The 57,671-nt window shown below is 35.7% G+C and carries 47 protein-coding genes and 6 tRNA genes (2 of these 53 only partly in view); 26 read left to right on the top strand and 27 right to left on the bottom strand.

Annotation, left to right across the window (positions count from 1 at the left end):
- The 4 genes from hmdB to CFE53_RS03540 all read left to right on the top strand — a co-directional run.
- A protein-coding gene (hmdB, locus tag CFE53_RS03555; RefSeq protein ID WP_148120510.1) for a 5,10-methenyltetrahydromethanopterin hydrogenase cofactor biosynthesis protein HmdB crosses the window boundary here: on the top strand, positions 1-507 show its 3' portion. It extends 567 nt beyond the left edge of the window; only the last 507 of its 1,074 coding nucleotides appear in the window; the start codon falls outside the window, past its left edge; it ends in the stop codon at positions 505-507.
- Entirely contained in the window at positions 473-1,021 is a 549-nt protein-coding gene (locus CFE53_RS03550; protein ID WP_371678260.1) for a hypothetical protein, read from the top strand. Before hmdB ends, CFE53_RS03550 begins: the two co-directional genes overlap by 35 nt.
- A gap of 299 nt (positions 1,022-1,320) precedes the next feature.
- Positions 1,321-2,457: a pyridoxal phosphate-dependent aminotransferase gene (locus CFE53_RS03545; protein WP_148120509.1), complete on the top strand. Its 1,137-nt coding sequence runs from the start codon at positions 1,321-1,323 to the stop codon at positions 2,455-2,457.
- Positions 2,458-2,904: an RNA-binding domain-containing protein gene (locus CFE53_RS03540; protein WP_148120508.1), complete on the top strand. Its 447-nt coding sequence runs from the start codon at positions 2,458-2,460 to the stop codon at positions 2,902-2,904.
- Between the two features lie 87 nt (positions 2,905-2,991).
- Here the strand turns inward: CFE53_RS03540 and CFE53_RS03535 are convergent, their stop codons facing one another.
- From CFE53_RS03535 to CFE53_RS03505, 7 genes are all read right to left on the bottom strand, one after another.
- Entirely contained in the window at positions 2,992-3,753 is a 762-nt protein-coding gene (locus CFE53_RS03535) for an HDIG domain-containing metalloprotein (protein WP_253254785.1), read from the bottom strand.
- 892 nt (positions 3,754-4,645) lie between these two features.
- Positions 4,646-5,239 (bottom strand): aminodeoxychorismate/anthranilate synthase component II, encoded by a 594-nt coding sequence (locus tag CFE53_RS03530; protein WP_148120506.1) that lies wholly within the window; start codon positions 5,237-5,239, stop codon positions 4,646-4,648.
- A 10-nt stretch (positions 5,240-5,249) separates the two neighbouring features.
- The gene (locus tag CFE53_RS03525; protein ID WP_148120505.1) at positions 5,250-6,599 is read right to left on the bottom strand and encodes an anthranilate synthase component I; all 1,350 of its coding nucleotides are present in this window, start codon (positions 6,597-6,599) and stop codon (positions 5,250-5,252) included.
- A gap of 1,113 nt (positions 6,600-7,712) precedes the next feature.
- Positions 7,713-8,480, bottom strand: a complete 768-nt coding sequence (gene trpA, locus CFE53_RS03520) for a tryptophan synthase subunit alpha (protein WP_148120504.1) — start codon at positions 8,478-8,480, stop codon at positions 7,713-7,715.
- Positions 8,481-8,492: 12 nt separating this feature from the next.
- On the bottom strand, positions 8,493-9,659 hold the full coding sequence (gene trpB / locus CFE53_RS03515; RefSeq protein WP_148120503.1) for a tryptophan synthase subunit beta: 1,167 nt from the start codon (positions 9,657-9,659) through the stop codon (positions 8,493-8,495).
- Positions 9,660-9,680: 21 nt separating this feature from the next.
- Positions 9,681-9,845, bottom strand: a complete 165-nt coding sequence (locus CFE53_RS03510) for a preprotein translocase subunit Sec61beta (protein ID WP_148120502.1) — start codon at positions 9,843-9,845, stop codon at positions 9,681-9,683.
- Between the two features lie 298 nt (positions 9,846-10,143).
- On the bottom strand, positions 10,144-12,753 hold the full coding sequence (locus CFE53_RS03505; protein ID WP_148120501.1) for an STT3 domain-containing protein: 2,610 nt from the start codon (positions 12,751-12,753) through the stop codon (positions 10,144-10,146).
- Between the two features lie 596 nt (positions 12,754-13,349).
- Between CFE53_RS03505 and acs the strand changes: the two genes are divergently transcribed.
- The 4 genes from acs to CFE53_RS03485 all read left to right on the top strand — a co-directional run bounded on the left by acs (position 13,350) and on the right by CFE53_RS03485 (position 19,781).
- A complete protein-coding gene (gene acs / locus CFE53_RS03500) occupies positions 13,350-15,470 on the top strand; it encodes an acetate--CoA ligase alpha subunit (protein WP_172456354.1) in 2,121 nt (706 codons plus the stop codon).
- Position 15,471: 1 nt separating this feature from the next.
- Positions 15,472-16,140, top strand: a complete 669-nt coding sequence (gene arfB / locus CFE53_RS03495; protein WP_172456353.1) for a 2-amino-5-formylamino-6-ribosylaminopyrimidin-4(3H)-one 5'-monophosphate deformylase — start codon at positions 15,472-15,474, stop codon at positions 16,138-16,140.
- Between the two features lie 809 nt (positions 16,141-16,949).
- Complete coding sequence (cysS, locus tag CFE53_RS03490) at positions 16,950-18,380, top strand: cysteine--tRNA ligase (RefSeq protein ID WP_148121147.1); 1,431 nt, start codon at positions 16,950-16,952, stop codon at positions 18,378-18,380.
- 321 nt (positions 18,381-18,701) lie between these two features.
- Complete coding sequence (locus CFE53_RS03485) at positions 18,702-19,781, top strand: tryptophan--tRNA ligase (protein ID WP_148120498.1); 1,080 nt, start codon at positions 18,702-18,704, stop codon at positions 19,779-19,781.
- On the opposite strand, the gene frhD is transcribed toward CFE53_RS03485, so the two are convergent.
- Complete coding sequence (gene frhD, locus CFE53_RS03480; protein WP_148120497.1) at positions 19,782-20,267, bottom strand: coenzyme F420-reducing hydrogenase, FrhD protein; 486 nt, start codon at positions 20,265-20,267, stop codon at positions 19,782-19,784.
- Between the two features lie 102 nt (positions 20,268-20,369).
- A complete protein-coding gene (gene rqcH / locus CFE53_RS03475) occupies positions 20,370-22,415 on the bottom strand; it encodes a ribosome rescue protein RqcH (protein WP_148120496.1) in 2,046 nt (681 codons plus the stop codon).
- A 295-nt stretch (positions 22,416-22,710) separates the two neighbouring features.
- Between rqcH and CFE53_RS03470 the strand changes: the two genes are divergently transcribed.
- From CFE53_RS03470 to aroD, 4 genes are all read left to right on the top strand, one after another.
- The gene (locus CFE53_RS03470; RefSeq protein WP_371678280.1) at positions 22,711-23,160 is read left to right on the top strand and encodes a DUF2666 domain-containing protein; all 450 of its coding nucleotides are present in this window, start codon (positions 22,711-22,713) and stop codon (positions 23,158-23,160) included.
- 2 nt (positions 23,161-23,162) lie between these two features.
- Entirely contained in the window at positions 23,163-24,674 is a 1,512-nt protein-coding gene (locus CFE53_RS03465) for an AMP phosphorylase (RefSeq protein WP_148120495.1), read from the top strand.
- A gap of 10 nt (positions 24,675-24,684) precedes the next feature.
- On the top strand, positions 24,685-25,896 hold the full coding sequence (locus CFE53_RS03460; RefSeq protein WP_148120494.1) for an aconitase X catalytic domain-containing protein: 1,212 nt from the start codon (positions 24,685-24,687) through the stop codon (positions 25,894-25,896).
- Between the two features lie 503 nt (positions 25,897-26,399).
- On the top strand, positions 26,400-27,149 hold the full coding sequence (aroD, locus tag CFE53_RS03455) for a type I 3-dehydroquinate dehydratase (protein ID WP_148120493.1): 750 nt from the start codon (positions 26,400-26,402) through the stop codon (positions 27,147-27,149).
- Here aroD and CFE53_RS03450 read toward each other — a convergent pair.
- Positions 27,130-28,302: a TraB/GumN family protein gene (locus CFE53_RS03450; protein ID WP_148120492.1), complete on the bottom strand. Its 1,173-nt coding sequence runs from the start codon at positions 28,300-28,302 to the stop codon at positions 27,130-27,132. The two genes, aroD and CFE53_RS03450, sit on opposite strands and share 20 nt — an antisense overlap.
- Positions 28,303-28,595: 293 nt before the next feature.
- Between CFE53_RS03450 and CFE53_RS03445 the strand changes: the two genes are divergently transcribed.
- The 3 genes from CFE53_RS03445 to mmp11 all read left to right on the top strand — a co-directional run bounded on the left by CFE53_RS03445 (position 28,596) and on the right by mmp11 (position 31,785).
- Positions 28,596-30,272: a DUF5591 domain-containing protein gene (locus CFE53_RS03445; RefSeq protein WP_148120491.1), complete on the top strand. Its 1,677-nt coding sequence runs from the start codon at positions 28,596-28,598 to the stop codon at positions 30,270-30,272.
- Positions 30,273-30,418: 146 nt separating this feature from the next.
- On the top strand, positions 30,419-30,874 hold the full coding sequence (locus CFE53_RS03435) for a hypothetical protein (protein ID WP_148120489.1): 456 nt from the start codon (positions 30,419-30,421) through the stop codon (positions 30,872-30,874).
- A gap of 5 nt (positions 30,875-30,879) precedes the next feature.
- The gene (gene mmp11 / locus CFE53_RS03430) at positions 30,880-31,785 is read left to right on the top strand and encodes a methanogenesis marker protein 11 (protein WP_148120488.1); all 906 of its coding nucleotides are present in this window, start codon (positions 30,880-30,882) and stop codon (positions 31,783-31,785) included.
- 776 nt (positions 31,786-32,561) lie between these two features.
- Here mmp11 and CFE53_RS03425 read toward each other — a convergent pair.
- Positions 32,562-32,975, bottom strand: coding sequence for a DUF371 domain-containing protein (locus CFE53_RS03425; RefSeq protein ID WP_148120487.1), 414 nt, complete (start codon positions 32,973-32,975; stop codon positions 32,562-32,564).
- A gap of 244 nt (positions 32,976-33,219) precedes the next feature.
- On the opposite strand from CFE53_RS03425, the gene thiL reads away from it, so the two are divergent.
- The 4 genes from thiL to CFE53_RS03405 all read left to right on the top strand — a co-directional run bounded on the left by thiL (position 33,220) and on the right by CFE53_RS03405 (position 36,859).
- Positions 33,220-34,176, top strand: coding sequence for a thiamine-phosphate kinase (gene thiL / locus CFE53_RS03420; RefSeq protein WP_148121145.1), 957 nt, complete (start codon positions 33,220-33,222; stop codon positions 34,174-34,176).
- An 89-nt stretch (positions 34,177-34,265) separates the two neighbouring features.
- The gene (locus CFE53_RS03415) at positions 34,266-35,102 is read left to right on the top strand and encodes an N-glycosylase/DNA lyase (protein ID WP_148120486.1); all 837 of its coding nucleotides are present in this window, start codon (positions 34,266-34,268) and stop codon (positions 35,100-35,102) included.
- 208 nt (positions 35,103-35,310) lie between these two features.
- Complete coding sequence (locus tag CFE53_RS03410) at positions 35,311-36,282, top strand: TIGR01212 family radical SAM protein (RefSeq protein WP_148120485.1); 972 nt, start codon at positions 35,311-35,313, stop codon at positions 36,280-36,282.
- Between the two features lies 1 nt (position 36,283).
- Positions 36,284-36,859 (top strand): DUF447 domain-containing protein, encoded by a 576-nt coding sequence (locus CFE53_RS03405; RefSeq protein ID WP_148120484.1) that lies wholly within the window; start codon positions 36,284-36,286, stop codon positions 36,857-36,859.
- 625 nt (positions 36,860-37,484) lie between these two features.
- Here the strand turns inward: CFE53_RS03405 and CFE53_RS03400 are convergent.
- From CFE53_RS03400 to CFE53_RS03380, 5 genes are all read right to left on the bottom strand, one after another.
- Positions 37,485-37,559 (bottom strand) — tRNA-His (locus tag CFE53_RS03400).
- Positions 37,560-37,580: 21 nt separating this feature from the next.
- A tRNA-Leu gene (locus CFE53_RS03395) sits at positions 37,581-37,668 on the bottom strand.
- A gap of 30 nt (positions 37,669-37,698) precedes the next feature.
- Positions 37,699-37,773: transfer RNA gene (locus tag CFE53_RS03390), tRNA-Glu, on the bottom strand.
- 4 nt (positions 37,774-37,777) lie between these two features.
- A tRNA-Ile gene (locus CFE53_RS03385) sits at positions 37,778-37,855 on the bottom strand.
- 30 nt (positions 37,856-37,885) lie between these two features.
- Positions 37,886-37,961: transfer RNA gene (locus CFE53_RS03380), tRNA-Asn, on the bottom strand.
- Between the two features lie 120 nt (positions 37,962-38,081).
- On the opposite strand from CFE53_RS03380, the gene CFE53_RS03375 reads away from it, so the two are divergent.
- The 5 genes from CFE53_RS03375 (at position 38,082) to cbiQ (ending at position 42,121) form a co-directional block, all read left to right on the top strand.
- Positions 38,082-38,158 (top strand) — tRNA-Phe (locus CFE53_RS03375).
- Between the two features lie 66 nt (positions 38,159-38,224).
- Positions 38,225-39,055 carry a nitrogenase iron protein gene (gene nifH, locus CFE53_RS03370; protein WP_148120483.1) on the top strand — a complete coding sequence of 277 codons (831 nt, stop codon included), beginning with the start codon at positions 38,225-38,227 and terminating at the stop codon, positions 39,053-39,055.
- A gap of 1,212 nt (positions 39,056-40,267) precedes the next feature.
- Complete coding sequence (gene cbiM, locus CFE53_RS03365; RefSeq protein WP_148120482.1) at positions 40,268-40,969, top strand: cobalt ECF transporter S component CbiM; 702 nt, start codon at positions 40,268-40,270, stop codon at positions 40,967-40,969.
- Complete coding sequence (locus CFE53_RS03360) at positions 40,969-41,262, top strand: energy-coupling factor ABC transporter substrate-binding protein (RefSeq protein ID WP_148120481.1); 294 nt, start codon at positions 40,969-40,971, stop codon at positions 41,260-41,262. Before cbiM ends, CFE53_RS03360 begins: the two co-directional genes overlap by 1 nt.
- 76 nt (positions 41,263-41,338) lie before the next feature.
- Positions 41,339-42,121 (top strand): cobalt ECF transporter T component CbiQ, encoded by a 783-nt coding sequence (gene cbiQ, locus CFE53_RS03355; RefSeq protein WP_253254774.1) that lies wholly within the window; start codon positions 41,339-41,341, stop codon positions 42,119-42,121.
- Positions 42,122-42,313: 192 nt separating this feature from the next.
- On the opposite strand, the gene CFE53_RS03350 is transcribed toward cbiQ, so the two are convergent.
- From CFE53_RS03350 to CFE53_RS03330, 5 genes are all read right to left on the bottom strand, one after another.
- Complete coding sequence (locus tag CFE53_RS03350; protein ID WP_148120480.1) at positions 42,314-42,895, bottom strand: hypothetical protein; 582 nt, start codon at positions 42,893-42,895, stop codon at positions 42,314-42,316.
- A 598-nt stretch (positions 42,896-43,493) separates the two neighbouring features.
- Entirely contained in the window at positions 43,494-44,417 is a 924-nt protein-coding gene (locus CFE53_RS03345; protein ID WP_148120479.1) for a manganese-dependent inorganic pyrophosphatase, read from the bottom strand.
- Positions 44,418-44,732: 315 nt separating this feature from the next.
- Positions 44,733-46,025: a nucleotide sugar dehydrogenase gene (locus tag CFE53_RS03340; protein ID WP_148120478.1), complete on the bottom strand. Its 1,293-nt coding sequence runs from the start codon at positions 46,023-46,025 to the stop codon at positions 44,733-44,735.
- Positions 46,026-46,097: 72 nt separating this feature from the next.
- Positions 46,098-47,351, bottom strand: coding sequence for a sodium:proton antiporter (locus CFE53_RS03335; RefSeq protein WP_148120477.1), 1,254 nt, complete (start codon positions 47,349-47,351; stop codon positions 46,098-46,100).
- 906 nt (positions 47,352-48,257) lie between these two features.
- Positions 48,258-49,319 carry a glycosyltransferase gene (locus tag CFE53_RS03330; RefSeq protein WP_148120476.1) on the bottom strand — a complete coding sequence of 354 codons (1,062 nt, stop codon included), beginning with the start codon at positions 49,317-49,319 and terminating at the stop codon, positions 48,258-48,260.
- Between the two features lie 353 nt (positions 49,320-49,672).
- Between CFE53_RS03330 and truA the strand changes: the two genes are divergently transcribed.
- Positions 49,673-50,485, top strand: coding sequence for a tRNA pseudouridine(38-40) synthase TruA (gene truA, locus CFE53_RS03325; protein WP_148121144.1), 813 nt, complete (start codon positions 49,673-49,675; stop codon positions 50,483-50,485).
- Here truA and CFE53_RS03320 read toward each other — a convergent pair.
- The 4 genes from CFE53_RS03320 to CFE53_RS03305 all read right to left on the bottom strand — a co-directional run bounded on the left by CFE53_RS03320 (position 50,453) and on the right by CFE53_RS03305 (position 54,556).
- Entirely contained in the window at positions 50,453-51,655 is a 1,203-nt protein-coding gene (locus CFE53_RS03320) for an argininosuccinate synthase (protein ID WP_148120475.1), read from the bottom strand. The genes truA and CFE53_RS03320 overlap by 33 nt on opposite strands.
- Positions 51,656-51,659: 4 nt before the next feature.
- Positions 51,660-52,451 carry an SAM-dependent methyltransferase HcgC family protein gene (locus CFE53_RS03315; protein WP_148120474.1) on the bottom strand — a complete coding sequence of 264 codons (792 nt, stop codon included), beginning with the start codon at positions 52,449-52,451 and terminating at the stop codon, positions 51,660-51,662.
- A gap of 10 nt (positions 52,452-52,461) precedes the next feature.
- Positions 52,462-52,944, bottom strand: coding sequence for a FeGP cofactor biosynthesis guanylyltransferase HcgB family protein (locus tag CFE53_RS03310; RefSeq protein ID WP_148120473.1), 483 nt, complete (start codon positions 52,942-52,944; stop codon positions 52,462-52,464).
- 448 nt (positions 52,945-53,392) lie between these two features.
- A complete protein-coding gene (locus CFE53_RS03305; RefSeq protein WP_148120472.1) occupies positions 53,393-54,556 on the bottom strand; it encodes a GMC oxidoreductase in 1,164 nt (387 codons plus the stop codon).
- A 118-nt stretch (positions 54,557-54,674) separates the two neighbouring features.
- Here CFE53_RS03305 and CFE53_RS03300 point away from each other — a divergent pair, with 118 nt between their 5' ends.
- On the top strand, positions 54,675-55,685 hold the full coding sequence (locus CFE53_RS03300) for a TrkA family potassium uptake protein (RefSeq protein WP_148120471.1): 1,011 nt from the start codon (positions 54,675-54,677) through the stop codon (positions 55,683-55,685).
- Positions 55,686-56,026: 341 nt separating this feature from the next.
- On the opposite strand, the gene secY is transcribed toward CFE53_RS03300, so the two are convergent.
- Complete coding sequence (secY, locus tag CFE53_RS03295) at positions 56,027-57,355, bottom strand: preprotein translocase subunit SecY (protein WP_148120470.1); 1,329 nt, start codon at positions 57,353-57,355, stop codon at positions 56,027-56,029.
- A 119-nt stretch (positions 57,356-57,474) separates the two neighbouring features.
- Positions 57,475-57,671 carry the 3' portion of an uL15 family ribosomal protein gene (locus CFE53_RS03290; protein ID WP_148120469.1) on the bottom strand. The gene runs 235 nt beyond the window's last position, so the window shows 197 of its 432 coding nt (coding positions 236-432); its start codon lies off the right edge, out of view; the stop codon is at positions 57,475-57,477.

Genomic DNA, 57,671 nt, shown 5'->3' with positions numbered 1-57,671 from the left:
AGTTTAGATAGAAGGATGGAGATCTGCAAACTTGTTAAAAGGTATAATATAGAGTTATCCTCTGGATTGTTGATAGGGATAGGTGAGAGTTATAGGGATAGGGTGGAGCATTTACTATTTTTAAAGGAGTTAGATGTAGATGAAATACCTATTATGGGTTTCAATCCCTATCCAGGTACTCCTATGGAGAATCATCCAAGGTGTTCTGCCTTGGAGCAGGGGAAGACTATTGCGATAACGAGGTTGATGTTTCCTCACATCAGGATAACCTCTCCAACTCCTACCATAGGACCTGAACTTGTGAAGTTTGCACTATTGGCAGGGGCAAGTAATATAGCAACTGTGATACCTGAAAACTATCCATTAGATGTAAAGGGTGTGGGCAATCCTAAGACTGGAAATCTCAGGGAAGTGGTTAGAATGATAAAGGAGTTAGGGTTGAAACCGAAGTTAAGAGATAATCGTGGTTCCTATGAGGTTGAAGGTGGGAGTCACAAAGATGTATAGGGATGTTGCTAAAAATATAGGGATAGAGGATTATTCAGTGGTAGATCCCTACAACACTAAATTGAAGGGTAGGTATTCATTGCTTATTATCTCTAAGGGATATAGGGATAGAGTTAAGAAGTTGAACCCTTTTCCTATCTTTGAGATCTCCTCTGCGACCTTTGACGATCTAATTGAAAGTGTAAAGGGATTGAGTAAGTTAAATATTGGTTCTCCTGAAAAGATAGAGAAGTATCTTTTAGATATAGAGGAGAGGAAGAAATATATTAAATCTCTCAAGTTTAACAGGGATGTGGAGGTAAATCCTGTATCTGATTTTGTAAAGAAGGTAGTGTTAGATCTAGGTATGCCTATATCTAAGAATGGTATTCCTGTGGTACCAGATTATATGGTAGATAAATATAAAGATAATAAAAATATACTCGTGTTGAAAACTCACAGGTACGATTTAACCACTCTTGAGAGAGTAGAGGATAGATATCTATCTCTTATAAGTTTGCTGAACTCTTTATAGTTGTAGTTTGATTTGAGGGGAGAGAGAATAAATATTATTAGAACATAATATCCATTTTAAAATTTTTAATAAAATAATCAAACAATAAAAAATAAAAAATATTTAAAATAAAAAACTCCTATTTCATCCTCAAATAATTTTTTTCTTTCCTAATTACTAAACATTAAAGGAAAAAGATAATATTACTCTTATCATTTCTTTATTAATAACCACTTAATGAGGACTAGGGTTATAAATACTATTTTTACTATTTATTAATTTTATTATCATTACTCTGCTGGTTAAAATAGGTGATAACCTTGATCTCTAAGAGATGTTTCGCTATAACTTCCTCTGATATAAGAAAGATATTTAGCACCTCTTCCAAAGATACTATAAACTTAGGCATTGGAGAACCAGATTTTACCACACCTAAACATATAGTAGAGGCTGCAAAAAGAGCCCTTGACGAAGGAAAAACCCACTACACCCCCAACAATGGAATATACGAACTTAGGAAAGAGATAAGCAACAGGTTAAAGATGGACTACAACTTAGATATATCCCCAGAAAATATAATAATCACCTGTGGAGCCTCAGAAGGTTTGATGTTATCCTTTATGTCTCTTGTGGATAGAGGAGACGAAGTAATAATCACAGATCCAGCCTTTCTATCCTACAGGAACCTCATCCAGTTATGTGAAGGTAGACCTGTGCCTGTAAAACTTGAGGAGGATTTCTCCCTCGATATCGAAAAGGTAAAGGAGAGCATAACTGATAAAACCAAATGTATCGTTGTAAATACTCCTGGAAATCCCACTGGAAAGGTAATGAGTAAGGAGGAAGTAAAGGGAATCTCCGATATTGCAGAGGACTACAACCTAATAATTATCTCAGATGAGGTATATGACAAGATCATCTACGATAGAAAACACTACTCTCCTATAAGATACACCGACAACTGTATAGTTGTCAACAGTTTCTCTAAAACCTACGCTATGACAGGGTGGAGGATAGGCTATCTCTATGTAAGTGAAAATTTAAACAGTGATTTTAGGATTATAGATCACATGACGAAGATACACCAGTACTCCTTTGCATGTGCAACATCCTTTGCCCAGTACGGAGCACTTGCTGCATTGAGGGGGGACCAGAGTTGTGTATATGAGATGGTTAAAGAATTCAGGGGGAGAAGGGATCTGATGGTTAAGGGGTTAAGGGATGTATTTAAGTTATATCCTCCCGAGGGAGCCTTCTATGTATTTCCCAACACCGAGGAGTACGGAACTGGAAAGGAGATTGTTAAAAGGTTGATGGAGAGAGGAGTATTAGCAGTCCCTGGAGTGGCCTTTGGAGAGGGTAGTAAATATTATATTAGACTCTCCTACGCCACTAAGTACGAGTATCTCGAGAGGGCTGTAGAGATAATAAGAGAGACACTCCTAGGAGGGATGTAAATGATTATAAAGATTAAAACCAGAATTAAACCAACAGAGGATAGGGAGAAGGTTATTAAGGCCGTTCGAAATATATTCAGGGATGCTGAGATCCTCATCGATGAAAATAACATACTAACTGCAGAGGCTAAGAGTTTAAAGAAACTTAAAGAACTTATTAGAAGACAGGCTATATTAGATGCTGCGAGAATGGTTTTAGAGAAAGGTATTTCAGGGAATTCTACAAGGTTCGTATTGAATAAACAGGCTGCCTACTGCGGAGTTGTAAATTTTGACAGGGATGTTCATGGAGGTATAGACGTAAAGATTATTGCAGAGGAAGGTGAAGATATAAGAGCCATAGTTAAGGATATTGCACCGAGAACGAAGGATGGAAAAATAGTTGAGGAGGAAGAGATCTTAGAAGATAATATTAATAGAAGTGATGACTCCTTTCTTGGTAGTTAGATCAAATAAATAAGAAAAATAATATTTATAAAAAGAGCAAAAATTTAAGGTTAAATTAAAAAATAAATAATAATGATTATTTAATAATTATTCGGAACTATTTTCCTCCTCTTTTTCACCCTCTACATTGAATATCTCATTTAATTTCTCTTTTAATCTATCTTTACCTTCTTTAACCCTCATCTCGTATATCTTTAAAGGTGTAAATAGGTTGTATATCTCACCCTCATCTACCCCTATATCCCTAGCCCTCGCCTGACATATCCTGATGGCGATATCATTTAAAGATGCATCTATAGTATCTGCATAGTGAAGTATCCACCCCTCAATGGAATCTGGTTTCATAGAGCCATACTCCCCATGGTGGGAGGCTACCACCTTTATAACCTCTATCGGAAAATCCCTCTTGTAGAGTTCTGCAACTGCTAATGTAAGATGCTCTAAATGAAACTTTGGGATATGATCGTACCCTTCACCTTCACTATCCTCTATATAGTTAAAGGGCTTCATAATGTCATGAAGTAGCCCCCCTGCTATCAGCACATCTTTGTTAATGTTTAAACCATAAACCTCCTCAAGAGCCTCTGCTATCTTCAACGCTATCTTCGTTGTAGCTATGGTATGTTCAACTAAACCCCCCTTATACTTATGATGCCATCTAATACTGGCAGGTGAATCCTCAATGGGAATGTTAGTATTTTCAATATCTTTATGTGTTGGAAGGGGGTTCTTTAGAAATTCTATAACCTTTTCCCTTAGATCTTTATCTTTTATCTCCTCCGCCAAGGCTATAAGATCCTCAAAGGAGTACCTCTTTCTCTTATACTCCGTCTTTTTTCCATCTTCCATTTTTTTATTATTTTCAGGAGATTCTATTTTATTATCTTCCATTTTTATTCACCTGTTAATTTATATAGGATATGATTTAACTCTTAAAAATAAGAATCATTTTTATCATTCTTTGATTTTTATATTATTTCTTAAAAAAAAATTATATTCTTATTATTAAAACCTTAGTCCCCATCACTTGTAATTAAAAGAAAATAAAAATAATAATTATTTATTAATAAAAACCCTACTTCCTATCAAAAGGGTAGTTTTAAGAATAATAAAAATAATTATAAAAATAATAAAGAAAAATATCTCAGATATAACATTTTAAAAAGAAGATTGGAGGGGAATGATCCTCTAAATACCTTTTAATATAGTGGATACCAGAATAAGATCTCCTATCTTACCTAAGTGTTCAGAAAGATCCTAAGGATATTTATATGGTTTTTATATTAATTATTTTCATTATGATTTTTAAATATAATAATTATCTTTTTATTATTCTTTTAATTATCACTTTGATGGGAACTAAGGTTATAAAAATAAAATAATAATATCTAAAAAATTAAAAAGAAATCTTACTTGTTTATCCAGTATCCCATATAGGAAGAAAGGGTTATTTTATTTTTTACATCTATCAGAATTTTATTAATTTTATTATTATTCCTCTTAAGATTTTTATTATTTTTTTTATGATAATCATTTTTATTATTTTTTAATCACAATCTTGATAGGAACTAGGGTTAATATAAAATAATCAGTGAAAATGAAACGATATTCCAGAGGATCATCCTTCCTTTAACATTCAGAAGTAGATATATCGAGGTATATCTGTTTATACTTTTAAAATTTTATATATCTGTTATAGAAGTTTTTGTTTTCAAAATCTTTTTTAATTACTTAATTTTATTTATCTCCTCTCCCTCCACTCCTTAGCAATATCCACAAAGTTCTTAATTATCTTCAAACCCTCCTTACTCTCCCACTCTGTAAGGACACTCTCAGGGTGAAACTGCACCCCTTCAATAGGTTTATATCTGTGCCTTATTCCCATCACTATTCTCTCCTCACCTACAGTAGTAGCACTGATCTCAAAGTCCTTGGGCACCTCGAGCACTGCCAGGGAATGGTACCTACCTCCCATAAAGGGATTTTTTACACCTTTGAATATACTTTTTCCATCATGTTTTATTAGAGACGCCTTTCCATGGACAGGATGTACTTTCCCCACCTTTCCCCCAAAGGTATAGGCGATGATCTGATGTCCTAAGCAGACACCTAATATAGGTACATCTACACTCCTTACAATATCTGGGCAGTTCTCAACGTCCCTCCTTTTCTCTGGACTTCCAGGACCTGGAGATATAATTATACCTGAGGGATCTATCTCCCTAACCTCCTCTACGGTTATAGTATTTGGCACCACCTCTACACTGTCGTAGATAGAGGCGTACTCCGCCAAATTCCATACAAAGGAATCTCTGTTATCTATGATAAGTATCATAGTTTCACCGTTATCTATTAACATTCAGGGCACTCATAATTGCTGCCATTTTCCTCTCAGTTTCGATGTATTCATTCTCTGGTATAGAGTCCGCCACTATTCCCGCTCCAGCCCTCACCCTTATGAGATTATCCCTCTCTACCTCAGCCATCCTTATTGCAATTGCAGTGTCCCCGTAGTTGTTTAGTGAGAAGTATCCTACAGCCCCCCCATACACCCTTCTCCTAGATCTCTCCAAGGTATCTATTATCTCCATAGCCCTGTACTTAGGAGCCCCAGTTAAAGTACCTGCTGGAAAAGATGCCTCCACCGCATCGAACATTGTAACATCTTCTCTTAACTCTCCAACAACTTCACTCTCTATATGTTGCACATGACTGTATCTAACCACCTCAAAGAACCTCTTCAATTTAACAGATCCAGGTTTTGAAACCTTCCTGACGTCGTTCCTTGCCAGATCTACCAGCATCATATGTTCAGCCCTCTCCTTCTCATCCTGAAGGAGTTTCTCCGCCAACCTTTTTGTCTCCTCCTCAGTTCTCCCAACGTTTATAGTTCCTGCAATAGGGTTTATCTTTAGTATATTTTTCTCCACAGATGCCATAGTCTCTGGAGATGCCCCTAAAACCTTCTTCTCAAACTCCAAGAAAAACATATAGGGACTTGGACTTATCTCCCTGAGATTCCTATATATCTTAAAGGGAGATAGATCACTCCTTAGGTTGTACTCCCTGGATATAACTATCTGAAAGGCATCTCCATCGTATATGTACTCCTTAGCCCTCTTCACCATCTCTATATATTCCTCCCTCCCTGCATCACAACTTACTATCTCTGAACTACCTGATTCATCTGGAATCTCCCTTTTTTTTGCCCTCTCAACTATTCTCTCAGCCTTTCTCATCTCCTCCTCTGAATTATTTAGGGTAAGGTAGTAGTATCTATTTAGTATATGATCATATACATAGAGACTCCTGTAGTATCCAAAAACTGACGCCTCCTCAATGTCTCCTCCTATGTAGTTATGTACAGCATCGTAGGCTATATACCCTAAGAAACCTCCTATAAACCTCTCATTCGCATCGATATTGGAGGGTGTTTCATCTCCTATTTCGTTGAAATATACTTCCTTTAGACCTTTGAAGGGATTACTCTCCTTGGATATCTTGGTATTGTCTATCTTTGTATCCCTCTTAATCTTTACAACGAACTCAGGATTCGCAGAGATGTAAGTATATCTCGCCTTCGACGGATGCTTATCTCTTGATTCTAATATAAATGAATACTCTCCTTTCTCCCTTAATACACTGTATAACTTTATAGGATCAACATAATCAAACTTTTTTCTGTAGAGTTTCATATCTATCTCCAATTAAGATTTTAGGATATATTATAAATAATTGGGGTATTAAATAATATAATAAAACTATTTATATTAATGTATGTCCATCGAACCTTAGCTTCTATTAAAAATTCTTTAAAAATAGCGATAAATAAAGTATGACAAACTATCCCTACACTAAAACAGCAACTATAAAAATCTGAATAAAATAAAAATAATAAAAATTATTAATAATACTCTCGTTCCCATCAAAAGAATAGTTTAAAAAATAATAAGAATAATTATAAAAATAATAAAAATAAAAAAAATAAGAAAAAGTTTTAAAATAAAAACTTCTGTTATCCCAGGTGCAAAAATTTTAAAAAGAAGTTTGAAGGAGAATGTCCTCTGTAAACTTTCTAGTATAGTGAATACCAGAATAGGATTTTCTATCTTATCTAAGGGTTCCGGAAAGATCTTAGGATATTTAATGATTTTAATATAGATTTTATACTGATTATTTTAATCATGATTTTTATTATAATGATTATCATTTTCATCGTTCTTTTAATCACTACTTGGTGGGAACTAAGGTTAATAATGTTAATGTAAAAAATAAAAATCTTTAAATTGCTAATAATTTTGACATAAAGTTAATACTAGTTAAAAAGGCAGATCTCACCTCTATCCGCTGGTTTGTGCTAACTATTATGAAGAAGAAAATTTTTTACCCTTTTTTATACTAAACAACAGTAATAAAAATAACAATTATAATAAAAATTAAAATAAAATAAAAATTCTAAAACTAATAATTAGTAACTAAACAAAAAAATATAAAAAGTAAAATATGACTCTTATCTCTAGTTTATACTGGGTATTTAAGAAACAAGAAGATATCTATTAATCATGTCTTCTTAAGAATCTTATCTTTTTTCTTTTTTTTGTTAGGTTTTAAATCATATTATATTATTTTTATCATTAAATAAAATAATCCCGAAACTAAAAATTTCCAGGATCCCTGAACGTCTACCTCTATCGGTTATAAAAGGAATCAACCTCTTTTTATTTCCGTACTCAAAATGTTAAGAGATAATTTTAATTATTACTTAATAAGAACTAAAGGTAAATGCTAACTTCTAATCTTACTTTATTTTATCCCTTACTTCCCTCTAAAACCCCCTCTTTCAACTCCTTACACTTCTCCTCAAGTTTTTTTACAGTTTCCTCGGAATCACCGTACTTCTCGATTATCTTCACATAGGCACTCCCTACAACAACCCCATCTGCTCCAGCCTCAATAAATCTCTTAGCATGCTCCTTCTTTGATACTCCAAATCCAACATAGATAGGATTTTTACATATCTTCTTAGCCCTCTTTAAAAAGTCTAGAGCCAAGGTGGAGATATCTTCCCTAACCCCTGTAGTACCGTAGAGTGAGACTAAGTAGAGGAACATAGTACATGCCCTATCTATCTCTCTCAACCTCTCCTCAGAGGTATTAGGAGCAGCAAGGAACACTGTACCAATATTGTACTTCTTACAAATGGAGAGATAATTCTCTGCCTCCTCTACAGGTAGATCCACCACTATTAATCCATCACCTCCAGCCTCCTTCAACCTCCTTATAAAGTTCTCCACTCCCATGTTAAATACAGGGTTATAGTATGTCATCACAACTACAGGAATACTAGAATACTTCCTAAACTCTTTTATAATGTCAAAAACCTTGGAAACCTTCATCCCACCCTTTAACGCCCTAACATTTGCCCTCTGAATAGTCTCCCCATCTGCCATGGGATCACTGAACGGTATACCCAACTCTATTATATCTGAGTACTTACTTAGAGCCTTCATAAACCTCAGTGTTGCCTCTACCTTTGGATCCCCTGCAACTATAAAACTAACTAACTTCTTCTCCATGTAATCACTCCCTTATTTAAATTCTAAATGACTCATTACAGTATGTAGATCCTTGTCTCCCCTACCTGAGAGATTTACTATAATGATCTCATCCTTATCCATATCCTTCGCTATCTTCATTGCATGGGCGAGGGCGTGAGAAGACTCAAGGGCTGGAATTATGCCCTCAGTTCTAGAGAGTTCCAAGAAAGCATTTAGAGCTTCCTCGTCTGTTATTCCTACGTACTCCACCCTACCTATATCCTTGAGATAGGCATGTTCAGGTCCCACCCCAGGATAGTCCAGCCCTGCAGAGATACTGTGAGTGGTTTTTATCTGTCCATCCTCATTCTGAAGGAAGTAGGAGCACATACCATGAAGTATACCTTTCTTACCCTTAAGTAAGGTGGCGGCATGTTTATCTGTATCTAGCCCCTCTCCAGCAGCCTCCACTCCAATGAGTCTAACCTCCTTATCGTCTATAAACTCATGAAAGATACCTATGGCATTACTCCCTCCTCCAACACAGGCGACGATACAGTCAGGTAGTCTTCCCTCTATCTCCAATATCTGCCTCTTAGCCTCCCTCCCTATGACAGATTGAAAGTCCCTAACCATTGTAGGGTATGGATGGGGCCCTACAACGGAACCTATTAGATAGTGGGTATATTCGAAGGTCTCCACCCAGTCCCTTAAAGCCTCGTTAATGGCGTCTTTTAATGTTTTTGAACCAGATTCTACTGGATACACCTCTGCCCCATGGAGTTTCATCTTATATACGTTTAACTTCTGCCTCTCTATATCTATACTTCCCATGTATATCCTAGTTTTCATCTTGAAGAGGGCCCCAGCCATGGCGGTAGATAATCCATGCTCCCCTGCACCAGTCTCTGCTATCAATCGTGTTTTCCCCATCTTCTTTGCCAGAAGAGCCTGCCCTATACTGTTGTTTATCTTATGGGCACCTCCAAGGAGTAGATCCTCCCTCTTTAGATATATCTTAGCCCCTCCTATCTTCTCTGTAAGGTTTTTGGCGAAGTAGAGAGGTGTCTCCCTACCGGCGTAGTTCTTTAAGTAGTAGTCTAGTTCTGCCTTGAATTCAGGGTCGTCTTTGTACTTCTTGTAAGCCTTTTCCAGTTCTTTTAGAGGGGGTTTAAGTACCTCTGGAACGTACTGTCCCCCGTACTCTCCAAATCTCATTATTTTATCACCGTCTATTTTTTAAATAAAAATACCGTAGTTTAGAATAACCTCTAAGATAATTATAGAGACTGTAATTCCCAATACCTTTTCAGGAGATATCTTTATCTTTGAAATGTCTGTATCCATGTACCTAATCAATCCTGCACTTGTGGCCAACCCCCTATCTTCATCTCTTCTTGCCATGGTATCACTCGTTGATAATTTTATAAAATTTTCAAGACTTTACTATATTAAAATTGCTTATTATAAAAACATTAGGATAAAAATATTAAAAAATAATACAGTAGTTAACAATTATATGAAGATAGATCACTGTCCAAATAGAACCAATAACAACTGGGATCTACCTTTATTTATAGGACATTCTAATAAATGACTAACTACCATATTCATTTCTCTATAAAACATTCTTCATCTTTTTTATTTTTAATAATTTATTTTTATTAATTTAATTAAAATTATAATAAAAAAGAAGAAAAAATTAATTTAAATACTCTTCTCCATAATCTACTCTGTATATCTTAAATCCTGGCTGTATCCCTGGATGCGTAGGATCCCATGTAGCCTTAACCAGTCTAATATGTTTCAACCCAGCACCGTCTAAGAAGTGAAGTTTTGTATATATACTATCCTCTAAGTTCCTCGTTGATATCCATGCGTATGCCAGGTATGTTTGGTTATCTAAAGGTTCCAATCTAACAATTAAACTGTAAGTACCCTTCTCATTAAATACCTTCTCGTATAACTTATCTCCATATTTTACAACAACCTTGTGGAATCCTGTTATATTTTCACCTACTATAGCATTTCTATTCACATCGTAGGCTATATCATAACTGTAGAGTGTATTGTTCTTTATTACAATGAGATTTAAAATCATGTAGTTTTCCCTGTTTTGAATAGGTACTTTAACTATTAAGGAGTTGTTAATAAAAGATCCATCTCCTCCAGGTAGTCGCATATAAAACCCTTTCTCTCTTTTATAGTTAGGAGTTTCTGGAGGTAGATCGAAATTCCAGAAGCCAAACATACTCCAGACAGAGGCTATATCAGTCATTCTGTTGTAGGTGATGAGATAATCTGGATTAGGTTGTTCTGGATGGGTGTAATTTAGGAGTATTTCAGCATCTTCATCACTTAGGTGGTACTTCTCAGTAAGTATTTTATACGCCTCACTTCTACTTAGAGGAAGTATCTCGTTGAGTATTTTAACTGTCATAGACACGCTGTTATTGGTGTAGTTCATCAAGATACCTCCTCTTTCAAAGGCCTTATCTCCACTTGTAGCAAGCATCCTAATTATACCTACTGATAGGTTTTCATTAGATGTAGCAAAGGCTCTACCTACCCAGTAGGCCCTTGGGGAGTTTTGGGATCCTCCATCGAAGGTTACCATCTTTCTAGTAGCCCAGGTGTATATATGACCGTTATCCCACCAACAGGTGATCACAGTGTTATTTGGCGTTTCCTCTTTTATCCAGTCTAAACCTTCCTTCCACCCGTTGTTAAATGTTGGTGCAGTATAGAAGGGGACAGCACTGGCCAAAGGAGGTAAGACTAGGGACAGTGCCAGTAGTAAAGTAGCAACCTTTTTCATTCTGTTGTTGTAGGAAACCACTATATCTATAATCTTATATATACTAAGTATTACTAGAACGAGGAGAAGTCCATAGGCGGCAATAGGAACGTAAGTTGTAGGTAGTATGATCTTCGGTATCTTTGGAAGTGTCTTATATAGGGCAATGAGGAAGAGTATCCCAACTGTTGGGTATATTATCCACTTTGTTAATTCGTCATCTCTCCTCTTTATAACATTCACCAACTGCCCAATTAATATACCTACACCTATACATAGTGGAGGTACCATTAAACCGATAAACCTTATTCCTTTTGTAGCAGCGTAGAATGTTGCAATAAGCCATAGTGTAAGGAGGAGGGCGTATTTGAGATCTATTTTAATACCTTCCTTTTCATACCTCATCGAGATAAAGGAGGTCAATATCCCTAAAACACCTAATACAAATAGCAGAGGATCTCCCAATGCCCCATCTATAATTTCTTTAAGTGTTGGTGTCTGAAGTTCAGATACTGTAGTAAATACGTTAGGCCAACCTGTAGCTTTAGTAGTCTCCTTTATTTTAATAAATTCAAATGGTGAGAGAACTCCATTTATGAAAACATTTACACCATAGAGTAGAGATATTAAGAGGGCCCCTCCAAGGATGAAGATACCTACTATAGGTAGAAGTCTCTTTACATCATCCACTACCAGAGGAAGAGGTATTTTATCTTTGTATCTACTTACGAGGAGAGTGTATATTGTATAGAGTATTAGAAACACTGCTACTACGTTATATCCGTACCACCAACCAGTCCACATCCTTGGTGCCAGTGCCATTGTAAGTGTTGCCAAGATAGTGTATATAAGGGATAACTTAAAGTTCCTCTGGTTGTGAAGTGCCTCCATAATAAACCATACTATGAAGAGTATAGGCAGTATTTCAAATATAGGGGTATCTGCAAAACCTGCAGAGGTCTTATAAAGTAGTGCAGGTGTAGAGACTATGAGCAGTGCCCCTACGATTCCACCGATATTACTCCTGGTAACCCTTCTAACTATGAAGAATATAGGTATTCCCAAGAGGATACTTAGAAGAGGTGGTACCCAGAAGGCTGCATTCATTAGGGTTACTGTCGGATCTAAGGAGTGCCATATCTCATACACTGCAATCGTTGCATAGGTTATTGCTGGTACAGGTCTAGTTATGGGGTGACCAGGGGGAGCATATTGACAGGTGTCGTAAGGTACCCACTTTCCATCTATATATTTCAAGGTCTCTCCAAGGTGACCGTGGTTGTAGTAGTTTTCAGTGAGTCTCAGGTAGTAGTAGGGATCCAATGCAACAAGGTACATCCTCCCATTTTCATCGGCGAACATCTTCTTTAATGCTTCATTGTCAGTGAATCCCATATCTGCAGGCTGGGCCCTCAGTTGGAAACTCATTAATCCTATAAGTAGCAGAATAAGGATTAACTTTAGATGTTCATATTTTTTAAAAAATTTATGGATCTTTTCTAATACCTCTTTCATATTGTACCTCCATTGAATTTTGGGATATTTTTATAGTTTAGTAGGGGGATATGGTATAAATATCTTTAATATATAATAGGCTAGGGCGATAATAATATTTTTAAATATCTATTTCTTGAAGTAGTGATTATAAACAGATTTTTAAATTAATAATTAAAAATAAAAAAGAATAAATAGTTTAAAAAAGTTTAAAAAAATAAGATCTATTTATTTGTCTTCTGATTTAACACTGAATACTGGAAATGAGCGAGATTTCTATCAATTCTTTTTTTATTAGAAATTTTTATTATTAATTAATGTCTAATAACAGATTATACTCCTTAGGCACATATAAACACTGGTAAAGAAAAAATGGACTTTCCTAGCAGTTAATGGATTTAAACATAAAATGAGAAAAAAATATTTTTTATACTTAATTTTTAACTGTATCACTGTAAAATCCTTTTATACTTGGTAAAATATAGTATAATAAGTTAATAAAAACCCTTTAATTATTCACTCTTATTTAGATACTTTCGAATCCCTAAGAAACGAGGTTAAAATCTCTGTGATAGCATTTATTAGTGTGGATAAAGTGTAATATATAGGGATATATTATGTTAGAAGCTATTTTCAATCCAAGATCTGTTGCAGTAATTGGTGCCTCCAACACTAAGGGAAAGGTAGGTTATTCAATAATGAAGAATTTAAAAGTTTTCGTAGAGTACAATCCCAATAACAGAGTGTATCCTGTAAATCCAAAGTACAGTGAAGTATTAGGTTTCAAATGCTATAAATCAGTATTGGATGTTCCAGAGGAGAGTATAGATCTGGCAGTTATAGTTGTACCTGCAGAGTACGTGCCTAAGGTGTTGGAGGAGTGTGGGGAGAAAGGTGTAAAGGGGGCAGTTGTTATCTCAGCAGGTTTTTCAGAGGTAGGTAATTACCATCTGGAGGAGGAGATAAGAAAGATAGGTAAAAAGTATAATATAAGGATAATCGGTCCCAACTGCCTCGGTATAATTAACATGTACAACAGGTTAAATGCATCCTTCAGTAAGGGGTATTTTGCAGAGGGCAACATTACATTTATATCCCAGAGTGGGGCGCTGATAACTGCTGTGTTAGATATCGCTCCTCTCTTAAATCTAGGGTTTTCCAAGATAGTAAGTTTAGGAAATAAGGTAGATGTACGGGAGAGTGATATATTAGAGTACCTTATACAGGACAACACCACCAAGGTAGTTGTGCTCTATATAGAGAGTATTAAGGATAAAAGATTTATAGACAGTGCAAGGAGGTTGGCAAAGGTTAAACCGATAATAGCACTTAAAGGAGGTAGATCTGAAGAGGGAGCCAGGGCTATCTCCTCCCATACTGGAAGTTTGGCGGGGGATATAGAGATATACAATGCAGTATTTAAAAAGGGGAAGGTTCTTACGGTGGAAACCTTCGAGGAGTTGGTAGATCTGATGCACCTATTCTCTACACAGCCTCTTATGAGGGGGAATAGATTGGGAATTATTACTAATGCAGGGGGCTTTGGTGTAATGGCTGCAGACAGTTGTAGGAGGTATGGTTTAACACTTCCTGATTTTGAACCCTCCACAGTGGAGAAGTTGAGAAGACATCTTCCACCTACATCCTCTGTATCTAACCCACAGGATCTCATAGGGGACGCAGATACTGATAGGTACAGACATGCCTTAGAAACTCTTATAGAGGATAAAAATATAGACGGCATACTTGTAATACTTACACCTCAGGAGATGACGAAACCCTTAGAGGTTGCAGAGGTTGTGGTAGATATAAAGAGAGAGATAGAGAGGAGGGGGTTGTCCAAGGCGATAGTAGCCTCCTTCGTTGGAGGTGTATCCATAAAGGGCTCAAAGAGTTATTTAAGGAAAAATGGAGTCCCTGCCTATATATCACCGGAGAATGGTGTAGAGGTACTCTCCCGTTCCTATAAGTACAGTGTTATGAAGGTACAGGAGGATGACTGTGAGTACTTGGAGGATATAAGATCCCAACTGATGAAGGTTAAGGAGGAGAATTTAGATACTATAAGGGAACTCCTAAGTAATCCTAACGAGTACAACTCAAAGAGATTCTTAAAACTCCATGGTATAAAGGTACCTAGAGGGTATTTAGCAAAAACTCCAGAGGAGGCTAAGTATTACGGTAGTATTTTGGGAGACGTTGTGATGAAGATATGCTCGAAGTATATACCTCATAAATCTGATATCAACTGTGTTGTGGTAAAACCAGAGGATGTTAGAGAGACTTTCCACAGGATTATGGAAAGAGGAGAGGATTATCTAAGGGAGAGAGGAATTAAAGGTAAAATAGACGGAGTGCTTATAGAGGAGTACATCGAGGGGATGGAACTTATCCTAGGGGGAAAGAGAGATAGGGTGTTCGGTCCAGTGATCATGGTGGGGTTGGGAGGGGTGTTTGTGGAGGTGATGAAGGACGTCTCCTTTGCAATCCATCCCATTACAAGGGAGTACGCCTTGGATACTCTAAAGGAGTTAAAATCCTACAAGGTGTTAGAGGGGATAAGGGGACGTCCAAGGAGGGATATAGATTTTGTAGTAGATACCATGGTAAAACTCGGTTTAATTATGGAGTTGTATCCAGAGATATGGGAGATAGATATAAATCCACTCTTTGTAAAGGAGGAGGGTAAAGGGGGATATGTAGGGGATGCACTGATAATCACTGAAGATGAGGGATAGATTGGAACTGAGATGGGAGGCAGGAAATATAATAGATAAGAGAGTTCATGAGATAGGAGTTATCGCCTTAGGTTCATTCTTAGAGAATCACGGCTCTGTACTTCCCATAGATACAGATGCAAAGATAGCATCCTATATAGCACTGAAAGTTTCTATAATAACAGGTGCAAAATTCTTAGGGGTAGTATTGCCCTCAACGGAGTACCCTTATGTAAAACATGGGGTACACAATAAACCTGAGGAGGTAGTAGATTACTTAAGGTTTATACTCTCCTGGAGTAGGAGGTTAGGTATTAAAAAGATATTGATAGTAAATTGCCATGGAGGTAATGTTCTTATCTCCAGGTACTTAGGTGATTTAGAGAGGGAGTTTAACATGAGGATAGTAATGAAGAATATAACGTTTATCCATGCAGGAACTGAAGAGGTATCTGTTGGAAGTGTTATTGGTATTGGAAGGGAGGATAAAATAGAGGATCATCATCCTAGTAAGTATCCTGAGATAGGTATGGTGGGGTTGAAGGAGGCTAGGGAGAGTAATAAGTTGATAGACAGGGATGCGAAGGTTGTTGAGAAGTACGGGGTTAAAATAGATAGAAAACTTGGAGAGGAGATACTTAAGAGATCTATAGAGGAATGTATAGGGTGTATTAGGGAGTTGATCAATTAGATACTTTTGATAATAGTTTAAAAAATAACAATTAATAATTACAAAAATAATAAATAAAAAAAAAGAAATGTTTAAAAAATAGAAAACTCCTATCATCATCAGATACAGCATTTTAAAAAGAAGAGTGAAGGAGAATTATCTTCTGAATATCTTTTAAATATAGTGAATACCAGAATATGATTCCTTATCTTACCTAAGGGTTCGGAAGGATCTTAAGATATTCAATAGTTTTTATATAGATTTTATACTGATTATTTTCATTATGATTTTTATTATTATAACAATTATCATTTTCATCGTTCTTTTAATCACTACTGATGGAAACTAAGGTTTTTTCCAGTCTTTTTTATTATTTTTATTATTTTTGATGGAAACTGGGTTAAAATAAAGTAAAGTAAAAAAATAACAAAAATTATAAATAAATTCTCAGTGTTTTTGTAGATATAAATCTGCCTCCTTTAAGGGTTTTTCCAGTTCTCAGGGTACTCCAAGGAGATAATAACAATAATTAAACACCCTCTCCTTAGATGATCCTTGACAGTAGAGGGAGAGGAGAGAATTTTCGCTAACTACCTACCACTTTTTAACAGTTTCTTATCGTTTTTTTTTAATTATTTTTATTATTTTAATTATTATCTTATTGGAAATCAAGATTATTATAAGTTTAAATAATGTTATGTGATTGAGTATAAAAATTATAAAAATAAATAAGGTTATTGAATCATTTAAATAGAGGGTTAAGATAATCTAATCATTAAAAAAGAGGCTGGCTTCTTACCATATTTGCTACCACTCTAAAAAGTTACGTGATACCTATGAAGATCTACAACACACTAACAAAGAAAAAGGAGGAATTTATACCCCTTGAAAAACCTATAGTTAAGATGTACATCTGTGGTCCCACAGTCTACGACGAAGCCCATCTAGGACATGGTAGGACTTACGTAGCCTTTGATCTCATAAGGAGATACTTGGAACATAGAAATTACATTGTAAGGCTTGTTATGAACTTTACAGATATCGATGACAAGATCATAGATCGTAGTAAGAGGGAAGGAGTACCTATAGAGGGTCTCACCAACAAATATATAAGATCCTTCCTTAAGGATATGGAAAAATTAAAGGTTAAAGGTGCAGATATCTATCCAAGGGTTTCAGAGCATATAGATGATATAATTGAATTTATAGATATATTGATAAAAAAGGGATACGCCTATGTATCTAAAGGTGGAGTGTACTTCCATGTTAAGAAGTTTAAGGATTATGGAAAGTTAAGTAATGTAAAGTTAGATGAAGAGAAGATACATAGAGTTGAAGATCCCAATAAAAGAGATCCTGCAGATTTTGCACTGTGGAAGTTTGCAAAACCTGGGGAACCATCTTGGGACAGCCCCTGGGGAAAGGGAAGACCTGCATGGCATATAGAGTGCTCAGCCATGGCTATTAAGTACCTTGGGGAGTGTTTTGATATCCATGGAGGAGGTAGTGATCTTATATTCCCACACCATGAAAACGAGATAGCCCAAAGTGAGGCCTATACAGGTAAAAGTCCCTGGGTTAAGTACTGGATACATACAGGTTTTGTAACTGTAGATGATGAGAAAATGAGTAAAAGTTTAGGGAACTTTGTAACCCTTAAAGAGATTCTAAGAAGGTACGATCCTGAGGTTGTAAGGTTTTTCCTACTTCAGAGACATTACAGATCTCCACTAGAGTACAGTGAGGAAGGGTTAAAGGATACCATGAATACCTTGGAGAGACTTTACAACACATTGGAGAACATCGACGCCGTTCTTAGAGATTCTGAGATAAAGTATAAACTTGAGAGGGAGGATAGAGAGACCCTCAATACATTAACTGATCTCTGGATGAAGTTCTACAGTGCCATGGATGACGACTTCAACACTCCAGAGGCTCTTAAATATGTCTTTGAAGTTTCCAGTTGCATTAACAGGTATATGACAGCATCTAACAGACCTAATAGAAGCACGCTACTCCTTGCAAGGGACTTCTTTAAGATAGTTGGTGAGATATTTGGCATATTCGACAAGTACTATGGGAGTTCTCAGAGTGAAGATGAAGAGTTTAAACACCTAGTTGATATATTGATAGATATACGTAATAAATTGAGAAAGGAGAAAAATTTCCCACTAGCCGATGAGATCAGGGATAAGTTAAAAAAGATAGGTATCCAATTGGAGGATACACCAAAAGGCACTCTTTGGAAGAGGGTGGTGTAATTTTTGGGAGTTTTTTAACCCTTTTAATCTCTCATTAAAGTAAATATTACAATAAAAATTATGATATAAAAAATATTTAGGAAAAATAAGAAAAATATATTAAAGACAGATCCCATCCTTTTCCTTACAAGGCTCTAAAAATTGTAGGAGGAGAGAAGAAATTCTGTTTATACCATCTCTTTAAAAAAGAAGATAGGAATGATATTTATAATAATTAATATTTTATTTTTTAACTTTTGAAAAATGAGTATAAAATCTAAATTAATGAGAAAATTACAATATATATTATGTTTTTATCCTATCACTAAAAATGGTGAGAGGTTGATAACACCTTGGGAAGTTTCAGAGGAGATTGACTATAAAGAGACTATGGAGAAGTTTGGGATAAAACCCTTCAAAGACATATTAAATAAACTGGAGAATCCTCACTATCTAATGAGAAGGGGAGTGATATTTGGCCATCGAGACTTTGAGAAAATAGTGGAGTGTATGAGAGAGGGTAAGAGGTTTGCAGTAGTTAGTGGGATGATGCCCTCTGGGAGAATGCACTTTGGACACAAGATGGTGGTGGATCAACTTATATATTATCAGAGTCATAATGCCGAGATATATATACCAATAGCAGATCTAGAGGCTTACTGGGCTCGAGAGATGGATTTTGAGAGGACTAAGAAGTTGGCAGTTGAGGAGTATATAACTAACTATATAGCCCTAGGTCTCAACTTGGAGAATGCCCACGTCTATCTCCAATCTAAGAATAATGTAGTTAAAGATTTATCTCTAAGGTTGGCAAAGAGGGTGAACCTCAGTGAGATGAAGGCTATCTACGGTTTCACTGGAGAGACAAATATAGGACATCTCTTTGCTCCAATAGTTCAGGTTGCAGATATACTCCATCCTCAACTGGAGGAGAGAATGCCAGTTTTGGTACCTGTAGGGATAGATCAGGATCCTCATATAAGATTAACTAGAGATATCGCTGGGAGATGTAAGGAGTACAACTTTATATCTCCATCCTCCACATACCACAGGTTTATGACAGGATTAACTGGAGGTAAGATGAGTTCTTCCAAGGAAGAAACTGCCATATTTCTAAGTGATAAACCCTCTAAGGAACTTAGGAAGAAGGTAATGTCCTGTAAAACTGGAGGTAGGGAAACCTTGGAGGAGCATAAGAAATACGGAGGTATTCCTGAAAGATGTATTGTGTATGAACTCTATCTATACCACCTAGTAGAGGATGATAGAGAACTTATGGAAATATACGAGAATTGTAAATCTGGAGAACTAACCTGTGGTAAGTGTAAAAAAATGTGCTATGAGAAGTTGGTAGAGTTTTTAGAGGATCTAAATGAGAAGAGGGAGGTTGCAAGGGAGCAGGCCTGGGATATTTTGAAGTAGTTATCTCCTTCTAATCTCCTCTAAGACCATCTCAACAGCCTTTTCGACAGATTCTTCTACCTCCTTGGATAGTCCTATCTTTATATCTGGACATGTTATTTCCTTCCCTTGGCAACCTATTATTACTACCTCTATGCCTCTCTTATGGGCATCTATGAGGTAGGGTGCTAAAGGTACATCGTGGGCGTCAAAACTGTACTTCCCTATCCTTGGGAGGTCCTCAACTCCCAACTTTATTAGAGTCCCTGGAGGCAGGTCAAAATCTATAGTATCGACAACTATTAACTTCTTAACTGAGGATTCCTCATCTAACAGGGACATTATATAGTAAGCACTCCCTGTCCCTGCATCTATAACTTCCACGTTATCTGGAAGATCTATTTTTTCCAACCTCTTTATTACCTCGTATCCAAATCCATCATCTCCAAAAAGGACATTTCCACATCCTATAACAAGTATCTCCTTTCTTAGATAATCTGGTAGCAAGGTTTTCACCTGGGAGTGGGATATTATTATAAAAATTAATATCTATTTTCATTGATTGTTGTAGAGATCTATTTAGGAGTAAATTCTGTAAACTTTATTCTTTTAATGCTCTCTAACTATATCACTCTCCCCTGGAGGAAGGACTCTAAGAATATCCTCGTCATCCACATCGTAATCTTTAAATATCTCCTTAAGTTCCTTTATAAGTTCCCCCTTTTTCCTTTTAGCAGGTTTTAACATTACATACTTCTCAAAACTTTTCACAGTCTCAGGAGGCGCTGTAGTTAACTTCTTCTCCCCATCGTACTCCAAGATACCTATACCTAATCCTAAGGGCACACTCCTTATGAAGTTTCTCTTCCCCCTCACTACAAAGGCTCCCTTCTTCAGATACTCTCCACTCTCTGCAGTCTTTGAGATCTGCTCAGGTCTTACCCAATAGACGTCTGTATTACCTAACCCCAACTTCCAGGCTTTGGAATGGGAAACTGCAAAACGTGCAGTCTCCATCAATAACTTTTCCCTTTTCTCCTCCTCTAACTCCTCTATATCCCTGTCCATCTTGATCACTGTAAATGGTGCACCTTCCATTAGTGTGTGGAATACTATATCCTTACTGTCGGTGTATCTCTTTATAAGTAGCTCGTTTGTGGTTGCATCCTTCCCAGCGAGTATTAAGTGGCCCTCTATAACTGTCCATTTGAACTTCTCGTACCACTTCCTCTTTTTCCTCTTCTTCTTTACAAGGGTTTTTTTCTCTACCTCCTTCATCAACTCCTGTTCTATCTCCTCCTCCCTTTTCAGTCTCTCAAGTTTCTCCTTACTCATCTCTATAGCCTTCTTAACACCCTCCATTTTACTTCTGAATTTCTTAGATCTACTGTAGTACTCCTCTGCATTCTCAAAGGCGTTCTTTCTTATATCCAATGTAATATCCCTCTCTACAACCCCCTCTCCGTAGTCTGCAGATAGTCTCAGTACAATTTCTCCACTCTTCTCTCTTATAGAGAGGATCCTACTAAGAAGGGGGTTGTCTCTGTTCTCTTTAATTATCCTCTTTATCTCCTCCCAATCCATCCTCTCCCTCGCCTGCCTAAGAACCTTGAGGATCTCATCTACTATGTTGTAGTTGGCATATATTAGATCCCCCTTTATCTGGTTCTCTTGGGCTATTTTTTCATACTTCTTAAGGGTTTCTATCTGACTCTCAAGAATCCTCTCCTGCTTTTTTATCATCCTCTGTAGTTTACTCTCAACCTCTTCCACGATCTTCTTTGAAATATTCCGTGAGAAGTAATCATCCACTGCATTAATGAATCTCTCATAGTACCTCTTCTCGTAATCTCTATACTTTATAAGTTCCACTGGAGATACATCGAAATAGTCCCCATCCTTTAAAACTATGTGAGGTTTCCTATCTTGAAACATCCTGTTGAAGAACTCCTTACATCCATTGTACAGTTTCTCTATCTCCTCCTCAGAGGGATTCACAGTTTTTTTATCTACACCTGCAATATGGCATATCTCCTCTGCATATATCCCCGCTATACCGAAGATCCTTGAAATAACCCTTACACATTCACTTTTCTTATTCTTATCTTCACTGAATTTACTCTTAAAAATCTCAAATGAGTGCTCTAAGTTAAATGGAGTTAGATCCCTCTGAGGTGGATACCTGTAGATTTCTTTTGGGATGATCTCCCTACTGCTCCATCTCTCTATCTTTAACGGTAGTATTATCCTATCCTCGCTATCTAAGAGTATAACATTCCCCTCACCGAAGAGTTCCACTATGAGTTTAAAGATCTTCTCCTTCCATTGAAATGTTATCTTAACTATCCTGTCGAAGTTGTGTTGTTCCACATTGATTATCCTGGTATTTTTCAGATACTTCCTAAGTAGCATTGCGAAGGATGGAGGATTTTTAGGCTTCTCCCTGTTGTACTCTGTTAAGGTGATATATTTATAAGTACCTACACCTATAACTACCTCCTTTGCACCTTCATCTGGGACATGCACCTTCAGTATCAACTCCTTTCCTCCCTGGGAATCTATGAGAAATGCCTTATCCAATAGACCCTTTAGTATCTCTCCTTGAAGTTCCTGTACTATGGCGTATATATCTACGTTGGTCAGATCTTTTTTCATAGTATCACCTATAAAAAGTAAGAATTAAAAATTATCTTACTGTAATTTAAAAATCCTAAATAAAAATAATAATTATTAAAAAATTTTATTATTAAAAAATAAAAATTCAGAAAATTATAGAAATTAAACTCCAACAGTTATTATAATTCGATATTAGTAGAGAATTCTTTTTATTTTAATATATTTTAATCATGAAAATTACTTCTCTAGGCACTTCTGAGCACTGGAGAATAAAGTAAATCTTCTCTAATACTACTAATTATAATAAACTACCTCTATAAAAAGTTAGAAGGTGGTGATAAATATTACCACTACAAAAAAGGACAAGGAGAGTATACAATTTAGGGTAAAAAAAGGAAATTGGTTTGTCGTTAAAAAGATGGAGATCGATGAAAATACTGAAAATATAGATATTGCAAGGATATTGATATCCATAGAGGAGACGTTAGATAGGAAAATAGTGGAGTACCTGCCCTTCGATATAAAGAAACTTGAAGAGATTGCAGATGAGATATATAAAAAGAAGGGTAGAGTAAAGGATGAAGACATTGTAGAGGTTATCAAAAAGTTAAAATCTCCCAGGATAACTAGGAAGTTAAAAGAGATAACAGATTCCAAAGAGGGTGTAGAAATACTTAAAATTATCCTTAACAGGATGGTGTTGGAGAGGCTAGGTATTAAGACTAGGATAGACACCAAACTTATAGATAAATACATAGAGAAAGATGTTTTAAATAAGGGATAACTATGCTATTCTTTAAGGCAAAACTGCTGGATATAGATTTGGGAAATAACGGGGTAATAGCAAATGAGAGGGATTTGATAGGGACAGAGTACTATCCTCAAGATAGAGTGTTGGTGGAGAGTTCAAAGGGATCCTTCATCGGAGTACTATACACCACAAAGAGGATGGTTAAGGAGGGAGAGTTAGGGATCAGTAGAGGTGCCATAGAGGGTATAGAGGAGGGGGAGGAGGTAAGATTAAGACATGCTCCTAGACCTAAGTCTCTAAAGTATATAAAAAAGAAGATGGAGGGGCAGGTGCTAAAACCTCAGGAGATACATACCATAGTAGATGAGATAGTCCAGGGAAAACTATCAAATATAGAGTTAACAAGTTTTATAGTCTCTACATATATCCACGGTATGGAGATGGGAGAGATCGTAGAGATGACTAAGAGGATGGGAGAAACTGGTGATAAACTTCACTGGGATAAACACCCTGTGGTAGATGTTCACAGTATTGGAGGGGTACCTGGAAACAAGTATGCCCTAATTACTGTACCAATTGTGGCCTCTGCAGGCATAATTATTCCTAAAACATCCTCCAGGGCTATAACCTCTGCTGCTGGGACGGCAGATGTAATGGAGGTACTTACAAGGGTAGATTTAAATGCTGAGGAGATGAAGAGGGTAGTTGAAACTACCAACGGATGTCTAGTTTGGGGAGGAAGTGTAAATTTAGCCCCTGCAGATGATATAATAATAAACATTGAGAGGCCCCTCTCTATAGATCCTCAACCTCAACTACTCTCAAGTGTTATGGCAAAGAAGATCGCAGCAGGTATCAACTATACTGTAATTGATATACCTGTTGGACTTGGGACTAAGATAAAAAATGAGAGAGAGGGCTATGCCCTTGCAAGGAAGTTTATAGAACTTGGTGAGAGAGTTGGCATAGATGTAGAGTGTGCCATCACTTATGGAGGGCAACCAATAGGGAGGGCTGTAGGTCCTGCCCTTGAGGCTAAAGAGGCACTTAAGGCTCTCGAGGATCCCAAATCTGCTCCAAAGAGTTTAATCGAGAAATCCCTATCTCTCGCTGGGATTCTCTTAGAGTTCGGAGGTGTAGCACAGATAGGATCTGGGGTAAAGGTGGCTAAGGATATTCTCTACTCTGGAAAGGCTCTGGAGAAATTTAGAGAGATCGTGATTGAACAGGGAGGAGGTATCACCAACTCCGAGGATGTGGAATTAGGGCAATACTTCGAGGACATCCCTTCTCCAAAGGATGGGTATGTGATATCCCTATCCAACAAGGGAATAACAAATATAGCGAAGGAGGCTGGTGCTCCCAAAGATAAAAAGGCTGGAGTATTACTCTACGTGAAAAGGGGCTGTAAGGTAAACAAGGGGGATATACTATACAGAATATACTCCAGTTCAGAGGATAGGCTAAGATCTGCAGTTGAACTTGCCAGAAGGACGTATCCAGTAAGAGTTGAAGGTATGGTTATTAGAAGGATTAGTAAATTCTAAAGGTGATAAGTTGTACCTAACAAAGGAGGAGGAAAGGATATACAACGGAGAACATGGGGAGATCCTAGAAGTGGCTATGAACCTCTTAGTATCCCTTGGAGATATATACGGGGCAGAGAGACTTGTAGAGATATCCTCAGCCCAGGTCTCTGGAGTATCCTATAAAACTATAGGAGAGGAAGGTTTAAACTTCTTAAGGGATGTCTCCAAAGGTGATGTTAAGGTATCTGTACCTACAACCTTAAACCCTGCAGGTATGGATCTATCTAGATATAGGGAACTTAATTTTCCTAAGGATTTTGTAGAGAAGCAACTGGAGATAATAGAGTGTTTCAAAAAGATAGGTGTTGAGATAGGATGTACCTGTACACCTTATCTATCTGGCAACGTTCCTACCTATGGAGATCACATAGCCTGGGCAGAATCCTCTGCTGTATCCTATGCAAACTCTGTTATTGGTGCCAGGACGAACAGGGAGGGAGGGCCCTCTGCTCTGGCATCTGCACTAATTGGAAAGACACCTCTCTATGGATACCATCTAGATGAGAACAGGGTACCAAGTTATACTGTTGAGGTGGAGGTAGAGTTAAAGGATGTATCTGATTATGGAGTTTTAGGATCATTAGTTGGAAAAATTGTAAAGAATGAGGTTCCATACTTTATATTTAAAAATGGTATCTCTGGGAATAAGTACAGTAGGCTAAAGGCACTTGGTGCCTCCTTAGCTGCCAGTGGTGGTGTAGCACTCTATCATGTTGAAGGAATAACACCAGAGTGTAGGATGGGTAAAATAAAGATTGATGATACTGAGAGAATAACTGTAAGTAAAGAGGATATAGAGGAGGAGTTTCATAGATTAAATACCACAGAGGAGAAACCTGATCTCATATGTATAGGGTGTCCACACTGTAGTTTAGAGGAGATAAAGGAGATTGTAGATTTTATAGTGAAAAATAATATTAAGAGATTTAAGTGCGACCTCTGGGTATGTACATCTATACATATCAAGGCTATTGCAGATAGGATGGGCTATACAGAGATTATTGAGAGGGTGGGAGGTAAGGTTGTATGCGATACCTGTATGGTTGTTGCACCAATTGAAGAGATGGGCTATAAAAATGTTGCCACAAATTCAGGAAAGGGGGCAGTGTATCTGCCTAATTTCTGTAATAGTAATGTAATATACGGGAGTACTTGGGAGGTGTTAAAGAAAGGAGTATAACAATTCTATAAACTATTTTTATGTTTAATATCTATCCAAGTGCTGAGAAGTTCCAAAATATTAAGATATAATAATTTTAAAATTATTATTAAATTATTATAATCAAAATAAAATTTAAAAATTTATACAGTTGAAAGAATAAAATCTTACTATTGTTCTCTACCTTACACTGGACTAAGGAGGAGTAGATGTTTGTTAGATCTACTTTTTAAGACTTCTCCTTAGGGTACCATCTGTTTATTATTTTCTCCTATAATCGGTTGCCTATTACTTTCCCTTAAGGGAAATTTTCATTTTCTAAAAATAGAAAGTTGAAAAGTTAAAACCTTTTGAGATATATTTCACAACTACTATCGTGGTACCTAAAACCTTGAAGGTTCCAAAATTAATTTAAAATACAAAATTATAAATATATTAAAAAATGAAACATATGTACAGTTGGATAATTAAAACAGTATATAATAACTAAATAATAATAGGAGAAGGGTTGAAGAGGGGGAAATATGATATGTGTCCCAATAGTGGAGGATAATATAAAAGACGCCATCATTAGTGCAGAGAGGGCCTTAGAAGTAGCAGATATGGTGGAATTTGTAGTAGATTACTTCAGGGAGATCAGAGAAGAAGATATTATAGAAATGACTAAATACCCCTCTATTATTACAATAAGGGCTCATTGGGAAGGGGGAAGATACAGGGGTAGTTATGATAGAAGGATAAAACTATACAAGGTAGCTATTGAAAACAATGCAAAATATATAGATATAGAGTTAAAAGAAAAAAGAAACAGAGAACTTGTTGATTTTAGGGATGATATAGGCTCAAAGACTAAGATTATTATATCCTACCACAACTTTAAAGAGACCCCTTCATACGATACACTCTTAGATATAGTAAATAGAGAACTCCAGATAGGAGACATTGGTAAATTTGCCACCATGGTTAATACTAAAAGAGATATTTTAAATATTTTAAAGATTATACAGGAGTTTGAAGGAAAAGTAATAGGTATAGGGATGGGAGAAAAGGGTAAATTAACAAGGATACTGGGAACCTACTTTGGGAGTATATTAACTTTTGCCTCTATGGATGGTAAATGTTCAGCACCTGGACAGATAGATGTAGAGAGATTAAAGGAAATATATAAAACATTGAATTTAGTACCTATGAATGACGATAAATGTTCTACACCTATGGAGATAGATATAAAAGAGTTAAAAAAACCCTCATCTTCTAAAGTCCTAAGAACTTAGGTATAAAGTAAAAGGTACCTATGGCACTTCCAAGACTGGAGAGGGCTGCCACCATCAATACCCTCATAAGGTTGTTATTCATCAACTCCTTTAACTTATCGCACCTAAGTAGTTGTTGAATATCCTCCTGGGTTATACCTCTACACTTCAACTCCACCAATCCTACGATATAACCTGCTCCAATAACAGGTATGAGGGAGGTTATAGGTGCCACAAGGAATGCAGAGATAACAGAGGGCAATTTGCCCCTTGCAAGGACAACTCCCAGAGCAGAGAGGGTGCCGTTTATCAGTATCCAGTCTATGGTGAATTTTTTCAAAACCTCTGGATTGGAGGATATTGAGTATATCCCATAAAGTATAATCCCAATTAAAACCATTGAAAATACTATTTTTAAATAATTCCTTCCCCTTTTTACCTCCATCAGTTCATTTAGATCGATCTCTATCTCTCCCCTCTCAAGTTTTTTCAGATAATCTATTATCCCCTTAACATGACCTGCTCCAACTACAACAACTATCTTCTCCCTTCCAATACTGGTATCAAAGATGTTCTTTGCCATGTATCTATCTCTCTCATCTACAAATACCTTATAGAGGGAAGGAGATAGGTCCTTCAATATTTCAACTAACTCCTCGGCGTTATCTACAATCTCCTTTATAGATCTCTTATCCAACTTACTAATACTGTCATCATCTTCAAACAACTGGCAGAGTAACTTCAACTTCTCCTTAAGGGACATACTGCTTAATGCACGTTTAAGTGTAATATCAATAGGTCTGTCTATTAGATAGAGAGGTTTTTTATATAATTTAGCCAACTCTATAGCCTTCTTCATCTCACTACCAGGTTTAATGTTAAATTTTTCTCCTATCTCCCTCTGAAAACTTGCGAGAATAGTATGAAGTAAGAATAATCCAATATCTCCACTTTTTAGTATCTCCCATATGTTTATATCCTTTGGATCCTTACCATTTTCTCCATTTATAAGGGCGAAGAATCTATCACTGTCCAACTCAACTGCTATTAAATCAGGATCTATCTCCTTTATAGTTTCCTCTACCTCTTTTATACTGTCCTCTGAAACATGGGCAGTACCTAAGATGTAAATATCACAGTTATTATGTCCGTTGTTTATCGTAATATGGTGCATTATTTCACCAGAGTGTAAATTATCCTATTTATTTAAGGTTTATAATAATAATTTAAATATTTATAATTATAGTCAAATTTAATTTAAAATTTGTAAAATAATGGGATTGGATTAAAAAAATAATAAAAAATTAAATTCTATTTTTCTATTTCCGCTCTGGTCTTTTGATATCAACCATTCTTTTTTATTTTTTAATTATTATTATATTTTTATTTGTGTGATTATTATTATAGATAGATTTATTTAAGACTATTTTAATATCCTTACTTCTTATAAGTTTACACTGTGATATCATGTTAGAACCTATCCACTACGACATAGGTAGAATATGTAAGGAGAGTTATAGAAAAGATGGTGAATACACTCCAAAGATAATAGACAGGGATATTTTAATGGATATCAAACCTCCTCTGTTAAAGGTACCTTTTGACACTCCAAGGGAGGTGGCAGAGGTTCTACTGAATATAAACAGGGATAAACTCCATGGTACCGTTGAATTAGGGGACTGCGCCCTCAAATACTTTATAGTTAATGTAGGGAAACATCTGGACTTGCTAGACAGTATATTTAATGATAACTCTGATTTAGTGATAATAGGAGATGGTAGAAGACTTATAAAGAGAAAAGAATTAGTACCGTTGCTACAGAAGATAAGAACATCCATATCTCCAAACAGTGCTATATACTTCCCTACAGCACTACCTTGGGAGATTCCTCTACTGGTATATCTAGGTGTAGATTACTTCGATTACTCCTCTGCCTACTACTACGGATCCCTTGGCTACTACTTTACAAAGAATAGAATGATATCAACAGATGGAGATAAAGAGGAGATAATAAACCACAATATAGAGATTATCTCCCAGGTACTGATGGAGGTAAGGTACTGTATAAGGGAGGGAACTCTTAGGAACCTGGTTGAGGAGACTACAGTATCAGATCCCTATCTACGGGCAAATTACAAAAGATATGAGCCAGACTTGAGGAATATCCCATTATCAAAGGGGAAGAAGATAATCGTCACAATAGATGAGACTGAGATACCTGAGGTAAAAAAATACATAGAGAGGGCGAGAAACTACCAGTTATTTACAGACGCTATAGTTCTACTACCTTGCTCCTCTAAGAAACCTTATTCACGATCTAAGTCCCACAGTTATTTCATAAATGCAATAAGATCTGCAGGTCTTCCAGTTGAAGAGGTTATTATCACATCTCCCTACGGTGTAGTCCCCAGGGCTCTCGAGGGCGTAGTAAATTACGATATCCCAGTTACAGGTAGGTGGTCCCTGGAGGAGATAGAGTTTATCAACAGGGAGTTAGACAATCTCTTAAAAAGGGGAAAGGAGAAGTTCCAACATCTGAAGATAGTGGCACACCTACCTGATCACTACTTGGAGATATTGAGGGATACCTGCGAGAGATACGGAGATCTTATAGTAACATCTAAAGGTGATCCAACATCCTCAGAATCCCTGAAAACTTTAAAAGATACACTTAGAGAGTTGAAGGAGGAATGTGGAATAAAGGAGAAAGAGTTAAAAAAGTTAAAAAAAATGCAAACCCTCCACAACTACAAGGAGCTCTCAAAGTTTCAGTTTAGGAAGAACTTCATCCCTGACAATGTGATAGTTAAGGGAAATATTAAGAAGTTCTTTATAAAAAGGGATAATAAATTAGTCCAGATATGTTCCATAAATCCTGAGACTGGTCTCTACGTTTTAACTTACGAGGGAGGGAGATTACTTGGGAAGGTGAATTGGGTAGAGGTTAATTTTAAGGTTAAAAAGGGAGCCCTATTTCCACCAGGATTCGAGGACTGTGATGAGAATATCTCTGTAAGGGATGAGGTGGTAATTATCTACGAGGAGGAGGTAGTTGGAGTTGGGAGATCTATTTTAAATGGTTCTGAGATGAAGAGGGCTGAAAGGGGGAGGTTGGTGAATATTAGGCACGTAAGTGGTGGTTAAATATATTAAAATCCTTATAGATATTACAACAAATAAAAGGACATTAACAATTCTTAAAGGAGAATCTCTCTGTCTTCCAATATTCAGAAAAATAGATATTAAAAATTCCATGGAGGAGGATCAACATCGAGGATATAAAAAAGAGTGTGGAGTTAATTATATTAAAAGATAAGGATTACGAAAAAATCGATGAATTAAAGGAGTACTTTAAAAGATACATAGATCTCAATAACGAGATAGATATCTTAGAGGAAACCCTGGAAAACTTAGATACTAACTCAGAGGTACGTATCTCCATAGAGGAGGGAAAATTTTTAAGTAGGGAACTAAAGAGGTACTTAGATTTAGTGAAGGAACTTGAAGATCAACTGGAGAGGTTGAATAACAGTGAATATATTACAATAACAAACTACTATAACTTAAAGAGATGTATAGAGGAATTAAAAAATATATATATAAATATAAACAGTTCCTTAAAATGGAATATCTATTACAAGATAGAAGAATTAAAAAAGGAGTTAAAAGAAGTTGAAAAAAAGTTAAAAGAGATGGTTTTAGATTACGAGTTAAAAAGATCTAACAAAGAAGGGAGTAAGAAGTGATCATTATGAATAATATATCCTATAAGAGAATAGTAGCCATGGTAGATGAGGGTTTAGGGATCATTGAACTCGTAGAGGAACATCCATGTCCCAACGGATCCCAGTGGGTAATATACCAGTATAAAAGGACATCTCCCCTTGTAATATCTGCATGGAGGGAAGGTAATAAACACCACTTTATATTAAAGATAGGGAGATGTAGGTTAAACCTATTGCCCTCAATTTCTGCAGCAGGTATTGAAGAGGTCTCTATAAAGGAAGATAATGTTCATATCCACTATGCAGGATTGGCTGGGGGCGGGGTAGGAATAGAGTTGAGGAAGGGGGCTGAGAATGTTATCGACACTGTAATACTGGAAAGGGGAGGAGGTTCAAAACTTTGTAGAGGTATTGTTATTACTCCGAAGATGGAGAAGTTGATGGTAGGTATAGACGATACAGATACAAAGGAGGAGGGGGCAACCTGGGTACTGGCACATGAGATAGGGAGGTATGTTGAAAGTAAGGGGTTCGGATACTACATGGATCATACCATAGTGCAACTGTACCCTGGGAATCCCCATAAAACCCAGAACTGTGTCTCAGTTGCACTAACCTTTGCAGTATATCCTCAGTATAAGTATAAAGTTAAAGAAGTTATTAGGGATTTCCTTAAAGAGAGGAGTCTATCTGATAAAACTGCTATGGCTCTATACTACGGTATAACTCCATCTAAGAGTATGAAGATATTCACAAATAAGGCAAAGGAGGGGATGGTATCCATAGAGGAGGCTATAGGTGTAGCGGAGAAGAACAACATAGAGATAGTTAAGATATTTGACAGGGAGGAGGGAATAATTGGTGCTGTCGCTGCTTTAGGCCTCGCTGAACACCATGATATCGCTGCAAAGTTACCAGAGGATATGGAGTAAAAATAATAATGATGATAATAAAAATTATAGAAATATAAAAACATAAATTAAAAAATGAAATACTTACTTTGTTTCTCCAGTGTAAATATAGTCTAGAAATAGTATTTTAACTTTTTTACCTCTATTTGTTTATAATATCCTGTCCATTCTAAATATTTCTAATCTTTCAATGTTCAGAAGTTTTTTTTATTTTTGTTTACTATTATTTTTTTTAATACTCTAGTTCCCATCATAAGAATAGTTTAAAAAATAGTAAAAAATAATTATAAAAATAAAAAATAAAGAAATGTTTAAAAAACAGAAAACTCCTATCATCATCAGATACAGCATTTTAAAAAGAAGATTGAAGAAGAATGATCCTCTGAATATCTTCTAATACAGGAATTCAGAATAAGATCTCATAATATTATCTAAAGATTCGGAAAGATCCTAAGGGTATTTAATAGTTTTTATATATAGATTTTATACTAGTTATTTTAATTATGATTTTTATTATAATAATTATCTTTTTATTATTCTTTAATCACTACTGATGGGAACTAAGGTATTAAAAGGTGTTATATTTCAATATTTTTCTAGTCCTTTTTTATTATTTTTATTATTTAAATCATTACTTTAATGGAATTATGGTTATTCACTTTTTTATTTCTATCCCTTCAGAATTATTTTATTGTTATTACTCTTAAGATTTTTATTATTTTTTATTATGATTGTTATTTTTATTATTCTTCTAATCACAATCATAGTTATTATTTTCTATTGTTTAAAAGATTCTACTAATCTACCGTTATTTTAAATATCAACTTACCACCTTCCCTCAACCTCCTAACAATCTCCCGATCTATATCCTTAGCACTTTTATTCGCTGAGATCATCAAAGTCCTTGGACAGATGTAGGTACTCTTTCTAATTACTATATCAGTGGGGTGATTTAGGATAAGATCTTTATGTCCCTTTCCTACGATAACCTCCCTTAGTTCATCTACTAAGATCTCAACAACTATTCTATCGGCATTTCTTAGCCTCTCCTTGAAATCCTCTGGAAAGTCCAACATGGATTTATCTGCAGATATTCCGATTATACAGTCTCCAGTTGATGTTAAATAGTTCTCTTTTGTAATCTCCAAGGTGGTTTTATGGGTACATTTAACATTTGTATGCCCTCTTGCAGTAATAACGAAGGTCTTCATCTTTTCACCTTATAAAGAATAATATAACAACTAGAGAGTTTTTAATATAATAATAAATAATAATTATAACTAAAAAATAATTAAAAAAATAAAAAATCAAAAAAGATAGTCTCTGTTAATCTTTCTTTTTGAAGAGTTTTTATTTTTTTATTGATTAATTTTTATTTTAATTATCATAATTATTAATAACCTCCTTATTATTACTGTAATTGGAATAGATTTTAAAATAGGGAAAAATATGTCAATAACAGAATTAGATATAATAAAAACTATTATAGATAACATAACCTACAGGGGAGATGTAGTAAAGGGAATAGGAGATGACTGTGCTGTTTTTAAACTGGGAGATGCCTATTTAACAATTACCACAGATATGATGTTTAGATCCACCCATTTTCCAGATATCCTCACACCTTTTCAGATAGGGATGAGGGTAATTACTGCCACTGTATCAGATATATGTGCAATGTGTGCCAGGCCCTTAGGTATAGTGGTGTCTATGGGACTCCCTAAAATAGATAGGGATTTTCTCTTAGAGTTGATAAGGGGGATAGATTACGCATGTAGAAAATACAGTTGTCCCATAGTTGGTGGAGATACAAATAGGGCTAAAGAGTTAACACTCTGTGGTACAGCGATTGGAATAACAGATAACCCTGTATATAGGGGAGGAAATGTTGGAGAGGATATAATGGTAACCTACGATATAGGTAGAGTGTTTTGTGCCTTGGAGATCCTCAAGATGAGGGATAAGGGAGTGATAAGTAAAAAAACCTTCTACAATCTCTGGGAGGAGTATCCAGATATTATGAAAAAACTACTAGAGCCCAGTGCAAGGGTGAGGGAGGGGCTGATCCTGAATAAGTATGTAAGTTCCTGCTGTGATGTATCAGATGGACTTAAAAAGGAGTTGTTCTATATTGGCAACTTTGAAGTATCTAGTAAGAAACTCTTAAGAGTTGTACCGAAGGATGTTATAGAGTTCTGCGATAGGTTTCAGATAAATCCTATACATGCTGCTTTGAACAGTGGGGAGGAGTTTGAATTACTTTTTACGACGAAGAGATGTGATGATGTTGTTGAAGTGTTGAGAAGGGAGTGTAACGGGGAGGCTAAGAAGATCGGGAAGGTTATAGAGGAAGGTTGTTATATAGACGGTGAGGAGTTAGAGTTAGGGGGTTATATTCACAGTTGGGAGTAAGTCATGGTAATAGATATTATGATACTTTATTAATTATAATAGAAGTGAAAATAAATTATAATAATCTAGTTTATATTAAAGGTGAATTGATGATCTCCTTAGGAATTGAAAGTAAGGTTAAACCTATATCAGAGGTTCTCTCAAAGATACCCCTTCAAGTTTGGAATGAAATAGTTAAAAAAGAGCCAGAATGGATCTATATGTATAAATTCCTTGGAAAATACGGATTTGGGAGATTTGCAGTCCTTATGACTGTTGCAGGTTTAAACGACTATCAACTTAAGGGGAGGGCTGAGGTGGCGTACTGGCCACCACTAAGTGCTCTACTTGAGAAGAAAGAGGTACCTAGATCTCCTCTAGAACTGATGTATATTCTGAGAGAGTTCTACTCGAAGGAGCGTTTTTCAAATAGGAAGATCGAAAGACTGAAGAAATTCCTTATAAGTAGTTTAGCCCAAGATCTTTGGACTTCTAAACCAGAGGATGTGGCGAGGGATTTTGTTAATATCTGGTACAGATTAGCCGATACAATGAGACAGGATATAAATGCAAAAACTATAACCTTCGCAATGAAGTGTCTCGGGATTTCACTTCTGATGGTTGGTGAGACAGATTTTTCCTTTGAGGAAATACCTATTCCAGTTGATTACAGGGTTAGGGAATTTACTGAGAGACTTGGGGTTGCAGTTTGGAATGATGACGATATTAGATACTTCTGGACTTCTGTTCTGGAGGAGTTGCGAAAGAATGTTGATGTAAATATGATCCATCTAGATTCTCTGGTATGGCAGATAGGTGTTCTTGATAGGGTTGGAATTGTAAGGTACTTCTCGGAGTTAGGTGTTGAAGATGTAGGTAGGGAACTTGCGGAGGTTTTAAGATGGGTGAGGTTGTGTGTAGTTCCATGTGGTGGTTTGAAGATCTGAGATTAATACCAGATGTAGGTCCTGGGAAAGTGAAAAAATAATAAAATTATAAAAAAGTAAGAAACCTAAAAAGGATAAAACAGAAATCTTATTCTATTTTTTTCTATTTTTACCTTAATTATTTTAATTATTATTATTTTTTTAGTTTGCTAATATTTTTTACCCTTATATAATTTAAAACCTTTTTACACTAAAAATCAGTGATACCATGTATAGCCTAGGTATCAACAAAGACATTATAGATTCTATATACAAAGAAGGGCACCCTATAGCCCAGTACGGCTTATATATGAAGAGGGCAAAACCTTACAAAGTATTTAAAATACCTGTTGACTGTGGGTCAATATGTCCAAATAAGGATGGTACGTTAGATACTGAAGGTTGTATATTCTGTCCAAAGATGGGCAGGCCCATAGGTGTAAAGTACTGTAATAGTAAGTACTCTCTAAAATATCAAATAGAAAAACAGATGGAAAATCAGAAAAAGAAGGGAGTAGATAAGTTCTACATCTACTTCTACCCTGGGACAAACACCTACGGAGATCCTGAAAGATTAAAGGAATTATGGGATTTCGCCCTATCCTATTCAGATGTAGTGGGGCTCTCCATAGGTACCAGGCCAGACTGTCTAAGTAGGGAAATTTTAGATATTTTGGAGAACTATGTAAAGAAGGGATACGAAATCTGGATAGACTTAGGTATTCAAAGTTTCCATCAGAAAACCTTGGATCTTATAAATAGGAAGCATGGAGTATCCCATATTATAGGGGCTATATTAGAGTGTAAAAGGAGAGGTATTCTCGTATGTGGGCATGTTATACTTGGGCTACCAGATGAAACCTGGGAGGAGATGATAGATACTGCAGAATCCCTCTCGAAGTTGGGGATAGATGCCCTTAAGATATATCCCTTAGTCGTAGTTAAAGGTACAAAGTTGGAGGAGATGTACTGGAAGGGGGAGTATAGAGCTTTAGATAGAAAACAGTATATAAAAATTCTCTGTGATTTCTTGGAGCATACTTCTCCCTACGTACTTATACAGAGGGTTTCGAAGGACAAGGTACCTGAGGAGATAAAGGTATCTCCAGAGTGGAATTTAAGTAGATTATCTATACTCAACGATGCTATTAAGGAGTTTAAAAGGAGAGGTACTAGACAAGGTGTATATTATCGGGGATAGTATGAGATACGAGGTAGTGATCACCTGCGCCTTAGATGGGAGATACAATAGGGCCCCTATAGGAGTATATTTTAAGGATAGGGAAATTAGATTTCATCTATATGAGGGATCCCATACCTACCATATACTGGGGATTGAGGATTACTTTGTAGTGAATATTACCTCTCCCTATCTTATAGCCCAGTCTGTATACGACGATGAGGGAGATTATAGTACTGTGAAGTATAAGGGTATTAGTCTTCCCTACCTCTCCGATGCCTATAAAATATACGTTGTAAAGGTTGTTAAAAGGAGGTTTGTAGATATTAGGGACGAGTATGGAGATTCAAAACTGATGGCGATCCAGGGGGAGATTCTCTTGGAGAGAGGTATAAACAATCCGCCTGTAATACCTTACTCTAGGGCAGATGGGCTCATTGTTGAGATGGCTGTACTCTACTCCCGGCTAAATATTGTTGATGGGGAAAAAAGAGAGGAGATGGTTAGGAGGATGGAGGAGTACTTTAAGATCATTAAAAAGGTTGGAGATGGGAGGTATATTCAACTGGGGGAGAAGTTACTTAAGGGTATTGATTAGACTTCTTTAAGAAAAAGAGTTAGTGAAACCCTAGTTCCCATCAAGATTGTAATTAGAAGAATAATAATTATCATAATAAAAAAATAATAAAAATCTTAAGAGGAATAATAATAAAATAAACCTTCATTCCCATCATAATAAGATTTAGATAATAAAAAAAATAATAAAGTTAATAATAGCAACCTGTTAGGGAGGATCTACTCCACTTCCATAGTATGTTGGAGTATCCCAAGAGATTATCTTTTATTTTGATTTTATACCTTCCCTTTTATACTTTTATTATAATTAACTTTTTTATTATAATTATTGTTCTTATCAGAATTTTTTGATGGGAATTGGGGTTTAGTGAAATTCTTTCTGTTTTATCAGTATTCAATGGTATTCCACAAACAATGGCAGATATATTATTTTTCGAAACATTTGAATATTCAAAACTAATCAATATAATAAAAATAATTATTATAAAAAATTAAAAAATAAATAAATCTTAATTGATTGAACCTCAAACTACAATAATGAGATTTCAACATCTCCAAGAGAACCTAGATAAATCTTGAAATAATAAAAATAGGGATCTCTAAGATATTAAAATCCATCTAAAAAGTGAGTACATTCCAAAAAAAAATGGGGCCGGGACCGGGAATTGAACCCGGCTCAGGGGATCCACAGTCCCCCAGGATAGCCACTACCCCACCCCGGCCACATATACCTATAAAAAAAATGGTGCAGGGGGGGGGATTTGAACCCCCGAACCCCTATGGGACAGGATTCTAAGTCCTGCGTCTTTGGCCAGGCTCGACAACCCCTGCTGTATAAAATAATAATTTATAAAAAAAATATGCCCCAGTCGGGATTTGAACCCGAGTCGCAGGCTCGAAAGGCCCGCATGATAGGCCGGGCTACACCACTGGGGCTCCATGGTGGGACCGAAGGGATTTGAACCCTTGACCCCTCGGTTATGAGCCGAGTGCTCTGACCAGGCTGAGCTACGGTCCCTCAATACAAAAAAGATAAAAACTAGTTATTTGGCGCCCCCAGCAGGACTCGAACCTGCGACCTACGGATTAACAGTCCGTCGCTCTACCTACTGAGCTATGGGGGCTCTTAACATTACATGTTGTTTGCACAATAAAAATTTACTTTCTCCTATATAAACTTTTCGGCGAAAAGTATATATATCAGTTGTGTATATTAGTAGGTGTGTGTAATAGAGCCGTGGGAAGCCGTGGTAGTTCAGCCTGGGAGAACGCTGGACTGAAGATCCAGTTGTCGGGTGTTCAAATCACCCCCACGGCACCAATTTATTTTTTATGTGTAATAATCCATATATCTAAATATTTGAAACTATTTTTTTACGGTGAAAGTGTGAAAAAAATATGTGTATATGGAAAGGGCGGTATTGGGAAATCCACAACTGTGTCAAATGTAGCCGTTGCACTGGCAGAATCAGGTAAGAAGGTTATGGTAATCGGTTGTGATCCAAAGGGAGATTCTACAAGGAATATAGTGGGAAAGAAGATACCCACTGTTTTAGATATCCTTAGGAAAAAGGGAGAGGATATACAATTAGAGGATGTTGTTTTTAAAGGATTTCAAGGTATCTACTGTGTTGAAAGTGGAGGTCCTGAACCAGGAATAGGATGTGCAGGGAGAGGGATAATCAAGGCCATAGAGATACTGGATAAGTTAAAGGTGTTTGAAACTTTGGAGCCAGATATAGTAATCTACGACGTATTGGGGGACGTTGTATGCGGAGGCTTTGCTATGCCCCTTCAGAAACACCTGGCAGATGAAGTTTATATAGTGACAACCTGTGATCCTATGGCTTTGTATGCTGCAAACAACATCTGTAAGGGAATAAAGAGGTACGCCCATAGAGGAAATACTAGATTGGGAGGTATTATATACAACGGTAGAAGTGTAGTAGATAACATCTCCATAGTCTCAGAATTTGCTTCAAGGCTAGGTACAGAGGTTGTGGGGTACATCCCAATGAGTGAGATTATAGTGAAAAGTGAGATACGTAAAAAGACTGTTATTGAGTACTCTCCTGATCACCCTCTAGCCAACATCTTTAGAGAGTTAGGTAACAGAATTCTTAATAACAGTAGGAAAGTAATTCCCAACCCTCTATCAGAGGAGGAGTTAGATGAGATATCTGGGAAGATAGAAGAGTTGATGGAGAAGAGTGTATGATTTTAAAATATTTTCTCTATTGGGATAATTAGCGTTCCTATACATCGAACAAGGAGAAGGTTTGTAAATCTATTTATTAACGTTATTCTATTTTTATATTATTTGATAAATAAATTGAAATAACCTTAGTTTCCCACCAAATAGTAATTAAAGAATAATAAAAAGATAATCATTATAATAAAAATCATAATGAAAATAATCAATATAAAAACCTTAATTCCCATCAAAGTAATGATTTGAATAATAAAAATAAGAATAATAAAAAAAGACTGGAAAAATATTGAAATATGATACCTTATAATAAAATATTATACAATATAATATATAATAGCAACCTGTGAGGAAGGATCTACTCCAATTCCATTTGGTATCTTAGAGCGTCCTAGAAAGATTATCTCTTATTTTGATTTTAATACTTCTTTTTGTACTTTTATTTTTATAGTTGTTATTGTTTTATTTTTTATAATTATTGCTATTCTTATCAGAATTTTTTTTTGATGGGAATAGGGTTCAATATAAAAACTATTAAACATTCTAGGATCTTTCTGAACACTTAGGTAAGATAGAAAATCCTATTCTGGTACCCACTATATTTAAAAGATATACAGAGGATCGTTCTCCTTCAATCTTCTTTTTAAAATTTTTGTATCTGGGGTGATAGAGGTTTTCTGTTTTTTAAATATTTTCTTTATTTTTTATTTTTATTATTCTTTAAAACTATCCTTTAATGGGGGAACTAGGGTATAAAATAAATTTTAAAAACTGTTAAAAAGTCAGGAGATTATTTTTCTATTATTATCAATATTAAAAGGGTATGGAAATATACTCCCTAACAAGGCTACAATTATAGATATCATTGAAGTATGTTCCTACAATTTTCTATTATTTTTAATTACCTAATTTAATTTTTTTAATAATCTTCGTTATATGTTAAATTATTTAAAAACGATAGCGAGAATAGAAATAAATTAGACGATATAGGCCAATTTCTCTCTTTAAAGTTTCTATAAAACCTATTTAACATATAAAGAGTTTTTGTATTTGCTTTTAGCAAATAACAAGGATCTGAAGTTCCCTATTTAATATCCTTAGTAAGAATTTAGATTAAATTTAATAAATTTTTAATTAAATTAAATTTAAATAGAAAATTATTTATATTACGAATTTGGATTAATTTATTATAAACCTCTATTCTAATTCCGAGGTGATATCTTGCACGTAATGGAGGGGTTTCTACCACCAATGTGGTGTGCAATCTGGTATATTCTCTCAGGTATAGTGGTAGGATATGGGATTATAAAGATAAATAAACTTGTTAAAGAACAGCCAGAGGTAAAACCTCTGTTAGCAGTTGCAGGGGCATTTATGTTTATACTGAGTTCCCTTAAACTGCCCTCAGTTACTGGAAGTTGTTCCCACCCCTGTGGTAATGGATTAAGCGCTGTACTCTTTGGTGTACCGATTACTGCTGTTTTAGCCACTGTTGTACTACTCTTCCAAGCGCTACTGTTGGCCCATGGTGGACTAACCACTTTAGGAGCAAATGTATTCTCCATGGGTATTATGGGTCCCTTGGGGGGTGTAATAGTATGGAAAATTCTCAAGGGTAAAATAAACTCCACATGGGCAGTTATGTTGGCAGCCATTGCTGCAGATTGGATAACCTACGTTACCACATCTGTACAACTTACACTGGCATTCCCGGGAGATAATCCAGTAAATACGTTGATGACATTCCTGACAGTATTTGCCGTTACCCAGGTACCTCTTGCAATCGCAGAAGGATTATTGACGGCGCTACTCTGGGACAAGATAAAGGAGTTGAGGCCAGATATACTCTTGAAGTTAGGACTTATCGATGAGAGTGAAGTACCTCACTACGCCCAAGTAATGGAAACTGGAGGTGCTGAATAATGGAAACAAAACACATCCTCATGATTTTAGGAGTTATAATTCTAACTGTTATCCCATTTCTAATGTATCCAGGTATGGGGGAAGAGGAGGGGCTCTTCGGTGGAGCAGATGGTGAAGCAGAGGAGGTGATAGTGGAGATAAATCCAAACTATGAGCCCTGGTTTAGCCCAGTATGGGAACCACCAAGTGGTGAAATAGAGTCCCTTCTCTTTGCCCTACAGGCTGCAATAGGTGCCATTATAATAGGGTACTTTATAGGGTACAACAAGGCTAAGATAGAGTTAAAATCCTAAAGGTTTAATACTCTCTTTTTTATTTTTTATATTATAATTTATAACATATCAAACTACTATTTTTTAGGTGAGTTAAATGGAGATGAATACTATAGACCATATAGCCCATAATAACAGGTTGCGTCACGTCAACCCTAAGTTAAAGGTGTTATTTGCACTATCTATGCTTTTGATCACCGTCTTTTCAAAATCCATCATAGTACCTCTAATTATAGCCTTTATCATGATAACCTTAACTGTTTTCATGGCCAAGGTTCCACTGAGGATATATATACCTCTTTTAGGAGCCCCCATAGGGTTTGGAATACTTACAGTGATCCTAATGGGTTTTATATACTCTGGTGGTGATAAACTACTGTCTATAAAAATCTTCAACTTCGATATCTCTTTCTACAGTTACGGTGTAAATTTGGGACTGTTGGTATTCAGTAGGATGTTAGGAGGTGTTGCCTCTACCCTCTTTTTGGCACTGACCACTCCTATGACTGAACTCTTCTATATCTTAAGGGAGTTAAAGGTTCCATCTACCCTCTTAGATATTGCAATGATGATGTACAGGTATGTTTTCCTCTTACTTGACGAGATGATAAGGGTGATGAACGCCCAAAATACAAGGTTGGGCTACAAGGATCTAAAAACCACATATAAGTCCTTAGGTACATTGGCAGCCATTCTCTTTATAAGAACCTGGGAGAGAGGAGAGAGGTCCTTTGTTATGATGAGTTCCAGAGGGTACAACGGAGATTTAAAACTTCTAAATAAAATAAAATCTCCAAGTGTTAAATATTTACTATTAATAATCATCCTAGATTTAAAATATAGTTCTAATAGTAATCTCCTACTTAACGGCAGATTTTAGAGTGATTGGGTAGAAATGGAGATGATAATATTTTTAATATTAATAATAATTAAAATTAAATAAAATAAAAGTAAATTAAAAAGTAAGATGGATAAAAAATAAAACTTGCCATCATTCTTTAAATGCTTTGAAGTACTAGAAGGGCAGGATGGGTTCTGTCATCCCTTATTTTATCTCTTTTACTAATTTTTATTATTGAATATTCTCCAACGCCCTGTAAAACCTGTAGAATAACGCTCTGGATTTTTTCAATTTAGCATTCCCAATCTTTAACAACATCTTAAGGTAATCCCTATCTACCAAGATACGTCCATCTATACCAATTGGAGCATCTATTTTATAGGTACTTACTATCTCTACTATAACTCTACTATCTGTTATAGACTTTATAGAGGAGGCTTTTAAACCACTGTGGATGGCGAGATCTAACAGTTTCTTCGCAGTAGGGACATCTCTAGAAGCCACATGGAGGATAGGAGAGTTCATTACAAAGACCAACATTTCAAAATCCTCAGATTTTCTGTCTAAAGCCTTAAATAATTCCTCCTCATCTCCGTAGTGGTGCCACTTTCCAAGCCATCTAGAGTATATCTTGGGATTTTTGCCCTTTGGAAACTCCATTATACCACATCTTCCAATACAGGAACTGGTGGTATAATAGTCTTCCATTTCGTTTATCCTGTTAAGGAGGTATAATATCTCTCTATCTACGAGATTCTTCTCTAAAGCCTCTTTCAACTTTTTCATGGCTTTTTCCTTACTCTCCTGGAACATGATAACACTTTTTAAATCTTTTAAAACTTTATAGTTAAATCTATCGTTTATAGGTGGACTAAAATCGAAAAGAATGGGATCAACAATAAAATAAAAAATCTTGAAATTGTTAATTGGAAATTGTTAAATATTATAAGGGAGGATCTTAGTCCTAGTTCTCATCAAAAAGATCAAATATATCGTTTACTAGGTAAAAAATAACGAAGAAGTTATTTAAAAATAAAAAATCCTATATATCTTTTTTTTATATTATGATAGAATTTCTTATTTTATTCCAGTATCTAAGAGACATTTAAAGAAGTAGATTGTGGATATTCTATTTTAAGGATTTTTTCTTTTTAGGATTTTTATTTTTAATTTAAATTTTAATTTTATTTTTTTAATTTACTACTTTAATGAGAACTTAAAATGGAGATCTTACTCTTTTATTTATTAGAATAATTTTAAATAACTAGAGAGAGAAAAGGATTCTTTTTATACTTTGTTCCTTAGAAGTGTTTTAATTCCATTACAATATTTTATGGATAAAACCTTGTTAAAAATCTTTAAATAATAATTATAAAAGAGAAAATAAGATAAATATAAAGTGATTGGATCATTATAAACTCTTATAGTACTTCTCCAAGGGAGGAACCACCTGTTTCTTCCTAGACATAACACCTTCTAAGTAGATACTTTTCCCATCTACCTTCACATTAAAGGCTCTCTCAAACGCCTCCTTATTACCTACAACCAACACTTCACTTCCCTCTCTCATTATATCGGTTATAAGAAAGAGTATAAGGTCGTAACCCTCCTTAAGTTTCTCCTCAAGGAGTTTGTATATCTCCTCTTTTTTCTCCTGGATCTCCTCAATGTCTATTACTTCAACCTGTCCGATACCAACCTTCCTACCGTTGAAGTTGAACTCCTTGTAGTCCAATTTAACGATCTCTTCAGGTTTCATCTTACTTACTGTAGATTTCGCTCTAAGTAACTCCATACCGTAACTGTGTATATCCTCTATTCCTGCAATCTCTGCAAGTTTTTCTCCTATTTTTCTATCTATATCTGTAGTGGTTGGAGATTTAAAGAGAACTGTATCTGATATTATTGCAGAGAGGAGTAGCCCTGCCAGATCAGGTTTCAACTCCTTATTCTTACCTCCTATGAGATCCATAGCATTTTTAAAGTAGAGTTCTCCTATTAACGTGGCGGTGGATCCTACAGGTTTTGCAAGGTATATTATAGGCTCCGAGGTAGTTATACCTACCTTGTGGTGGTCCAAGATACCTACAAGTTTTCCTTTCTCTAAGTCCTCTAAAGTCTGAGACCTCTCACTGTGATCCACTAGGAATATCTCTTTTCCTTCTGCAGATCTTATTAACTCTGGTTCCATAACTCCAAATCTCTTCAATACCAACTGAGTCTCTGGATTTATATCACCTAACCTTGCAGGAACTCCTTCTAAGAAGTAGGCTAGAACTATGGCGGAACATATACTGTCTGTATCTGGGTTCTTATGTCCTACTATGTATAACATCCTATCCCCTCAATTTTTGTAGTAATTATTTCATTATTCTTTTTATAATTATCTTACATGTCGATTTTCTATATGAGATTTCTGTTTTATTTTTTTAATACATTCTCAGGAATTACACTCTATCTCTCTACCTTTTTAAGTACTCCAATTGTAGGTTTTTATTTTTTATTATTGATATTAATTTTAATTTAAAAATTTTTATTATGAAAATAAAAATTATAAAAATAATTAAAAGTCGATAATAGATTACTGTAATACAGGTAATCAGCCTTTTTCCTTAAAAAGTATTAGGTTCCAACGATTTAGGAAAAATAATTACAACTTACATTTACCATCTCCTAGCAACTTAACGTAAAAACCAACATTCCTCCAGAGATCCTGGTTAAGCACATTTCTCGTATCTATCACTATTTTATTCCTCATCAAATAATATATCTCTCTAACCTCATCCTCTTTAAAGTTTTTAAAATCCTCATGATCTGTTATCACCAAGATGACATCGGCGTTTTTAACACAATCCTTTAAACTCTCCAATGGATACTCAAATGTTTTTACATAGGGATCGTATATAGAGACTGAGATCCCCTTAGATATAAGGTACTTTATTACCTTCTTTCCAGGACTCTCCCTCGTATCCTCTACATTTCCTTTATAGGCAACTCCAAATATGGCAACCTTTGGGTCCTCTATTTTCCTCCTCTTAAGTTCCTTACAGAGAAGATTGCAGACGTAATAAGGCATACTGTCGTTTAACTCCCTTGCACTTCTGATAAGTTTTGCATTCTTGGACACTTCCACTATAAACCAGGGATCTACACTTATACAGTGTCCCCCTACTCCAGGACCAGGATTAAGTATATTCACCCTTGGATGTCTATTTGCTAGATCTATAGCCTCCCATACATTTACATTTATCTCCTCGCATATTTTTGCAAATTCATTTGCCAAGGCTATATTTACATCCCTGTAGGTGTTCTCCATAAGTTTTACCATCTCCGCAGTGGTGGAATCAGTTAGATATATGTTTCCATCTACGAAGGAGGAGTATATCTCCTTTGCCAACTCTGCAGATTCTCTATTCACCCCTCCAATAATTCTGTCGTTCTCCACAAGTTCCTTCAGTATCTTGCCAGGTAGTACCCTCTCAGGACAGTAGGCCATATATATTTTTCTACTGTTGTTTAGGTACCTGTATATACTCTCGGTAGTTTTTGGAGGCACTGTACTTTCAATAATTATTAGATTTCCATCACGTAGGTGAGGCTTTATACTCTCTATAGCACTGTAAATGTAAGATAGATCGCACCTTGGGGCATTATCCTCCCACTTTACCGGTGTAGGAACACATATTATATATGCATCGGCATCTTCAGGTGTAGTTTTTACCCTTAGATTTCCAGAGTTTATAGCACCACTTACAAGGGTTTTTAATCCAGGCTCCACTATATTTAAATTTCCTTCCTCTATACTCCTTACCCGGTCTCTGTCAACATCTACACCTACTACATTATACCCATGATTTGCAAGCATAGAGGCGGTAGGTAATCCAATATACCCTAATCCAACTACACATATTTTTTTTACTCTTCTTTCAACGTTGTTATCCATTCAACCACCAGTATAAAAATCCTTGATAACTATCCTCCTTAGTATTAGACTGAGTTCTCATTATTTTCAATACTATTTAAAAAGTTTTTTATATAGAGGTTCTGCCCATGAGGCCTCAAGGATCACACTTAGAAGTATTGTTATAAAGGTTGCCACAAGTATAGATCCTGCAATCTCTTGAGGTGGAAGGTGTTTAACTATAGTTGCAGGTATAGAGTGAGAGTGATTCTCTATTATATTGTATACCGTAGCAGACAACGCCGCCGGTACTACACCCCTTGGACCTTCAAGGGCAAAGTATATTTTCTCTTTAAGGGGGCTTGCAGGGGGGATAGAGGTTGCAAGGAATACTCCTAAAGGTCTAGCTATGAATATAGATCCTAGTGCACAGAGTAGTCCAAAGACCCAATACTTCTCAAGGATAACTAAACTAATACTTGCCCCTAGGAATATGAAGATCAGTATTCTGAATATGAGAGATAGTTCCTCGCAGAATCTCATTATACTTTCTATATACCTACTTTTGTGGTGATACTTTGTGAGAGTGTTTCCTAAGTAGAGCCCCATAATAGCTACAGCCATAAAACCGCTTATCTGATAGCCTGTGAGAGAGGGAAATATTTTATCTCCAAAATACCAGAGGAAAAAGGCTAATCCAATGAAGAGAGGAATAATATATTCTTTAAAATCATACTTTAAAAACAACTTCTCAAAGATCTTTCCCCCTAAGATCCCCAAGATAATACCTCCAAGGGCAAGAGAGAGAAAACTAACTACTGGATTCAGGGATCTGGCTAATCCCATACTGGTGAGGATTATAGTGGTAAATACGATACCTAGAGGATCGTTGAATACACTCTCTGCTTCCAATGTTATTGCCAGTTTTGGATCTATATCTGACTTGGAGAATATTGGCATAAGGGTAGCAGGATCTGTAGCACAGGTTATAGCCCCATAGAGGTATCCAACAGGACTGAAAAAAGGTATTTTTAAGACAACATTATAAATTATACCTGAAACCAACATTGTAACAACAAGAGCAATAGTATCCAATTTTAAAACCGTTTTTAAAACCCTCTTTAACACTATCCATCTCATTTCAAATGCTCCTCCTAGGAGAATTACTATCAAACCTAAGTTAGCAACATATTCAAAGATATCTTGGGCATAATGCGGAGATACAATATTTAAAAGTGGACCTACTATTAATCCAAATATTAAAAATAAAGGTATATCGGGAATTCCTAACTTTTCCCCTACCTTTGCGATAAATGTACCTGAAATCAACAGTAGGGCAAGGTACCCAATAGTAGTAGTTAACTCCATGGAATCACCATTAGGGTGTAAATTATATAAAGATAATAAATACTTTACGGTTAATAGTTCTAATCATCACCTTTGTATGAATAGTTAATTTTATGTTAATTGTATTATAAATTAATTTTAATTTGTTAATTTTTAAAATCTTAATCTCTATCAAAAATTTTTATAAAAAATAATAATTTTTAAAATTATAAAAAAAACGATAAAATAAAAAATAACTAAAAAAAGTAGTTATAAAAAAATAAGCCTTAATATTTTTTAAATATAAAATTTTAAAAGTAAAAACATAAAAATAAATTCTTCTATCTATCCTTGGACATTGAAAGAAGAAAATGGATACTTTCCAACAAGATTAGTATTAATCTTTTAAACTTATTAAGTATTGAATATTTTTTCTAATATGATAGAACTTTTTTATCTTATCCCCAGTGTTTAGAAACATCATACTGGAAATATTTAGAGTTAATAACTCCCCTTTCTTTTCACTGTTTCAATATATATTTTTATTTTGATTAAAGTTTTCTATTTTTTATAATTTTATAAATTATTTTTATTTTTTTAACTGCATTTTTTTAATAGGAAATCAATATAAAAAATTAAAAAATAAAAAAATCTATTTATCCTAAATATTAAATATAAGATTTTAAAAGACAGATAAATTTTGTCTACTCCCGAATTATTAGAGAAGGATATCCTCTAATGTTTAAGAACTTTTTATTTTTATATTCATAAATATATTTTTTATTAACTTAAATTCCAAATCTATGAGGTTATTTCCTATTAATGGTGGTAGAATCCTATAGTACACCAAAGTAAAAAACTCCTACTCCATATTTACTTTTTTCTTAAGAAGTTTCTAAACACTACTAAGAAAAAAATTCCCCTCTGAGGAATTGTAGCCTCACGAATTTATCCCAACTTCCTATAGATAGTATCTAACCTCTTAGCTACACCTTCCCAGGAAAACCTCCTTGAAAACTCCCTTCCATTTCTACCTAACTTCCTTCTTAACTCCTTGTTATTTACCAATATCTCTATTTTCTCCCTTAACATCTTTACGTTATTAGCCTCAAATAGAAAACCGTTGTAGTTGTCAAGGATCAACTCTGGTATACCGCCCACATTGGAGCCTATAACACACTTTCCTGAAGCCATAGCCTCTAATATTATCATACCGAGACCTTCAGAGATAGAAGGGAGTACTAAGAAACTGCACTTTCTAAGATATTTGGCAACCTCCACTTGGTCTTTCCTCCCTAGAAGTTCAATATTTTTAATTCCTTTTTTCTCTATATACTCTTTAATCTCCTTAAAGAGAGGACCATCTCCTATAAACTTAAAATTAAAGTCTATATCCTTAACAGCCTCAATTAAGGTATACAGTCCCTTTTGAGGTACGAAGGATCCTACAAAAAGGCCATAATCTTCATCTACACCTTCATCATAGAATATCTTAAAATCTACCCCGTTATATATTACCTCACTTTTATCCTGGTACTCCTTAGGAAGTTGCTCCTTTAAGTATCTACTTACACAGATTATCCTGTCGCAGTATTTAAGGGCATATCTGAAGAATAGTTTACCTATAGGGTGTTTGGAGAGTATTAATACATCACTACCATGAAGTGTTAATACATGCGGTATCTTGTACCTTCTACTGAGAAGTGCTCCTAAAAATCCCTGAGGGAACGCATAATGACTGTGAATTATCTCGATATTGTATTTTTTTATTACATTTTTTCCCAGTAAGTATCCTATGTAGGCGTAGGTTGGTCCTCTTATACCTTTGATATATTTTATTTTGTGTATTTTGGTGTTAGGAGGTACCTTTTTTACTTCTCCTTGAAAATTATAGTTGAGGATATGAAAGTTATATGATGAGATGTTAATTAAATGACTTATTATATTGTCCACATGGTAGGTTATTCCACCACTATAAGGATGGAAGATCGTAGGCATGAGAATGTTCATATATATCCCTTGTTATTTGAGTCATATTATCCAAATATCCTATTAAAAAGAGTAAAGATCTTTCCATAACAATTCATCCTTCTAAATTATTATAAACATTTGAAAAGTCGGGAAAATTCATCTGTTGAGAGGATGTATTCATTTAATTGTTTAGGATTAGGATAAAACCTTTAAAAAGAAAGGAATTGATATGTTTGCTTTATCTTCCTAAAGCGTTCAGGATTTATTCTAAGAAAGATTCTTATTGTATTTATTTTTTATAAAGTTTTTTATAATAATAATTTATATTATTTCTCTTTACTGGAATTCTTTAATTTACAATATAATTGTTATCTTGTGGTATTATGGAAGAGATGTACATCCTCAAGGTGGCCTACGATGGACGTCATAGGGGATTCCAATCTCAACCTCACAGGGATACAGTATGTGATAATATACTAAGTGCATTGGAGGAGTGTGGTTATCTAAGTGAAGAAAAGAAGGGTATTGTATTTTACGGAGGTAGAACTGATAAAGGTGTCTCTGCACTTGGGAATTTTGTGGTAGTCTATCTAAAGGAGGAGCCTAAACTCTCCTACATCTACTCCAAGTTAAAGAATAAAGGTATCTGGGTACTTGGATATAGGGAGATAGAGGAGATACCTAAGGTTAGATATAGACATTACAGGTATATTCTTCCAAAGGATGAAGATTACAACGTAGATCTGATGATCGAGGGATCTAAAAAACTTATTGGAACCCACTCCTTCCACAACCTCTCTAAAAGGGATAGATCCAAGGAGAAGAGCCCTATTAGAAAAATATTCGATATAAAGATCTCCGAGGATAAATATTATATTGTAATAGATGTCATAGGAGAGAGTTTCCTCTGGAATATGGTAAGGAAGATAGTGACTGTACTCTCTGAGATAGGTAGAGGTAAAAGGGATATAAGTTGGATCGATCGTCTCTTAGATGTTAATCACAGGGAGGGGGTGCCCCCTGCTCCTCCTGAAGGGCTTATTTTAGTTGAGGCTAAGACAGATGTAGAGTATATATACGATCCTTATGTAATCAGGAGATTTAAAGAGGAGTGGATGGAGGTGTATTTTAAGAGTATTGTAAAGTTTGGAGTGTCTAAGAGTATGATAGATCTACTGGAGTCTCCTTTTGACAGAGTGGTATAGAGTAGCCTGTAATCCGTAGTACTTAACCATACCTACGATCTCCCTCTGATCCATCTCCTTCTCCTCGAAGGATACGAGATCCTTACTGTACAGTGCATATGGACTCTCCCTTCCAACAACCCTGATGGAACCTCCGTATAATTTCAATATAACCTTACCACATACCCTCTCCTGGGTTTTATCTATAAACCCATCTAACGCCTCCCTTAGAGGTTCATGCCACAACCCTCTGTATATAAGATCTCCATATGTGGCATCTACTACATCCTTGAACTTCAACTCCTCCCTACTAAGTACCAACTGCTCCAACGCCTTATGTGCAGTTATAAGTAGTACAGCCCCTGGACACTCGTAGTTCTCCCTGGATTTTAAACCTAAGATCCTATCCTCCATAATGTCTATTCTACCTATACCGTTCCTTCCACCTATCCTGTTGCACTCCATTACTAAATCAACAGGATCTATCTCCTTTCCATTTACCCTGACAGGAACTCCTTTCTCAAACTCTATCTCTACGTACTCCTCCTCAGTACATTCCTTTGGATTCCTCGTCCATGCAAATACCTCCTCAGGAGGCTCAAAGGCAGGATCCTCCAATGGTCCCCCCTCTATACTCCTACCCCAGAGGTTCTCATCTATACTGTACTTCTTACTCTCCGATGGAATCTCTATACCATGTTTTTTGGCGTACTCTATCTCCTCCTTCCTTGTAAGGTTTAGATCCCTAATTGGAGCTATAATCCTTAGATGTGGTGCCATCGCCCTAATTATACTCTCAAACCTAAACTGATCGTTCCCCTTTCCAGTACAACCATGTGCCACCGCCTCTGCACCTAACTCCTCTGCCAACTGAACCAACTTCAATGCAATTAAGGGCCTTGCTAAGGCTGTAGATAGAGGATACCCCTCATACATGGCATTTGCCTTTATTGCCCTGAATATGTACTCCCTTACAAACTCCTCCTTGGCATCTATCGTATAGTGCTTATATACTCCATACCTTTTTGCCTTCTCCTCTGCCTCCCTGATATCCTCCTCAGGTTGTCCCACATCTACACATAGAGTCACTACCTTATAGCCATACTTATCCTCCAACAACTTGAGACAACAACTTGTATCTAAACCTCCAGAGTATGCTAAAACACCTATCTTCTCTCCATTATTTACCATATTCTCACCTATCTATTTCTTCTACGAAGGATTTTACCCTATCTATATTTCTCCTAAGTATCTCGTCTATCTTTGGATGTATATCCTCATCTAAGCAACTTACAGTTATGGCAGGTGTATTTATCTCTCCCATAAACTTTTTAACGTTCTTCTCGTGGAATAAAAAACCCTCGTAGTATTTGAGATTTGGTATTACGTAGAGTACCCCTTCAAGTTCCCTAATCTCATGACAGGCATCTAATATAGTGTCTATGACTAACGTCATAGTTCCAGAGGTCTTTGAAACCCTGGAGATTCTGTAGGTATTTAACAACCCTCTCCTCCTACCTACCTTCAACCTCTCCAATGAGTTATCCACCTGGAAGATATCCCTATCATAAACTCCCTTTGGATTCTCCACAATAAGTACCTCTGGATCGAAGTTAGATATAACCTCTGGACACAATCCCCCCAACCCAGTTAAGTCGATAACTAAATCAGGGTTTAACTTATTATTCCTTAATGCGAGATTGAAAGAATTTATATCCATAAAGGTTATATCCTTGTTGTTCCGTACAATGTCCTTCAGATGAGGGTATATATCTACAAGTATCACCTTCTCAGAGTCATTTACAAGGGAGGAAGCCATATAGTTCCCACAGAGATATGCTCCAAATATGAGAGTTTCCTTAAACTCCTCCCCCTCTAAGAAGTACTTTACAGCCCTTGTCTTCTCTTCTACAATGGAGTAGATTACATCTACCACTTTAGTCTTTGACTCTAAGGTTTTTACAGTCTCAGTTATACCACATCTCATAGATATCCCTCTATATGCCTATCCTCCTCAATGCCTCCAACAACTCCTCCCTCACAGTATCCTCAATACTCCTTTTATGAATAACAGAGGGAGGGGATATGGAACCACTTAAGATCCTACCTTTACCATCCATAATAAGGAGTATAGAACCTGAACCTGGCACCCCTAACCTTCCCCTTGCAATAACTAGATGGGCGTCTGTGGTATCCACTGCTATCAATCCTTTACTTAGTGCAGGTAGCCTTGTAAGATCTGCAACCTCTGTAGGTATATCCACCTTGAATATATCTACATCCCTATCTTTATATACTTTCTCTATTAAGGTATCCTTGATTATCCTGAATTTATTTATATTATTTGTAGCAATAGCCACTTTTTTACTGTTGAGGATATAATTTTTTATAGTTTCTACCTCTTCCCACTTATCTCCCTTCCTTTCTCCTCTGGAGGATTCAAGGTATGCCTTTCGGATATAAGTTTCCAATTTATCCATTTTTTCCCTTTTTTACTTTAATAAAAAAATTAATAAATGAATTATTTAAAAACTTCTATACTTAAAAGTAAAAAATATATAGAATATATTAAAGAAACTTGAGACGTGTTGATATACTTTCGAAGTATTTATAAAAGTATTCAGAAAGGTATTTGCCTGTTTATGATAATTTATTAGTGTTTAAAAATTTATTTAACTTTAAATAAGTTTTTGTGTCTACCTGAAAAATAAAACAAAAAATAAAAATAAAAAAGAGGTGTAAAAATTTTAAGAAAATATTTAATAAAATCCTGTCCTGTTTTTTCATTACTGAATATAGCCTAGAGAATAAGAACTATTTTTTACATTTCCCTGATTTAATTTCTTTTTTTTATTTATAATTATTATTATTTTAATTTGAGATCCCACTAGTTAACTTAATATAAATCTGAGATTATAATTTTTAAAATTATAAAATATCCCCCAACCTCTTACCCATTGCTATTATTCCAAGAATGGGAGGTAATCCTGGAGACTCTGGAAACACTGAGGCATCACAAACGTAGAGATCCTCTATCTCAGTTTCAAAGTTTTTATCTACTACCCTGCCCATGGCACAGGTACCTCCAGGATGGGATCCTCTAAGTATAGTTCTATATATTTTTTCAACACCCATATCTTGGAGTATACCTGATGCCTTTTTTATACCTCTTGAAAGTAACTTCTCGTCCCTCTTAGTTACACTTTTATATACCTTATCTCTTTCTACAAATCCACTACCTTCATCACCAATCTTCACCATTATACCGTAAATATCTCTACTACTTACGTCTCTTCTCTCTCTTTTTACACTGCGATATAGGTATATGGAGTAGTGAGGCGATAGTAAAAATCCATCGTATCTCTTATATAAAGCCATAGGTACTGATCTATCTAAGTTGCAATTATTTAGTACTCCTCCAACTGTGACGAATATATCCACAAATAGGTTTTTTCCCAAGTGTTCATTATTTAAGATACTGGAGAGTATCCTTGGGGAGTTAATACCTCCACCACATACTATAACCCTCTCCCCTTCAAATACCATCCTTTTTCCAGTTATTAGATGATACCCCTCAACTTTAAAAATATCTCCCTCCTTACCAATGGAGGAGACGTAGAAGTTGGAGAGTATCTTACTATATGGATTTGAAGTATTTAAAAACCTTAGAGGAGTCCATTTATAAGGGCATAACTTCCTTGCACACATTCCACAGGAGGTACATTTATCAAAATCTATAAACTTTGGAGTTCTCTTAAATCCATAATTAAATAAATACCTGCTCCTCTCGTTAATATGACTATCTGGCACCTCTCTAACATTTAACTCCCTTTCAATCTCTTGGTATATTTCACTATTTTTTATACCTATCTTCCTTAGATCTATTCTAATGGCGTTTCCAACAGCCCCTAACCCTGAGCCACCAAGGGAGGTTATATATATTATCTGAACCTCCCCTCTGAGTGTATTATACTTTATCCCCCTATCTCCCATCTCTAACAGTAGTATCCTTTTATTGGGGTATTTTCTATTTAACTCCTTAAATAGGGTACTCCCCCCTACGCCAGAACCTACAATGATATAATGATACACACTTATCCCTTATATCGTTCTAGTGTTTGTTAACGACTAATATAAATATAATTATAACTCTTATTTTAGTTGTAGATTACATATATAAGTATTATACCTTGAAAAAAGGAGGAGAGTAATGGAAGCATTGAATAGAATAAAGTTGGGTATTTCAGTACTGTTAACCATCATTCTCTCAGCAACTTTAGGTCTTATGTACTTGGAGGGATGGGATTTCTTTACAGCCCTCTACGTTACTATAATTACCTTGTCTACTGTTGGATATGGTGATATAACACCTACTACCTTCTGGGGTAAAGTATTTACACTGTTGTATATAGTTTGTGGTGTTGGAGCAATGGCCTATACCTTTGCCTCCATTGCAGGGTTTATCATAGAGGGGGAGTTAAAAAAGATATTAAGGTTGAAAAAAATGGAAAGTAAATTGAAGAATATTAAAAACCACTATATTATTTGTGGATTTGGGAAGATCGGGAAGGTAGTAACAAAGAAGTTTGATAATGCAGGTGTACCTTACGTAGTAGTTGATATAGATGAAAAGAAAGTGATGGAGGAGGCAGAGAACTACAAAAATCTACTGTATGTTGTAGGAGATGCTACCTTAGATGAGGTTTTAATAAAGGCTGGAGTAAAGAGAGCTAAGGGATTGATCGCAACTGTCAATTCTGATGCCGAGAATCTATTTATAACCATCTCTGCAAGAGGATTAAACCCTAAATTATACATTATTGCCAAAGCCGAGGCAGAAACTACAACAGATAAACTCCTAAAGGCTGGTGCAGATAGGGTAGTATCTCCATATAAAATAGGAGGGATGAGAATAGCTGAAATGGCCCTGAGACCTGAAATATTGGATTTTGTATCTACCCTGATGGATGAAACCCATGATATGGAGATTGGGAGGTTTACTATTCACCCTGAATCAGAGGTTGTTGGAAAGACACTTCATGAATCTAGAATAAGACAGAGATGTGGTGCTACCATATTAGCAATTATAAAAGACGAGGATAATGTAATCATCAACCCAGGACCTGATGTAGTCTTAGAGGCCTACAACATTGTATACGCCTTTGGTACAAAGGAACATCTCCAAAAACTTAAGGAGATATTGGGACGTCCTGAGAGGTGAAAAGAGTGTTATTAATATATCTTTTATTAGATACCAATGATAAAAAAATATAATAAGAAATAAAAGAAGAGGATTTTTATTAAAATATTTTGAATGTACAAAAGAATATGGTTTAAACTTTAAAATGAAAATAAATATCCTTGGATATATTCTCCTAACTACTAAAAATACCAGATTATGATGATGAACTTTTTATTGTAATTTTTATAAAAAATTCTTTATATAACCTTCCCTGGAAAATGTCCTCAAAGACTTTAAAAAAAGAGTATATTTGTTATTTAACCTGTATTTATCCTTTTGAGGTTTTCTAGAGGAAAAGAATATTATAATAAAAAACAAACTTATTTTTTCAGGAACTTTGAAAGTACGGGATGTAACTCGGAAATCTGTTCCTGGAGAATCTGCTCGTACATCCTATAGACTATAGAGACTGTAAGTAATACTCCAGTACCTCCTCCAAGGGCTCCTGTGAAGTCTGCCCCAGCTGCAAGTAATCCGATGAAGGCAGAACTCATTACAGTAATTGGCATTATATACCTTTTTAGCCTCTGCTCAATTGCTTTAGTGCTCTTTCTAAATCCCTTTATAGCCATGTTAAGGCTTCCAAGTCTTCTAGCCATGGATTTAGCATCTAAACCAGATGTTTCCACCCAGAATACTCCAAATATTATACAGAATACAACCATAAGGATAGTATACACTATAGCATGGATAGGATCAGATAGGACACTTGATATACCGTAAGGTGTTGTAAAGTAGTAGGCTATACCATCTACGGCCCTCCCCTCTACAAAATGTCCCAGGATAGGAAACCCCATCTTCTCCAGGAACATACCCCAGAGTTGGACGTTGGCAAATAGGGCTGCAGCAAAGATAACTGGAAGGTTGGACACGTATATGAACTTTATTGGATACTTACCTACTGCACCCCTTATCCTACCATGGGCAAGAGGTATCTCCACCCTCAAACACTCTGCATATACAACAACGAGGAATACTATAATTGTACCTATTATTGGAAGTATGAACTCTAACGCCACTCCAAGTGCTCCCTGGATCATAGCCTCTATAAACTTCCAGAAATAACCCTCTGGCCCAAAGGCACCTACGAATATTGTCTGAGATACCCCCGCTGCAATGAAGAGACCTATACCTGAACCTATTCCGTACCTTGAGACGATCTCATCGAGGTATATAAGGAGTATCGCACCTATGGCTAGTTGGAGGATCAGTATTAACGCCATTAAAGGAGATAAAAGTCCAAAGGCACCTGCACCGACGAATAGGGCGCCTTCAAAGAAAGATAGAAATATAGCAAGTAACTTTTGTAAACCTTGAAATAAAGCCCTATTTTCAGGGTTGGAGAGATCCAACTTTATAACTTCCGATCCAACTAACAACTGCATTATTATACCTGCAGTAACAATAGGCCCAATACCTAAGGTGATCAAGGTACCTATCTTAGAGGCAGTTACAGTCTGCCAGAATTCAAATACTGGAGGTATCTGGGCTCCCCCAGTGTACAGATCTATAGTTCCCATAATGAAGTAGAGGACCAGAACTATTCCAGTCCACTTCAACTTCTCTTTAAAGGGTATCTCCCTTTCAGGTCTCTTGACCTCTGGAATATACTCCAAAATAGGCCTTATTTTACGGAGGAATTCTTCCAAGATATCACCGATATTTAACTCCCACAGTGTTATTTTTCTCCAGTGCTTAGAGAGGATTTTTTACTATAATTTATGATTATTATAATTTTTATTAAAATTATTAAAAAATGGAAAAATAATTACAACTCAACAGGTTCCCCACCTGCAGACTCTATTTTTTCCTTAGCCTTCTCTGAGAACTCTATCGCCTTTATTATCATTGGACAGGATATCTTACCCTTTCCTAAAACCTTCTCGTAGTTAAGTTCTGTTACATCTACGACGATCTTTCCATCCTCTACCTTAAACATGTCTCTATTCTTATGTACCAGTTCAT

Origin of the sequence: Methanofervidicoccus sp. A16, from assembly GCF_003351865.1 — an archaeon.
Lineage (GTDB): Archaea > AGJL01 > Methanococci > Methanococcales > Methanococcaceae > Methanofervidicoccus.
This window is presented reverse-complemented; position numbering and strand designations above follow the sequence as displayed.

What these genes read in the sequence shown, in the direction of transcription:
- trpB (WP_148120503.1), bottom strand. Translation starts at nt 9,659, where the DNA reads ATGAGATTTGGAGAGTACGGGGGACAGTACGTTCCAGAGGTACTTAAA.
- CFE53_RS03465 (WP_148120495.1), top strand. Translation starts at nt 23,163, where the DNA reads ATGCTATTCTTTAAGGCAAAACTGCTGGATATAGATTTGGGAAATAAC.
- mmp11 (WP_148120488.1), top strand. Translation starts at nt 30,880, where the DNA reads ATGAATAATATATCCTATAAGAGAATAGTAGCCATGGTAGATGAGGGT.
- CFE53_RS03445 (WP_148120491.1), top strand. Translation starts at nt 28,596, where the DNA reads ATGTTAGAACCTATCCACTACGACATAGGTAGAATATGTAAGGAGAGT.
- CFE53_RS03360 (WP_148120481.1), top strand. Translation starts at nt 40,969, where the DNA reads ATGGAAACAAAACACATCCTCATGATTTTAGGAGTTATAATTCTAACT.
- truA (WP_148121144.1), top strand. Translation starts at nt 49,673, where the DNA reads ATGTACATCCTCAAGGTGGCCTACGATGGACGTCATAGGGGATTCCAA.
- CFE53_RS03405 (WP_148120484.1), top strand. Translation starts at nt 36,284, where the DNA reads ATGAGATACGAGGTAGTGATCACCTGCGCCTTAGATGGGAGATACAAT.
- CFE53_RS03415 (WP_148120486.1), top strand. Translation starts at nt 34,266, where the DNA reads ATGATCTCCTTAGGAATTGAAAGTAAGGTTAAACCTATATCAGAGGTT.
- CFE53_RS03550 (WP_371678260.1), top strand. Translation starts at nt 473, where the DNA reads ATGAGGTTGAAGGTGGGAGTCACAAAGATGTATAGGGATGTTGCTAAA.
- CFE53_RS03300 (WP_148120471.1), top strand. Translation starts at nt 54,675, where the DNA reads ATGGAAGCATTGAATAGAATAAAGTTGGGTATTTCAGTACTGTTAACC.
- CFE53_RS03345 (WP_148120479.1), bottom strand. Translation starts at nt 44,417, where the DNA reads ATGTTATACATAGTAGGACATAAGAACCCAGATACAGACAGTATATGT.
- cbiQ (WP_253254774.1), top strand. Translation starts at nt 41,339, where the DNA reads ATGGAGATGAATACTATAGACCATATAGCCCATAATAACAGGTTGCGT.
- aroD (WP_148120493.1), top strand. Translation starts at nt 26,400, where the DNA reads ATGATATGTGTCCCAATAGTGGAGGATAATATAAAAGACGCCATCATT.
- CFE53_RS03540 (WP_148120508.1), top strand. Translation starts at nt 2,458, where the DNA reads ATGATTATAAAGATTAAAACCAGAATTAAACCAACAGAGGATAGGGAG.
- CFE53_RS03535 (WP_253254785.1), bottom strand. Translation starts at nt 3,753, where the DNA reads ATGGAAGATGGAAAAAAGACGGAGTATAAGAGAAAGAGGTACTCCTTT.
- CFE53_RS03450 (WP_148120492.1), bottom strand. Translation starts at nt 28,302, where the DNA reads ATGCACCATATTACGATAAACAACGGACATAATAACTGTGATATTTAC.
- trpA (WP_148120504.1), bottom strand. Translation starts at nt 8,480, where the DNA reads ATGGAGAAGAAGTTAGTTAGTTTTATAGTTGCAGGGGATCCAAAGGTA.
- CFE53_RS03310 (WP_148120473.1), bottom strand. Translation starts at nt 52,944, where the DNA reads ATGGATAAATTGGAAACTTATATCCGAAAGGCATACCTTGAATCCTCC.
- CFE53_RS03340 (WP_148120478.1), bottom strand. Translation starts at nt 46,025, where the DNA reads ATGGATAACAACGTTGAAAGAAGAGTAAAAAAAATATGTGTAGTTGGA.
- CFE53_RS03350 (WP_148120480.1), bottom strand. Translation starts at nt 42,895, where the DNA reads ATGTTCCAGGAGAGTAAGGAAAAAGCCATGAAAAAGTTGAAAGAGGCT.
- CFE53_RS03330 (WP_148120476.1), bottom strand. Translation starts at nt 49,319, where the DNA reads ATGAACATTCTCATGCCTACGATCTTCCATCCTTATAGTGGTGGAATA.
- CFE53_RS03505 (WP_148120501.1), bottom strand. Translation starts at nt 12,753, where the DNA reads ATGAAAGAGGTATTAGAAAAGATCCATAAATTTTTTAAAAAATATGAA.
- CFE53_RS03320 (WP_148120475.1), bottom strand. Translation starts at nt 51,655, where the DNA reads ATGGTAAATAATGGAGAGAAGATAGGTGTTTTAGCATACTCTGGAGGT.
- CFE53_RS03530 (WP_148120506.1), bottom strand. Translation starts at nt 5,239, where the DNA reads ATGATACTTATCATAGATAACAGAGATTCCTTTGTATGGAATTTGGCG.
- CFE53_RS03510 (WP_148120502.1), bottom strand. Translation starts at nt 9,845, where the DNA reads ATGGCAAGAAGAGATGAAGATAGGGGGTTGGCCACAAGTGCAGGATTG.
- CFE53_RS03315 (WP_148120474.1), bottom strand. Translation starts at nt 52,451, where the DNA reads ATGAGATGTGGTATAACTGAGACTGTAAAAACCTTAGAGTCAAAGACT.
- CFE53_RS03410 (WP_148120485.1), top strand. Translation starts at nt 35,311, where the DNA reads ATGTATAGCCTAGGTATCAACAAAGACATTATAGATTCTATATACAAA.
- acs (WP_172456354.1), top strand. Translation starts at nt 13,350, where the DNA reads ATGTTAGAAGCTATTTTCAATCCAAGATCTGTTGCAGTAATTGGTGCC.
- CFE53_RS03425 (WP_148120487.1), bottom strand. Translation starts at nt 32,975, where the DNA reads ATGAAGACCTTCGTTATTACTGCAAGAGGGCATACAAATGTTAAATGT.
- CFE53_RS03525 (WP_148120505.1), bottom strand. Translation starts at nt 6,599, where the DNA reads ATGAAACTCTACAGAAAAAAGTTTGATTATGTTGATCCTATAAAGTTA.
- rqcH (WP_148120496.1), bottom strand. Translation starts at nt 22,415, where the DNA reads ATGAAAAAAGATCTGACCAACGTAGATATATACGCCATAGTACAGGAA.
- CFE53_RS03335 (WP_148120477.1), bottom strand. Translation starts at nt 47,351, where the DNA reads ATGGAGTTAACTACTACTATTGGGTACCTTGCCCTACTGTTGATTTCA.